At 60.2% G+C, this 57,671-nt stretch carries 50 protein-coding genes (2 of these 50 running past the window's edge); 14 read left to right on the forward strand and 36 right to left on the reverse strand.

The window, feature by feature from the left end; translation table 11 throughout:
* From ttcA to PMI03_RS18980, 9 genes are all read right to left on the reverse strand, one after another.
* Nucleotides 1-730: the 5' portion of a tRNA 2-thiocytidine(32) synthetase TtcA gene (gene ttcA, locus PMI03_RS18940; protein ID WP_007696342.1), read on the reverse strand. The gene continues 143 nt to the left of window position 1, outside the view; 730 of the gene's 873 nt are visible here — the first part of the coding sequence; its start codon is at nucleotides 728-730; the stop codon falls past the left edge of the window.
* A 59-nt stretch (nucleotides 731-789) separates the two neighbouring features.
* On the reverse strand, nucleotides 790-1,719 hold the full coding sequence (locus PMI03_RS18945; protein WP_007696344.1) for a glutaminase: 930 nt from the start codon (nucleotides 1,717-1,719) through the stop codon (nucleotides 790-792).
* A gap of 72 nt (nucleotides 1,720-1,791) precedes the next feature.
* On the reverse strand, nucleotides 1,792-2,409 hold the full coding sequence (gene rpsD, locus PMI03_RS18950; protein ID WP_007696347.1) for a 30S ribosomal protein S4: 618 nt from the start codon (nucleotides 2,407-2,409) through the stop codon (nucleotides 1,792-1,794).
* Nucleotides 2,410-2,629: 220 nt separating this feature from the next.
* Nucleotides 2,630-4,147, reverse strand: a complete 1,518-nt coding sequence (locus tag PMI03_RS18955; protein ID WP_007696349.1) for an ATP-binding protein — start codon at nucleotides 4,145-4,147, stop codon at nucleotides 2,630-2,632.
* A gap of 139 nt (nucleotides 4,148-4,286) precedes the next feature.
* A complete protein-coding gene (locus tag PMI03_RS18960; protein WP_007696351.1) occupies nucleotides 4,287-5,432 on the reverse strand; it encodes an alpha-hydroxy acid oxidase in 1,146 nt (381 codons plus the stop codon).
* 79 nt (nucleotides 5,433-5,511) lie between these two features.
* On the reverse strand, nucleotides 5,512-5,976 hold the full coding sequence (locus PMI03_RS18965; RefSeq protein ID WP_007696353.1) for a GNAT family N-acetyltransferase: 465 nt from the start codon (nucleotides 5,974-5,976) through the stop codon (nucleotides 5,512-5,514).
* A 4-nt stretch (nucleotides 5,977-5,980) separates the two neighbouring features.
* A complete protein-coding gene (gene murI, locus PMI03_RS18970) occupies nucleotides 5,981-6,781 on the reverse strand; it encodes a glutamate racemase (protein WP_007696355.1) in 801 nt (266 codons plus the stop codon).
* On the reverse strand, nucleotides 6,762-7,604 hold the full coding sequence (locus PMI03_RS18975) for an RNA methyltransferase (RefSeq protein ID WP_007696357.1): 843 nt from the start codon (nucleotides 7,602-7,604) through the stop codon (nucleotides 6,762-6,764). The genes murI and PMI03_RS18975 overlap by 20 nt, the downstream gene beginning before the upstream one ends.
* A gap of 111 nt (nucleotides 7,605-7,715) precedes the next feature.
* Complete coding sequence (locus PMI03_RS18980) at nucleotides 7,716-8,294, reverse strand: hypothetical protein (RefSeq protein ID WP_007696359.1); 579 nt, start codon at nucleotides 8,292-8,294, stop codon at nucleotides 7,716-7,718.
* Nucleotides 8,295-8,527: 233 nt separating this feature from the next.
* Between PMI03_RS18980 and PMI03_RS18985 the strand changes: the two genes are divergently transcribed.
* Both PMI03_RS18985 and PMI03_RS18990 read left to right on the forward strand, forming a co-directional pair.
* On the forward strand, nucleotides 8,528-9,742 hold the full coding sequence (locus PMI03_RS18985; RefSeq protein WP_007696360.1) for an NADP-dependent isocitrate dehydrogenase: 1,215 nt from the start codon (nucleotides 8,528-8,530) through the stop codon (nucleotides 9,740-9,742).
* Nucleotides 9,743-9,861: 119 nt separating this feature from the next.
* Entirely contained in the window at nucleotides 9,862-10,488 is a 627-nt protein-coding gene (locus PMI03_RS18990) for a glutathione S-transferase family protein (protein WP_007696361.1), read from the forward strand.
* Between the two features lie 46 nt (nucleotides 10,489-10,534).
* On the opposite strand, the gene PMI03_RS18995 is transcribed toward PMI03_RS18990, so the two are convergent.
* The 4 genes from PMI03_RS18995 to recA form a co-directional block, all read right to left on the reverse strand.
* A complete protein-coding gene (locus PMI03_RS18995; RefSeq protein ID WP_007696362.1) occupies nucleotides 10,535-11,386 on the reverse strand; it encodes a GyrI-like domain-containing protein in 852 nt (283 codons plus the stop codon).
* 81 nt (nucleotides 11,387-11,467) lie between these two features.
* Complete coding sequence (locus tag PMI03_RS19000; protein WP_309574419.1) at nucleotides 11,468-11,956, reverse strand: hypothetical protein; 489 nt, start codon at nucleotides 11,954-11,956, stop codon at nucleotides 11,468-11,470.
* 57 nt (nucleotides 11,957-12,013) lie between these two features.
* Nucleotides 12,014-14,671, reverse strand: a complete 2,658-nt coding sequence (gene alaS / locus PMI03_RS19005) for an alanine--tRNA ligase (protein WP_007696364.1) — start codon at nucleotides 14,669-14,671, stop codon at nucleotides 12,014-12,016.
* A gap of 171 nt (nucleotides 14,672-14,842) precedes the next feature.
* The gene (gene recA, locus PMI03_RS19010) at nucleotides 14,843-15,928 is read right to left on the reverse strand and encodes a recombinase RecA (RefSeq protein ID WP_012651593.1); all 1,086 of its coding nucleotides are present in this window, start codon (nucleotides 15,926-15,928) and stop codon (nucleotides 14,843-14,845) included.
* A 239-nt stretch (nucleotides 15,929-16,167) separates the two neighbouring features.
* Here recA and PMI03_RS19015 point away from each other — a divergent pair, with 239 nt between their 5' ends.
* Nucleotides 16,168-17,112, forward strand: coding sequence for a carbohydrate kinase family protein (locus PMI03_RS19015; RefSeq protein ID WP_007696368.1), 945 nt, complete (start codon nucleotides 16,168-16,170; stop codon nucleotides 17,110-17,112).
* Nucleotides 17,113-17,158: 46 nt separating this feature from the next.
* Nucleotides 17,159-18,085 (forward strand): pseudouridine-5'-phosphate glycosidase, encoded by a 927-nt coding sequence (locus tag PMI03_RS19020; protein WP_007696370.1) that lies wholly within the window; start codon nucleotides 17,159-17,161, stop codon nucleotides 18,083-18,085.
* 115 nt (nucleotides 18,086-18,200) lie between these two features.
* Here PMI03_RS19020 and PMI03_RS19025 read toward each other — a convergent pair whose 3' ends face one another.
* Complete coding sequence (locus PMI03_RS19025; protein WP_007696372.1) at nucleotides 18,201-18,701, reverse strand: metal-dependent hydrolase; 501 nt, start codon at nucleotides 18,699-18,701, stop codon at nucleotides 18,201-18,203.
* Between the two features lie 80 nt (nucleotides 18,702-18,781).
* Entirely contained in the window at nucleotides 18,782-21,397 is a 2,616-nt protein-coding gene (gene cckA, locus PMI03_RS19030) for a cell cycle histidine kinase CckA (protein ID WP_007696374.1), read from the reverse strand.
* 290 nt (nucleotides 21,398-21,687) lie between these two features.
* Here cckA and PMI03_RS19035 point away from each other — a divergent pair, with 290 nt between their 5' ends.
* On the forward strand, nucleotides 21,688-22,548 hold the full coding sequence (locus PMI03_RS19035; protein ID WP_039974341.1) for a flagellar biosynthetic protein FliO: 861 nt from the start codon (nucleotides 21,688-21,690) through the stop codon (nucleotides 22,546-22,548).
* A 46-nt stretch (nucleotides 22,549-22,594) separates the two neighbouring features.
* Nucleotides 22,595-23,278 carry a Type 1 glutamine amidotransferase-like domain-containing protein gene (locus PMI03_RS19040; RefSeq protein ID WP_007696377.1) on the forward strand — a complete coding sequence of 228 codons (684 nt, stop codon included), beginning with the start codon at nucleotides 22,595-22,597 and terminating at the stop codon, nucleotides 23,276-23,278.
* Nucleotides 23,279-23,373: 95 nt separating this feature from the next.
* Here PMI03_RS19040 and dksA read toward each other — a convergent pair whose 3' ends face one another.
* Nucleotides 23,374-23,793, reverse strand: a complete 420-nt coding sequence (dksA, locus tag PMI03_RS19045; RefSeq protein WP_007696378.1) for an RNA polymerase-binding protein DksA — start codon at nucleotides 23,791-23,793, stop codon at nucleotides 23,374-23,376.
* A 280-nt stretch (nucleotides 23,794-24,073) separates the two neighbouring features.
* On the opposite strand from dksA, the gene PMI03_RS19050 reads away from it, so the two are divergent.
* From PMI03_RS19050 to PMI03_RS19065, 4 genes are all read left to right on the forward strand, one after another.
* Complete coding sequence (locus tag PMI03_RS19050) at nucleotides 24,074-24,565, forward strand: histidine phosphatase family protein (protein WP_007696379.1); 492 nt, start codon at nucleotides 24,074-24,076, stop codon at nucleotides 24,563-24,565.
* Between the two features lie 126 nt (nucleotides 24,566-24,691).
* Nucleotides 24,692-26,167, forward strand: coding sequence for a YcjX family protein (locus PMI03_RS19055; RefSeq protein WP_007696380.1), 1,476 nt, complete (start codon nucleotides 24,692-24,694; stop codon nucleotides 26,165-26,167).
* Nucleotides 26,164-27,252 (forward strand): YcjF family protein, encoded by a 1,089-nt coding sequence (locus PMI03_RS19060; protein WP_007696387.1) that lies wholly within the window; start codon nucleotides 26,164-26,166, stop codon nucleotides 27,250-27,252. Before PMI03_RS19055 ends, PMI03_RS19060 begins: the two co-directional genes overlap by 4 nt.
* Before the next feature lie 112 nt (nucleotides 27,253-27,364).
* A complete protein-coding gene (locus tag PMI03_RS19065) occupies nucleotides 27,365-27,916 on the forward strand; it encodes a hypothetical protein (protein ID WP_007696389.1) in 552 nt (183 codons plus the stop codon).
* 64 nt (nucleotides 27,917-27,980) lie between these two features.
* On the opposite strand, the gene folK is transcribed toward PMI03_RS19065, so the two are convergent.
* From folK to folP, 3 genes are read right to left on the reverse strand one after another with little or no spacing between them, the layout of a single operon-like run.
* Nucleotides 27,981-28,508 (reverse strand): 2-amino-4-hydroxy-6-hydroxymethyldihydropteridine diphosphokinase, encoded by a 528-nt coding sequence (gene folK, locus PMI03_RS19070; RefSeq protein ID WP_007696391.1) that lies wholly within the window; start codon nucleotides 28,506-28,508, stop codon nucleotides 27,981-27,983.
* Complete coding sequence (gene folB, locus PMI03_RS19075; RefSeq protein ID WP_007696397.1) at nucleotides 28,492-28,854, reverse strand: dihydroneopterin aldolase; 363 nt, start codon at nucleotides 28,852-28,854, stop codon at nucleotides 28,492-28,494. Before folB ends, folK begins: the two co-directional genes overlap by 17 nt.
* A 5-nt stretch (nucleotides 28,855-28,859) precedes the next feature.
* Entirely contained in the window at nucleotides 28,860-29,648 is a 789-nt protein-coding gene (folP, locus tag PMI03_RS19080) for a dihydropteroate synthase (RefSeq protein ID WP_309574431.1), read from the reverse strand.
* Between the two features lie 177 nt (nucleotides 29,649-29,825).
* Between folP and PMI03_RS19085 the strand changes: the two genes are divergently transcribed.
* Complete coding sequence (locus PMI03_RS19085) at nucleotides 29,826-30,446, forward strand: DUF922 domain-containing Zn-dependent protease (RefSeq protein ID WP_007696401.1); 621 nt, start codon at nucleotides 29,826-29,828, stop codon at nucleotides 30,444-30,446.
* Between the two features lie 375 nt (nucleotides 30,447-30,821).
* On the opposite strand, the gene PMI03_RS19090 is transcribed toward PMI03_RS19085, so the two are convergent.
* Entirely contained in the window at nucleotides 30,822-31,142 is a 321-nt protein-coding gene (locus PMI03_RS19090) for a 2Fe-2S iron-sulfur cluster-binding protein (protein WP_007696403.1), read from the reverse strand.
* Between the two features lie 149 nt (nucleotides 31,143-31,291).
* A complete protein-coding gene (locus PMI03_RS19095; RefSeq protein WP_007696404.1) occupies nucleotides 31,292-31,660 on the reverse strand; it encodes an Hpt domain-containing protein in 369 nt (122 codons plus the stop codon).
* Nucleotides 31,661-32,153: 493 nt separating this feature from the next.
* Here PMI03_RS19095 and PMI03_RS19100 point away from each other — a divergent pair, with 493 nt between their 5' ends.
* Nucleotides 32,154-38,831 (forward strand): membrane protein, encoded by a 6,678-nt coding sequence (locus PMI03_RS19100; protein WP_007696411.1) that lies wholly within the window; start codon nucleotides 32,154-32,156, stop codon nucleotides 38,829-38,831.
* A 105-nt stretch (nucleotides 38,832-38,936) separates the two neighbouring features.
* Here PMI03_RS19100 and PMI03_RS19105 read toward each other — a convergent pair whose 3' ends face one another.
* From PMI03_RS19105 to PMI03_RS19160, 12 genes are all read right to left on the reverse strand, one after another.
* Nucleotides 38,937-39,488, reverse strand: coding sequence for a GNAT family N-acetyltransferase (locus tag PMI03_RS19105; protein ID WP_007696413.1), 552 nt, complete (start codon nucleotides 39,486-39,488; stop codon nucleotides 38,937-38,939).
* 20 nt (nucleotides 39,489-39,508) lie between these two features.
* Nucleotides 39,509-40,390, reverse strand: coding sequence for an alpha/beta fold hydrolase (locus PMI03_RS19110; RefSeq protein WP_007696415.1), 882 nt, complete (start codon nucleotides 40,388-40,390; stop codon nucleotides 39,509-39,511).
* 188 nt (nucleotides 40,391-40,578) lie between these two features.
* Nucleotides 40,579-40,908, reverse strand: a complete 330-nt coding sequence (locus PMI03_RS19115) for an RcnB family protein (RefSeq protein ID WP_007696423.1) — start codon at nucleotides 40,906-40,908, stop codon at nucleotides 40,579-40,581.
* A gap of 210 nt (nucleotides 40,909-41,118) precedes the next feature.
* Nucleotides 41,119-42,729 carry a glycoside hydrolase family 43 protein gene (locus tag PMI03_RS19120; RefSeq protein ID WP_007696425.1) on the reverse strand — a complete coding sequence of 537 codons (1,611 nt, stop codon included), beginning with the start codon at nucleotides 42,727-42,729 and terminating at the stop codon, nucleotides 41,119-41,121.
* Between the two features lie 106 nt (nucleotides 42,730-42,835).
* Complete coding sequence (gene mgrA, locus PMI03_RS19125) at nucleotides 42,836-43,867, reverse strand: L-glyceraldehyde 3-phosphate reductase (protein ID WP_007696427.1); 1,032 nt, start codon at nucleotides 43,865-43,867, stop codon at nucleotides 42,836-42,838.
* 69 nt (nucleotides 43,868-43,936) lie between these two features.
* The gene (locus PMI03_RS19130; protein ID WP_007696429.1) at nucleotides 43,937-45,070 is read right to left on the reverse strand and encodes a Gfo/Idh/MocA family protein; all 1,134 of its coding nucleotides are present in this window, start codon (nucleotides 45,068-45,070) and stop codon (nucleotides 43,937-43,939) included.
* 11 nt (nucleotides 45,071-45,081) lie between these two features.
* Entirely contained in the window at nucleotides 45,082-45,843 is a 762-nt protein-coding gene (locus PMI03_RS19135; RefSeq protein ID WP_007696432.1) for a sugar phosphate isomerase/epimerase, read from the reverse strand.
* Between the two features lie 81 nt (nucleotides 45,844-45,924).
* Nucleotides 45,925-48,387, reverse strand: coding sequence for a glycosyl hydrolase 2 galactose-binding domain-containing protein (locus tag PMI03_RS19140; protein ID WP_007696434.1), 2,463 nt, complete (start codon nucleotides 48,385-48,387; stop codon nucleotides 45,925-45,927).
* Between the two features lie 55 nt (nucleotides 48,388-48,442).
* Nucleotides 48,443-49,534, reverse strand: coding sequence for an ABC transporter ATP-binding protein (locus tag PMI03_RS19145; protein WP_007696436.1), 1,092 nt, complete (start codon nucleotides 49,532-49,534; stop codon nucleotides 48,443-48,445).
* A 3-nt stretch (nucleotides 49,535-49,537) separates the two neighbouring features.
* Nucleotides 49,538-50,479, reverse strand: a complete 942-nt coding sequence (locus tag PMI03_RS19150) for a carbohydrate ABC transporter permease (RefSeq protein ID WP_007696437.1) — start codon at nucleotides 50,477-50,479, stop codon at nucleotides 49,538-49,540.
* A complete protein-coding gene (locus tag PMI03_RS19155; protein WP_007696439.1) occupies nucleotides 50,472-51,377 on the reverse strand; it encodes a carbohydrate ABC transporter permease in 906 nt (301 codons plus the stop codon). Before PMI03_RS19155 ends, PMI03_RS19150 begins: the two co-directional genes overlap by 8 nt.
* Before the next feature lie 210 nt (nucleotides 51,378-51,587).
* Entirely contained in the window at nucleotides 51,588-52,823 is a 1,236-nt protein-coding gene (locus tag PMI03_RS19160; protein WP_007696444.1) for an ABC transporter substrate-binding protein, read from the reverse strand.
* A 463-nt stretch (nucleotides 52,824-53,286) separates the two neighbouring features.
* On the opposite strand from PMI03_RS19160, the gene PMI03_RS19165 reads away from it, so the two are divergent.
* Entirely contained in the window at nucleotides 53,287-54,318 is a 1,032-nt protein-coding gene (locus tag PMI03_RS19165; RefSeq protein WP_007696445.1) for a LacI family transcriptional regulator, read from the forward strand.
* Between the two features lie 68 nt (nucleotides 54,319-54,386).
* Here the strand turns inward: PMI03_RS19165 and gndA are convergent, their stop codons facing one another.
* Nucleotides 54,387-55,814: an NADP-dependent phosphogluconate dehydrogenase gene (gndA, locus tag PMI03_RS19170; RefSeq protein WP_007696446.1), complete on the reverse strand. Its 1,428-nt coding sequence runs from the start codon at nucleotides 55,812-55,814 to the stop codon at nucleotides 54,387-54,389.
* A gap of 290 nt (nucleotides 55,815-56,104) precedes the next feature.
* Between gndA and PMI03_RS19175 the strand changes: the two genes are divergently transcribed.
* Nucleotides 56,105-56,503, forward strand: a complete 399-nt coding sequence (locus tag PMI03_RS19175; protein WP_007696447.1) for an SRPBCC family protein — start codon at nucleotides 56,105-56,107, stop codon at nucleotides 56,501-56,503.
* 6 nt (nucleotides 56,504-56,509) lie between these two features.
* On the opposite strand, the gene PMI03_RS19180 is transcribed toward PMI03_RS19175, so the two are convergent.
* Together PMI03_RS19180 and PMI03_RS19185 are read right to left on the reverse strand one after the other, a co-directional pair.
* Nucleotides 56,510-57,127 (reverse strand): ABC-type transport auxiliary lipoprotein family protein, encoded by a 618-nt coding sequence (locus PMI03_RS19180; protein WP_007696448.1) that lies wholly within the window; start codon nucleotides 57,125-57,127, stop codon nucleotides 56,510-56,512.
* Nucleotides 57,128-57,165: 38 nt separating this feature from the next.
* Nucleotides 57,166-57,671 carry the final stretch of an MlaD family protein gene (locus PMI03_RS19185; protein ID WP_007696449.1) on the reverse strand. Its footprint extends 865 nt past the window's final position, so 506 of the gene's 1,371 nt are visible here — the last part of the coding sequence; its start codon lies off the right edge, out of view — the gene reads right to left on this strand; the stop codon is at nucleotides 57,166-57,168.

The raw sequence follows: 57,671 nt of genomic DNA on the forward strand, positions 1-57,671 counted from the left end.
TCGCATTGCGCTGCAGGCCGTCCTGCGAGCCACAGAGATCGCAGGGAATGATCGGAAACTGCATGGCGGCGGCGAATTTGGCAAGATCGTCCTCGGCGGCGTAGGCGAGCGGGCGCAATACCATCAGGTCGCCCTCATCATTGAGAAGCTTCGCCGGCATCGAGGCCAATCGGCCGCCGTGGAAGAAATTCATGAAGAAAGTCTCGAGAATGTCCTCGCGGTGATGGCCAAGTACCAGCGCGTCACACCCTTCTTCGCGGGCGATGCGATAGAGGTTGCCGCGACGCAAGCGCGAACAGAGCGAGCAATAGGTCGCACCCGCCGGCACCTTTTCCTTCACGATCGAATAGGTGTCGCGATATTCAATGCGGTGTTCGACGCCGATTTTCGTCAGATATTCCGGCAAGACATGCTTCGGGAAATTCGGCTGGCCCTGATCGAGATTGCAGGCGATCAGCTCCACCGGCAGCAGGCCACGCCATTTGAGATCGAGCAGGATCGACAGCAGCCCATAGGAATCCTTGCCGCCGGACACGCCGACCAGCCAGCGCTTCTGGCCCTTCAGCATCTGGAAATCGTCGAGCGCCTGGCGCACCTGACGCAGCAGGCGCTTGCGCAGCTTGTTGAAGGAGACCGAACGCGGTGCGTCGGCGAACAGCGGATGGGCAGCATTACCGCCTTCTTCCGCCTCAGTATCGAATTCATCCGCCACTGTCGTTGCGATATTCATCTTGTCATCCCTCAGGCCTTGCCACGCTGATAGCAGAAAGCGCAGTCAAAGACACGGCATCAATCGCCGAAGACCGACCAGCCGGTCCGCGCGGCAAGCATCTCCAGCGCCACCGCGCCGAGTTGCGAATTACCGACCTTGTTGAGGCCCGGCGACCAGACCGCGATGGAGCCAATACCCGGCGCCACCGCCAGAATGCCGCCGCCAACGCCGCTCTTGCCGGGCAAGCCGACGTGATAGGCGAAATCCCCGGAACCGTCATAATGACCGCAGGTCAGCATCAGCGCATTGATACGCCGCGCCCGCTTCGGCGAAACGACGGAATGGCCGGTGATCGGATTGGTGCCGCGCGCCGCGAGATAAAGCCCAGCCTTGGCGAGCTGCTGGCAGCTCATCGACACGGCACATTGATGGAAATAGACGCCGAGCACATGTTCGACGGGATGGTCGATATTCCCGTAGGCGCGCATGAAATTGGCGAGCGCGAAATTACGGAATCCGGTCTGCGTCTCCGAGCGTGCCACCTTGTCGTCGATGGTGATCGACTCGTCGTCGGCGACATAGCGCACAAAGCGCAAAAGCTCGCCGATCGCCTCGCGTGGCGCGTGGCCCGACAATACGACGTCGCTGACGGCGATCGCACCGGCGTTAACGAAAGGATTGCGCGGAATCCCCTCTTCGCGCTCAAGCTGGACGATGGAGTTGAACGCGGTGCCGGAGGGCTCGCGGCCCACCCTGTTCCACAGGCTCTCACCCACCTTGCCGAGCGCCAGCGTCAGCATGAAAACCTTGGAAATGCTCTGGATGGAGAAAGGCACATCGGCATGGCCGACGCTATGGATATTACCATCCACCGTTGCGATCGCCATGCCGAATTGGTTCGGATCGACCTTGGCAAGCTCGGGAATATAGTCCGCAACCTTGCCCTCGCCGAGACGCGGCGAAAGCTCAGCATGGATGCTATCGAGAACTGCCTGCAAATCCGCCATGATGATCTCCAGAAAGAAAAAAAGCCGCCCAGAAGGAGCGGCTTTTCCATTCGTAAGAAAGATATCCGCTGATTAACGCGAATAGAATTCGACGACCAGCTGCGGTTCCATGACGACTGCGTACGGTACGTCAGCGAGGGTCGGAACGCGAGCGAAGGTCGCAACCATCTTGTTGTGGTCAACTTCGATGTAGTCCGGAACGTCACGCTCTGCGAGCGAAACCGATTCCAGAACGATCACGAGCTGCTTCGACTTTTCGCGAACTTCGATAACGTCGCCAGCCTTGCAGCGGTAAGAACCGATGTTGACGCGAACGCCGTTAACCGTGACGTGGCCATGGTTGACGAACTGACGGGCAGCGAAAACGGTCGGAACGAACTTGGCGCGGTAGACGATCGCGTCGAGGCGCGATTCGAGCAGGCCGATCAGGTTTTCCGAAGTGTCGCCCTTGCGGCGGTTGGCTTCGTCGAAGGTGGCGCGGAACTGCTTCTCGCGCAGATCGCCATAGTAGCCCTTCAGCTTCTGCTTGGCGCGCAGCTGCACACCGAAGTCCGAAAGCTTGCCCTTGCGGCGCTGGCCGTGCTGGCCCGGGCCGTATTCGCGACGGTTAACCGGGGACTTCGGACGACCCCAGATATTTTCGCCCATACGGCGGTCAATTTTGTACTTGGACGATTCGCGCTTGCTCATCGCATTTCCTTTCAAAGTGTTTTAGCGGCTTGTTGCCAAACCGCGAAGGAAACACGCCCTCCTCTGAACTCCGTTTTCGAGCTCTGACAGGTTCCTCACGTTAGCGAACGGAGGAGCCACGGGACATGTCAGTGAAACACCGGACATTTCTGCCCGGCGTTGGGGCGGTCTGTAAGGGGTCGTCATGAAATTGTCAACAGCGGGAACGGCAATAACATGCCTATTCAGCGGCCGCCTGATCGCCACCATCGATATCAGGCGCATTGGCATCGCCCGGCGCGGTCTGGCTGCCGATATCCGGGAAGGCGACGATGCGTTTCCCTGAGAAATCCGTGTGAACAACAACACTGCCCTGCTCCTCAAAATAGCTGAGCAGCCGTCGGGCACGGCGGGCGGAATGGGTGCCGTAGGCCCGTGCGATGCGTGCGTCGGAAGGACAGGGCTCGCCGCAGATGGCCGCCTTGGCGAGCATCAGGAACACACCTTGCAGATCGTCTGTAACGCCAGAGGAGAGCGAAATGGCCGTGCCCCAGGCCTCGGTCGCCATGGTGGCCTCGTCGGCACCGGAGCGCACGATCGCCACACGGCGTCGGAATTCCGACAGGGCCATCGGCACGCCCGGCACCCGGCGCATGCGCAGCCGTACGAGGAATTCCTGATAGAGCACTGAATCCGTTCGAAAACCCGAGGCTGGATCGTCGAGAATTTCAGAAAGCACGGCACCTACCCGCGCCTCGCGATCTTCCGTCGACAATTCCGGCTGGCTCACCCTCGGTTCGGCAGGCGCCGCGCTGGCGGCAGGCGTGGAACGGGAAAGTTCGGCCAGAATATCCGTCGTCGGACGCGGCGCGGGCGTGGTGCGGCGAACGACCGGCCTCGAAAATTCCTCCGGGTCCGGCGTGAAGATCAGATCCTCGACATCCTGCGGCGCATCCGGCAGCGGCATCAGCTTGGGGCTGGAGGAACGCGCCGAGGTTTCGACGTTACCGATGGTGATCGGCAGCGGCCGGCGCGACAAGGCCGGACCGAGCGCGACGAAATTGCCGCGCTTCAGGTCGCGGAACATTTCCGCTTGCCGGCGATCCATGCCGAGCAGATCGGCGGCACGCGCCATGTCGATATCGAGAAAGGTGCGGCCCATCAGGAAGTTCGAGGCTTCGGCAGCTACGTTCTTGGCAAGCTTCGCCAGGCGCTGCGTGGCAATAACGCCCGCGAGACCACGCTTACGGCCGCGGCACATCAAGTTGGTCATAGCGCCGAGCGACATCTTGCGCGCGTCTTCCGAGACATCGCCACCAACCGACGGCGCGAACATCTGCGCTTCGTCGACAACAACAAGCACCGGATACCAATATTCGCGCTCGGCATCGAACATGCCGTTGAGGAAGGCGGCGGCGGCGCGCATCTGCTGCTCGATATCAAGCCCCTCCAGCGTCAGGACGCAGGAAACACGATGCTGACGGATACGGTTGGCGATGCCGGCAAGCTCAGCCTCGGTGCGCTCGCCATCGACCACCACATGGCCGAACTTGTCGGCCAGCGTGACGAAATCGCCCTCGGGATCGATGATGACCTGCTGCACCCACTGCGCGGATTGCTCCAGCAGACGCCGCAGCAGATGCGATTTTCCAGAGCCGGAATTGCCCTGTACGAGCAGACGGGTTGCCAGCAGTTCCTCGATATCGAGTTGGGCGCTGGTCCCGCCGGACGCCGTTCCCATGTCGATGCCGACCTGCAATGCAATACCCCTTTTGACAAGACTCAGATGTGGAAGCGCCCATCTTTCAGAAACGGGGCGCTTCCGTCTATCAAAGATTTCTGCGGCTTTCGCGAACGGATTTCAGAAACCCACAGGGGAATGCAATCCGGTCGCCCCTCTACCGGAAACGCAGGTTGGCGCGTGATAGCTGATCGACCGTCGTGCAGCCCATGAGCTTCATGCCGCGCTCGATCTCGGTGCGCAGCATGCCAAGTGCCCGTTCGACACCCGGCTGGCCCGCAGCCGCCAGCGGATAGAGATAGAACCGTCCGACGCCGACAGCTTTGGCGCCGAGCGACAGTGCCTTCAGCACATGCGTCCCGCGCTGAATGCCGCCATCCATCATCACGTCGATCCGGTCGCCAACCGCATCGACGATTTCGGCCAGCTGATCGAAGGCTGAGCGCGAGCCGTCCAGCTGCCGCCCGCCATGGTTGGAGAGCACGATACCGGTGCATCCGATCTCGACGGCGCGCTTGGCATCCTCCACGGACATCACGCCCTTGAGGCAGAATTGCCCACCCCAATGCCGTACCATTTCGGCAACATCATCCCAATTCATCGAAGGATCGAGCATTTCGGTGAAATATTTGCCGATCGACATCGCCCCGCCGCTCATGTCCACATGCTCGTCGAGCTGCGGCAGACGGAATTTCTCGTGGGTGACATAGTTCAAGCCCCATGCTGGCTTCATGGCGAATTGCGCCAGGCCAGCAAGGTTGAGCTTGAAGGGAATGGAGAAACCGGTGCGCAGGTCGCGCTCGCGGTTCCCCCCGGTGATGCTGTCGACAGTCAACATCATCACATTGACGCCGGCATCCTTCGCCCGCTGCATCATGGCGCGGTTAAGCCCACGATCCTTATGAAAGTAGAATTGGTAGACCTGCGGTCCCTGATGCTTCTTGCGTACCTCTTCAAGGCTGACCGTGCCGAGCGAGGAGACGCCGAACATGGTGCCCATGGAAGACGCCGCGGCCGCAACCGCGTTTTCGCCCTGATGGTGGAAGAGCCGCTGCAAGGCCGTCGGCGAGCAGTAGAACGGCGTTGCCAGTTTCTGCCCCATCACCGTGACGGACATATCCACGCTGCTGACGCCACGCAGGACATTAGGAACTAGATCGCAGTTTTCGAAGCTTGTCGTGTTCCGGCGAAGCGTCACTTCGTCGTCGGCAGCGCCATCGATGTAGTTGAAAATCGGACCTGGAAGACGGCTTTTCGCCAAGGCTCGGAAATCATGGAAATTATAGCAATCAGTGAGGCGCATGATTTGCCTCGACGGTGAAACCGCAATGCTTTTCAAAAGGCATCAAATATCGTCCTCCCAATACCGCCCTCACACTGCTCTATAAGCGATGCAACCGTGCTTCCCACTTATAGAGCACGTCAGGCTCCTTCTCCTCATTGCCCGCCCCGTCCGACTCGTCAACAACCAAGAAGCCGTGTTTCTCGTAAAAATGGCGTGCCGCGACATTTCGCTGAAATGTCCAGAGCGAAAGCGACGGATAGGCGGCTTTCGCGACCTCCAGCAATCTGGTGCCGATACCGCGACCCTGTGCCTCGGGCAGGACGTAGAGCTGATCGATCCAATCCTCGAGAAAGGCGATGACGCCGACGAGGCGACCACCCTCTTCCGCGCCCCATATCTGGCAATCCTTGAAGACGACCGCGCTCCAGAAGCCGACATCCTCTTCCGACGTGTGAAGCCCCGACAGCGTTGGAAGCCGGTCGTCGAAGGCGGCTCGATGGACCCCAGCCGCAGCCGGCATGTCAACGAGATCGAGTTTCCGCAATGAAATCGTGCCAGCCATATCGTTATGCCCTCAACCCAAAGCCCTGCATCAGCCGTCTTGTCGGAAAATCCGGCGTGCCGGAGGTGAAGACGGCGAAATCGTAAGTGTCGGGATGAACGGCATCGGCCACCTGCGGCACCAGGCTGCGGGCGCGGCGCGCGATCGCCTCGGCAGGATCGAGCCAATCGACCGGCCAGGGCGCAAGCCTGCGGAAGATATTGGCCATGAAGGGATAATGCGTGCAGGCAAGCACGACGATATCGGTCTTGCGGCCATCCATCTCGACAAAGCACTGGCCGACCTCGGCGAGCACCGCATCGTCGGAAACTGTGCCGCCGCGAATATAGGCCTCCGCTATGCGTGCCAGATTTTCCGAGCCGACGAGCCGGACATGGCATTGCGTCGCGAAGGACTGGATGAGATCGCGCGTATAGGCGCGCTTGACGGTGCCCGGCGTCGCCAGGACCGAGACCAGACCGGACCGTGTCCGCTCCGCCGCCGGCTTGATGGCCGGCACCGTGCCGACGAAGGTCATTTGCGGGAAAGCGGCGCGCAAATCGGCGCCGACAAGCGTGAAGGCGGTATTGCAGGCGATGATGCAGATTTCCGGATCGTAATCCGCCAAAAGCTTGGCGAAGAGACCAACGATGCGCTCGCGCAGCGCCTGCTCTTCCCAGTCGCCATAGGGAAAACCGGCATCGTCGGCGACATAGATGAAACCGCGCTCCGGCATCAACACCCTCGCCTCGCGCAGCACCGTCAGGCCACCAATGCCCGAATCGAACATCAGGACCGGTTTCAGCTCATTCGCCGTTGCTGTCATCGCTTGTGGGTTCCTTCGGTGCAGCGGAGGATCTGGGATGCGAGCCGCTGCCGCGCGGAGATTTTCGCGTGAAGCGGTCGAGGGACGAGATCACGCCGCGCAAGACGCTGATTTCCTGTTCGGTAAACGCCCGGCGCGAGAGGACTGCGCGCAGATTGTCGATCATTTTGGGCTTTTTCCCGGCAGGATGGAAATAGTTGCGCGCATCCAACGCCTCTTCTAGCTGATCGAACAGACCGAAGAGCTGCTCCTTGGTCGAGGGCCGCTGCTCCATCGCCTGGAACGGCACGGCGGCGACATCTTCCATGCCGGTCTTCATCCATTCATAGGACATCAGCAGCACGGCCTGAGCGATGTTCAGCGAGGCGAAGGCGGGATTGACGGGAAAGGTCACGATCTCGTCGGCCAGCGCAACTTCCTCGTTCGTCAGCCCCCAGCGTTCGCGACCGAAAAGGATGCCGGTACCTTCGCCCGCCTTGAATCTCGCCCGAAGCGTCTCGGCGGCAACCACCGGCGACCGCACCGGCTTGAAGCCGTCACGCTCGCGCGCCGTCGTCGCATAGACGAAATTGAGATCGGCGACCGCCTGCTCCAGCGTGTCGTAGACCTTGGTCGCTTCGATGATGTGATCGGCCTTGGAGGCGGTCGCCTGCGCCCGTTCGTTCGGCCAGCCGTCGCGCGGGTTGACGAGGCGAAGCTCGGCGAGGCCGAAATTCGCCATGGCGCGCGCCACCATACCGATATTCTCGCCCATCTGCGGCTCGACCAGAATGACGGCCGGCCCTTCGGCCAGAAGTTGACGCTCGCTATTCGTGCCTGCCATGACGCCTTTCCCCACGCGCGCACCTTACCGCGCAAATCAAGGTCGCAATAACGAGACAGGCGGCAATCGGCAAGACTTTTGAGCCTCGAGCCGTTCAGTCCGGAAAGGAGATTATTTCTGATCCGGCTGTTTCTGCTGCTGATCCGCCGACTGCTGCTTGACGATATCCTGCATGACGGATTTCAGCGAATTGGACTGACCGCCCTCGTCGACGGTGATGATGTCGTCGATGACCGGCTTGCCTGCCTCCTGAATGACCTCGAAACGTACCGTGGTCACCGCCTGACTGTTGGCGTCAGAGCCCTGGCAAGCCAACGACTTGAAGGTCGCGACCACCTCCGTCGTATCACCCTTGGGGGCCTGCGCGGCGATATTCATATCCTGTAATGGACACGCATCCTGACCGCCGACAATGACATCATAGTCGAAGGGCGAAATACCGTCTTCGTCAACGGCTGGAAACTGCGCCGCCGCCTTGTATTTCGCAATGAGATCCTTGCTGTAGCGCTCATCCAGCTTGCTCTCGTCGAAAATATCCTGCCAGTCGCTGTCGCCGCCCGCCCAGTTGGAAACGGTAGCGTCCATCACTGCCTTGACCGGCGTCGTCACATCAGCCGCAGCAGCCGGGCCTGCACTGAGCGAGAGGGGAAGAAAAACAGCGAGAAGCGCGGCAGCGGCAATTTTCTGCATGATAAGAATCCGTAATGATCAGCGAAGCATGCGCGCGACATTAGCCGCATCCATCGCTTTGGCAATGGTCCGCCCCGGAAAAGCAAACCGCGCGATGAGGAGGATCTGATGAGCAAAAACGCCTCTTTGGCGCCTCTTTGGCTTTGCGTTCGGAACTTGCGATGCTATAGCGCTCGAGACTTCATATCACTCACGGGGACATCCGCTCCCATCAGCTTAAACGAGGCAGAAGCATGAAGAAGATCAAGGTCGCTAACCCCGTTGCCGATCTCGATGGCGACGAGATGACTCGCATCATCTGGCAGTTTATCAAAGACAAACTGATCCATCCCTACCTCGATATCGATATCGACTATTACGACCTCTCGGTCGAAAACCGCGATGCGACCAACGACCAGGTCACCGTCGACGCCGCCAACGCCATCAAGAAACACGGCGTCGGCATCAAGTGCGCGACGATCACGCCGGATGAAGACCGCGTCAAGGAATTCAACCTCAAGCAGATGTGGAAGAGCCCGAACGGCACGATCCGCAACATTCTCGGCGGCGTCATCTTCCGCGAGCCGATCATCTGCAAGAACGTACCGCGCCTGGTTCCGGGCTGGACCAAGCCGATCGTCGTCGGCCGTCATGCCTTCGGCGACCAATACCGCGCGACCGACTTCAAGTTCCCCGGCAAGGGCAAGCTGACCATCAAGTTCGTCGGCGAAGACGGCGCGGTCATCGAGAAGGAAGTCTTCGACGCTCCGGGCGCCGGCGTGGCCATGGCCATGTACAACCTCGACGAATCGATCCGCGAATTCGCTCGTGCCTCGATGATGTACGGCCTGATGCGCAAGTGGCCGGTCTACCTCTCGACCAAGAACACCATCCTCAAGGCCTATGACGGCCGCTTCAAGGATATCTTCGAAGAGATCTACCAGAGCGAATTCAAGGCGAAGTTCGACGAAGTCGGCATCACCTACGAACACCGCCTGATCGACGACATGGTCGCTTCCGCGCTCAAGTGGTCCGGCGGCTACGTCTGGGCCTGCAAGAACTACGACGGCGACGTCCAGTCCGACACGGTCGCCCAGGGCTTCGGCTCGCTCGGCCTGATGACCTCGGTTCTCTTGACGCCGGATGGCAAGACGGTTGAAGCTGAAGCTGCTCATGGCACGGTTACCCGCCACTACCGTCAACACCAGAAGGGCCAGGAAACCTCGACGAACTCGATCGCCTCGATCTTCGCCTGGACCCGCGGCCTCGCACATCGCGCCAAGCTTGACGACAATGCCGAACTCGCCAAGTTCGCCGCGACCCTCGAAACCGTGTGCGTCGATACCGTCGAATCCGGCTACATGACCAAGGATCTGGCGCTGCTGATCGGTCCCGACCAGCCGTGGCTCTCCACCACTGCCTTCCTCGACAAGATCGACGAGAACCTGCAGAAGGCCATGGCTGCCTAAGCCTCGGCAACAGCAAAGCTTATGAAAACCCGGCCTCAGCGCCGGGTTTTCTTTTGCCGGAAAAACTTGCCGCCGCCCGCTGCGGATGACAAGAATGGCAGAATAAAAGGGAGGAACGCATGACCGAGGAACTCGTTTTCTACACCAATCCGATATCGCGCGGACGCATCGCCCGCTGGATGCTGGAGGAGACCGGTGTGCCCTATCGCACCGAATATCTCGACTTCGGCACGACGATGAAGGCGCCTGAGTATCTTTCAGTGAACCCCATGGGCAAGGTGCCGGCGATCAAGCACGGCGATACCGTCGTCACCGAAGGTGCGGCCATCTGCGCCTATCTGGCCGAAGCCTTTCCGCAGGCAGGCCTTGCGCCCACCGCCGCCGAACGTGGCCGCTATTTCCGCTGGATGTTCTTCGCCGCCGGGCCGATGGAGATGGCCGTCACCAATCGTGCCCTCGGCTTCGAAATTCCGACCGAGCGCCTGCGCATGGCTGGCTGCGGCAGCCTGGACAATGTCTTCGACACGCTGGAGCAGGCGGTCACCGCTTCACCCTACATTGCAGGCGACCGTTTCACGGCCGCTGACGTCTATGTCGGCTCCCATGTCGGCTGGGGTCTCAATTTCGGCACGATCGAAAAGCGGCCGGCCTACATCGATTACTGGAGCCGCGTGAGCGACCGCGATGCCTATCGCCGCGGCAACGAAATCGACAATGCGGCGATGCCGAAACAGGCGAATGGCTGAAAAGACAAAGCTCTACAGCCATTCTCTCAAGCGAGACTACGTGCCGCTATTGCAGCGGCATGTAGATCTCGGTCAATAATTCCGTCGGCTGCACGTCGCGCGGATTGTTGAGGTATTCCTCGAACATCACCGCGTCGCGCAGCTGACGACCGGAAGCGGGCAGCCATTCGGCGTAGAGCCACTGATAGGCCTTGTACATATCGGCATAGGGGCCTTTGTGCCGCAGCACGGCGTATTCGCCACCATCGACCGTCCGACGCTCCAGCGGAGCGTTGGCGGCGACCTCCTCGCTGGCATTGACGCAAGCATAGGAGCGCAGCTTCTCCGCCGGGACGACATCCGGATCATCGAGATAGACGCCAATCATCCGCATATCGGGCCTGGCAAGGCTACGGGCATAGAGCGTACCGAACAGGATTTCGAAAGCCTGGCCGATCTGCATGTAGGGACCGGTATGGGAAACCCCGATCAGCGAGAGCGAGGGAATGGTGCGAAGCGTGACGTCGAACATGAGCTTGATCCTTCCTTGGGTGCTGGGTTCGAAGATCGTGTGACTTCCCTCATTCCGATATCGCGCCGGCGGCATGCCGTAGACGGATTTGAAGATACGGTTGAACGATTGGAGGTTGGGATAGCCCGACCGCTTTGCAATGTCGTTGACGGCAAGATCGGTGTTGACGAGATCGCCGGCGGCGCGATGCAGCCGCAACCGTTTGACGGTGGCAGCCGCCGTCTCGCCATAGATCGCCCGATAAATCCTGTGCCAATGATAGCTGGACATGCAGGCAATCTCGGCAAGTCTCTCCATGTCGAGCTCTTCGTCCAGATGCTCATGGATATAGGCAGAAACCCGCCGCAGACGGGTTTCATAAAGCGCCCATGCCGTTTCGCCGTTCAAGTCAGCCCCCTTGCAAATCGATCGGCCCCAAGGAACCATATCCCGATTTGACAAATCCTGCTGAGTTGGGTGGATGCGGAACTATTCGGTTGGGTTGGATACGCCCCGATGGTTGATAAGCTCAACTAGTTGGTAAGCGTAGAGCTTGGTGCCCACTTGGCTGACGAAGAACTCGGAATCTCCATAGAACGGTCTGTTGATCTTTGCCAACCAACTCGTCTTCAGTTGCCGTGCTTTATCCTCACGGATTTTCAACCGGACGCCCTCTGCCCTTCTGAAGTATTGAACTTTCGCACCAATGATATCACTCCAGGGTATACGTTCCTTCCCGATATCTGAAGCGATAAGGCCCTCGGGGGAAAAATCAAACGCCAAGGCCTGGCATACGCAAACGGGCACCAACACCAGAAATACCGCAGTACCCAAAATCCCGATAAAAAGAAGATAGCTGCCCAACCCTTCGCGGCAATAACCAAAGTATGCCAAGAAGGCCATAAAGGCGCCTCCCCCAAAAACAGAGAGCAATCCTTGAATAGCAGATGAGCGCGAGCGGTATAGTGTCACGTTCACGAAGCTCCTGTGCCGCGGCTATTGGGCCAACGGCCCAATCTAGCACGACCGCAACCCTTAAGCGAGTGCTGCAGCAACCGCCTCGATCGCCTCATCCGCCTTGGCACCGTCCGGTCCACCGGCCTGGGCCATGTCGGGACGACCGCCACCACCCTTGCCGCCAAGGGCGGCAGAGGCGATGCGGACGAGATCGACGGCGCTGAAGCGGCCGATCAGATCGTCGGTGACGGCAACAACCGCGCTGGCCTTGCCGTCTTCGGAAACGCCGATCAGCGCGACGACGCCGGAGCCGAGGCTGGTCTTGCCCTCATCGGCAAGACCCTTCAGATCCTTCGGATCAACGCCGGAAATGGCCTTGCCGAGGAACTTGACGCCGTTGATGTCGCGGACTGCATCGGCCGAGCCGCCCTGGCCGCCGCCCATGGCGAGCTTGCGCTTGGCGTCCGCCAGTTCACGTTCCAGCTTGCGGCGCTCATCCATCAGCGCTTCGACACGCGAAACGACATCGGTCGGCTGCACCTTCAGCGCAGTGGCAAGCGCCTTCACGCGGTCATCCTGTTCGGCCAGGTAATCACGAGCGGATTCGCCGGTGACTGCCTCGATGCGGCGCACGCCGGCGCCGACTGCGCTATCGCCCAGGATGCGGATAAGGCCGATCTGACCGGTCGCGGAGGCATGCGTGCCGCCGCAAAGCTCGATGGAATAAGGCTTGCCGGCCTTCGCACCGCGCACGCCCTGCCCCATGGACACGACGCGCACTTCATCACCATACTTCTCGCCGAACAGCGCCATCGCACCTTCGGCAATGGCATCGTCGACGCTCATCAGGCGGGTCGTGACCGGTGAATTCTGCAGCACGATCTCGTTGGCCATATCTTCAACGATCTTCAGCTCCTCAGCCGACATCGGCTTCGGATGCGAAACGTCGAAGCGCAGGCGCTCAGGCGCGACCAGCGAGCCCTTCTGCGCCACATGGGTGCCCAGCACCTCGCGCAGCGCTTCATGCAACAGGTGAGTTGCCGAATGGTTGGCGCGCAGGCGCGAACGCCTATTGTGATCGACCGTCAGAACAACGGCGTCCCCGGTCTTGATCGTGCCGTCCGAAACCGTGGCGATATGCACGAACAGGCCCTCGCCCTTCTTCTGCGTATCGCTGACCGCAAGCTTGCCGGTATCGCTGGAAATCACGCCGGTATCACCCATCTGACCGCCGGATTCGCCATAGAACGGCGTCTGGTTGACGATGATCTGCACTTTGTCGCCGGCGGACGCGCTGTCGACGGCAACGCCGTCCTTGACGATCGCCTGGATGACGCCTTCGGCAACTTCCGTATCATAACCGAGGAACTCGGTGGCGCCGTGCTTTTCCTTGAGCTCGAACCAGATGGTTTCGGTCGCCTTGTCGCCCGAGCCGGTCCAGTGCGAACGTGCCTCGGCCTTCTGCCGCTCCATCGCATCGGTGAAGCTGGAGATATCGACGCCGATGCCGCGGGCGCGCAGCGCATCCTGCGTCAGGTCCAGCGGGAAGCCATAGGTGTCATAGAGCTTGAAAGCGGTTTCGCCATCGAGGCTATCACCCTTGTGCAGCGTCGAAGTGGCATCGTTCAGCAGCGACAGACCGCGTTCCAGCGTCTTGCGGAAACGGGTCTCTTCGAGCTTCAGCGTTTCGGAGGTCAGCGCCTCAGCGCGCACCAGCTCGGGATAGGCGCGGCCCATTTGCTGCACCAGCGCCGGCAACAGCCTCCACATCAACGGTTCCTTGGCGCCCAGCAACTGCGCATGGCGCATGGCGCGGCGCATGATGCGGCGAAGCACGTAACCGCGACCTTCGTTCGACGGCAGCACGCCGTCGGCGATCAGGAAGGCGGAGGAACGCAGGTGGTCGGCGATGACGCGATGGCTGGCGCGATGCTCGCCCTCGGCCTTGACGCCGGTTGCCTCTTCCGAAGCCTCGATCAGCGCCCGGAACAGGTCGATGTCATAATTGTCATGCTTGCCCTGCAACACGGCGGCAACGCGCTCGAGACCCATGCCGGTGTCGATCGACGGACGCGGCAGGTCGACCCGCTCCTGCTTGGTGATCTGCTCGAACTGCATGAAAACGAGATTCCAGATCTCGATGAAACGGTCGCCATCCTCTTCCGGCGAGCCGGGAGGTCCGCCCCAGATGTGATCGCCATGGTCGTAGAAGATTTCAGAGCACGGGCCGCAGGGGCCGGTATCGCCCATCGCCCAGAAATTGTCGCTGGTGGGGATACGGATGATCTTGTCGTCCGAGAGACCGGCGATCTTCTTCCAGAGGTTAAAGGCGTCGTCGTCAGTGTGGTAGACCGTCACCAGCAGGCGCTTGGCGTCGAGGCCGAATTCCTTGGTGATCAGGTTCCAGGCGAGCTCGATGGCCCGCTCCTTGAAATAGTCGCCAAAGGAGAAATTGCCGAGCATTTCGAAGAAGGTGTGGTGACGGGCGGTATAGCCGACATTATCGAGGTCGTTATGCTTGCCGCCGGCGCGCACGCATTTCTGCGCGGTCGATGCCGTCGTGTAAGGACGCTGCTCCAGGCCGGTGAAGACATTCTTGAACTGCACCATGCCGGCATTGGTGAACATCAATGTCGGATCGTTGCGCGGCACGAGCGGGCTCGACGGCACGATCTCGTGACCGTTCTTCTTAAAATAGTCGAGGAAGGTCGACCGGATTTCATTCACACCGCTCATGTTTGGCCCTTCAGTATGCCTTCGGCAAGTCCTATCAAAGTCAGTGGCTTTTATCGTTCGCTCCCGGCCCTGTCCAGCCGCACAAACAAAACCGGCCGCACATCCCTTGGACAATACGGCCGGTTTTGAATTTTAGTCCTATATCAAAGCCTGGAACGGCTCCGGAAACCGCTATTCCGCGGCAGCTTCACCGTCATCGGCATCAGGCCCGCCATTCTGCAGGAAGCGATCGGCGATCAGCCCGGCATTCTGGCGCAGCGACAGTTCGATCTCGCGGGCGAGATCCGGATTGTCGCGTAGGAAGAGCTTCGCGTTTTCGCGGCCCTGGCCGAGGCGCTGGCTGTTATAGGAGAACCAGGCACCGGACTTTTCGACGATGCCGGCCTTGACGCCGAGATCGACCAGTTCGCCGGTCTTGGAAACGCCCTCGCCATACATGATATCGAATTCCACCTGCTTGAAGGGAGGCGCCATCTTGTTCTTGACGACCTTGACGCGGGTCTGGTTGCCGACCACCTCTTCGCGCTCCTTGACGGCGCCGATACGGCGGATGTCGAGGCGGACCGAGGCGTAGAATTTCAGCGCATTACCGCCGGTCGTCGTTTCCGGCGAACCGAACATAACGCCGATCTTCATGCGGATCTGGTTGATGAAGATCACCATGGTATTGGACTTCGAAATCGAAGCGGTGAGCTTGCGCAGTGCCTGGCTCATCAGGCGGGCCTGCAGACCCGGCAGGCTGTCGCCCATCTCGCCTTCGATTTCGGCGCGTGGCGTCAGCGCGGCAACGGAGTCGACGACGAGAACGTCGATGGCGCCGGAGCGCACCAGCGTGTCGGTGATTTCAAGCGCCTGTTCGCCGGTGTCAGGCTGCGAAATCAAAAGGTTCTGCAGGTCGACGCCAAGCTTGCGGGCATAGACCGGGTCGAGCGCGTGTTCGGCATCAACGAAGGCGCAGATGCCACCCTTCTTCTGTGCCTCAGCAATCGTCTGCAGTGCCAGTGTCGTCTTACCGGAGCTTTCCGGCCCGTAGATCTCGACAATGCGTCCCTTCGGCAAGCCGCCAATACCGAGCGCGATATCGAGGCTCAGGGAGCCGGTGGAAACTGTTTCGATTTCGACCACGTTCTCGTTAGAGCCGAGCTTCATGATCGAGCCCTTGCCGAACGACCGCTCAATTTGAGAGAGTGCCGCTTCAAGTGCCTTGCTTTTATCCACCGATTTGTCCTCTACAAGCCGCAAAGAATTCTGAGACATTCGATCCACCTTTAGGTTATTGAAGCCGCTCAAGCAATGTCGCCGCTGATGAGAATTGTGTACTCTATTTGTTCTCATTTCGCAAGGCCACAACAAGCGATTGAAAGAAAAAGGTAAAATGAATTCCGTTCTACATTTGTTTTCTTCTTTCATCCCAAGCACTTACGTGCCCACGCCGACCATTTCCGGCATGTTATCAACCGCTTCGATTCGCCTTTTTGGCCGCTGAGGAGATCGATATGGCGAAGAAGATTCTCGTTTTGGGCGGCGCTCATATTGATCGGCGCGGCCGCATTTTTGGCGACACGGCGCCCGGTGCCAGCAACCCCGGCGCCTGGTTCGAGGAACCAGGCGGCGGCGGCTTCAACGCGGCGCGCAATCTCGCCCGCCTCGGCTTCAATGTACGGCTGATCTCGCCACGCGGCGGCGATCCCTCAGGCGAAATGGTGGCGGAAGCCGCAAACCATGCCGGTGTCGACGACAAGCCCTTCGTCTTCCTTGACCGCAAGACGCCGAGCTACACGGCGATCCTCGAACGCGACGGCAACCTGGTGATCGCGCTCGCCGACATGGAACTCTACAAGCTGTTCGTACCGCGCCGGCTGGCGATCCGCGCCATCCGCGACGCTTTCGAAGCCACCGACCTAATCCTCTGCGACGCCAACCTGCCGGCCGACACGCTGAGCTCGATTGCCACCCGCGCAGCCACCCTCGGCAAGCCATTGGCCGCAATCGCGATCTCGCCGGCCAAGGTCGTGCGGCTGAAGCCCTGCCTTGCCGGCGTCGACCATCTCTTCCTCAACGAGGCGGAAGCCGCGGCGCTGACGGAAAGCCGGCCGGACGATCCGCGCGATTGGGTTGCCGAACTGCGCGCACTCGGCCTCAAAAGCGGTGTGATTACCCGTGGCAAGCGCGAATTGATCGCCTTCTCCGGCGACACCACCGTCAGCCTGCAGCCGCCCGTCGTCGACAATGTCGCCGATGTCACCGGCGCCGGAGATTCGCTTGCCGCCGGCATTCTTTCCGCTCTGCTTGCCGGCCACGATCTTCCCGAGGCCGTGCGCCACGGGACCGCTGCGGCTGCAATCACTGTGCAATCCCCTTTCGCCACGGCGGAAAATTTGTCGCCCGCGCTTCTGAAGGCGATGTTGGCTCTTGTTCCACAAGCCGTAATTCTGTCATGAAGCGCATTGATTTCGCATTTCCTGTTTCAGCCGATTGGACTAGACCATGACCAAGCCCATTTCCCCCCTACTGCCGATCTCCTATTCGAAGGAAGTTGCCGCCGCCAAGATGCGTGGCGCACCGCTCGTGGCTTTGGAATCGACCATCATCACCCATGGCATGCCCTATCCCGGCAATATCGAGATGGCGCAGAGCGTCGAGGCTATCATCCGCCAGGAAGGCGCCGTGCCGGCGACCATCGCCGTCATTCATGGCGTCCTGCATATCGGCCTGGAGCCGGAAGAGCTCGAAGCGCTCGCCAAGACCGAGGGCGCGATGAAGGTATCGCGCGCCGACCTCGCCTTCGCCATTGCCGAACGCCGCACGGGCGCAACAACGGTTGCCGCGACAATGATCGCCGCCGCCCGCGCTGGCATCAAGGTTTTCGCCACCGGCGGCATCGGCGGCGTACATCGCGGCGCTGAGGAAAGCTTCGATATCTCAGCCGACCTGGAAGAACTCGCCCGCACCGGCGTCATCGTCGTCTGCGCCGGCGCCAAGGCAATCCTCGACATTCCGAAGACGCTGGAAGTGCTGGAAACCCGCGGCGTTCCGGTCGTCACCTACGACAGCGCCGAATTCCCGGCCTTCTGGTCGCGCGCCTCCGGCCTGCCGAGCCCGCTGACGTTGAACAGCCCAGCGGCGATCGCCAATTTCCAGGCAACCCGCGAACAGCTCGGCATCGACGGCGGCATGCTGATCGCCAATCCGGTGCCGGAAGCAGCCGAGATCCCGCGCGAGGAAATGGAGATCTACATCGAGCGCGCGCTCGACAGCGCCGAACGCGACGAAATCGTCGGCAAGGCGGTCACTCCCTACCTGCTCAGCACCATCTTCGATCTCACCGACGGCCGCAGCCTGAAGACCAATATCGCGCTGGTCGAGAACAATGCACGCCTCGCCGCCGAAATCGCGGTTGCTCTGGCGGAATAATGTGAGTGAAGGGCAGCTCAGATGCCCTTTATGTCTGGCCCTGAGTATCAGGTTAGACAAACCCCATCTTAACTTGTTCGACAATCCGAGCGTTGGCTGCAGTGAAACAATGTTTCTACTGCAGCCTCTCCTGGAACTGATCCCTTGCGAACAAGACCGTCGCCAAAACGCAGATTGCCAGCTCGATCAGAGACGTCCAGTGAAAGACAAAGTTGAGGTACCACGGCTGATAAAGCGCCGGTACCTGAACGAGGTTGAAACCTTGGTCGCTGAAAGGAAATAGCCAGTGGATATCGGCAGCCACCGAATCTAGAGCGAGATGCAGCAATATGCTGAGCAGGCCGACCAAGACGAAGATCAACCACACACGCTTACGAAATATGACGAGCCCTAAAGCCAAAACACCTGCGATCGCGAGCCAGAAGACCGGTGTGTGCGTTATATAATCGTGGTGCTCGTGTCTTCGTTGGTCAACGAGGTAGAAGTAAGCAAGATCCGCATCCGGCAAAACCGAGCACACCAAAGCTAGGCCAACCAACGACCTTTTGTAGATGGCATCCCGTTGAATCACGAGTTTTGAAAGGATGTAGCCTGCGGGAAGATGAGCGATGAACATCTCTTAGTTGCTGCCATCTCATTGTGACTAGCTTTTGTTCGCAATTCGCGATCTCTCAGCGAGATACAGAAAAATTCTAACTAGTGATCCAAAGTTTCTCTAACAACCACCGCAAGCTGCTTCAGCGAGAACGGCTTCGGCAGGAAGCCGAATTTGGCGTCGGCGGGCAGGTTGCGGGCGAAGGCGTCCTCCGCATAGCCGGAGACAAAGATGAACTTCATATCCGGATATTTCTTGCGCAATTCCCCAAGCAGCGTCGGCCCATCCATTTCCGGCATGACGACGTCGGACACGACGACATCCACCTGGCCGTCGAGTTCTTCCATGATCTCGAGCGCCTCGACGCCAGAACCGGCCTCGTAGACCGTGTAGCCGCGTGTCTCGAGCATGCGCTTGCCGCCACGACGGACCGCCTCTTCGTCCTCGACGAGGAGTACGACAGCCGACTTGCCGGTGAGATCCGCCGGTTCTTCCGGCGGGACGACGGCAGCGACGCTCTGGTCCATCGCCGAGATATCGCGGCTCTCGGGCGACTGGCCTTCCGTCAGGGCCGGCATTTCGACGATGTGGCGCGGCAGGAAGATACGGAATGTCGTGCCTTTGCCGACTTCCGATTCCGGATGGATATAGCCGCCGGACTGCTTGATGATGCCATAGACCATGGCAAGACCGAGACCTGTGCCCTTACCCACTTCCTTCGTCGTGAAGAAAGGCTCGAAGATCTTGTCCATGATTTCGGGGGCAATACCGGTGCCGGTGTCGTTGACCTCGACCAGCACCATTTCCTCATGCGGCAGATAGGCATAGTTGAAAGCAGCGACATCGGCGGCCGGCAGATTGCGGGTGCGCAGCGTCAGCGTGCCGCCACCCGGCATAGCGTCGCGGGCGTTGACGCAGAGATTGATCAGCACCTGCTCGAACTGCGACAGATCGGTCTTCACAGGCCAGAGATCGCGGCCGTAGTCGACATCGAGCTTGACATGCGTGCCCGATAGCAACCGCTCCACCAGCATGCGCAGGTCGCCAATCACGTCGGTCAGATTGAGAATCGACGGCCGCATCGTCTGCTTGCGCGAGAAGGCGAGCAATTGCCGCACAAGGACGGCGGCGCGGTTGGCATTGCGCTTGATTTCCATCAGATCGGCGAAGCTGGCATCGGCCGGCCGGGCCTGCAGCAGCAGATGGTCGGAAGACAGCAGGATCGCGGTCAACACGTTGTTGAAATCATGCGCGATGCCGCCGGCAAGCGTGCCGACCGCATTCATCTTCTGCGTTTGCGCCATCTGCGTTTCCAGAGCCTTCTGCTCGGTCACTTCGACGGCATAGACGATGGCTGCCTCTTCCGGCGCCTCATCGGTCTGATCGATGACGGCGTTGATATAGAAGCGGAAATGCCGCGTGTCGTCCTTCGGATTGCGGGAATCGATCGGCGGGATATCGCCCTGCCGGTCCTTGGCGGCGGCCAGCGCATCTTCGAGCCGGGGCCGGTCGCTTTCGTTGACGATCGTTTCAAGCGCAGCACCGCGCTCGATATCGTCGCGCGACACGAGATCGGAGAAGAGCTTCAGGAACGGCGCATTCGTACGCAGGATACGCCCAGAACCGTCGACCGAGGCGATCGCCATCGGCGTATTGTTGAAGAAGCGGCTGAAACGCATCGCCGCGACAGAAGCCGACTGGTCGTTGTCGCCGCCATTCTGGCGCGTCAGAACGATGGTCCGGCTTTCGCCCGGCGCACCGTCGCGCATCGAGGTAACGCTGTGGACGATCTGCACCGGCAGACTCTGGCCGTTGGCGCGGCGCAGATCGAGATCGAGCGTCACCGTCTTCTTCAAGCCCGGCTCGGCCTGCACGGACTGGATCAGCGTCAGGCCCTCGCCCGCGACGAGATCGCCGACGCTCATCGAGCCCGGCGTGAATTTGGTGAGATCGAAGCCCAGCCATTCGGCAAGCGTCGCGTTCAAATAGAATATCTCGCCCTTGCGCCCAGCCGAGAAGAAACCCGCCGGCGCATGATCGAGATAATCGATAGCGTTCTGCAGCTCCTTGAAGAAGCGCTCCTGATCATCGCGTTCCGAGGTAATGTCGGTGATCTGCCAGATATGCAGCGCCTTGCCGCGTCCCTGCTCCGGCGGCAGAACGCGCGCCTTCAGGCGATACCAATGCGCGCCATTGCCATTGCCTTCCGCAAGCCCGAGCGGCTTCAGCAGCCGGAATTCCTCGGCCCCCTCCTTGCCGTCACGCAGGCCATTGGCCAGACGATAGAGCGCCTCGTTGGATTCGCGATTGCGCGACAGCAACGTTTCCAGCGATTGCACCTCGGTGGCCTTGGCCGCTCCGGTCAATCGGCCATAGGCGGCATTGGCGTAGACGATGCGGCCCTTTTCGTCCGTGATCAGCGTGCCGTCCGGATGGCTGTTCAGGAAGGAGCGCGCCAGGCTGTCGGACTGGGTCTGAGGCATCACCTCGACGAAGCCGATGATGGACGACACGAGAAAGAAAATGCCGACCATGGCAAGAATACCGAGCCCGCCAAGCACGGCCTCATTGTCGAGCTCGTCCTTGAAAACCACGAAAGCCGCCGCAGCGGCCACCAGCACCAGCGCCAGCAGAATGATGCGCAGCACGGTGCCCGAACGAACCCCGCGGTCCACCAGCGGTACGCTATACTCGTCGGACGGACGCTGCTTCGTCATGGACCCCTCGTCTCCGTCCTCCTCCTTGTCGCGTCGTGCACTTGACGGATCGCCGGAATCGGACCTTTCCGAATCATCTTTAGCAATTTGCCGCCTCAGCAAAAAGCTTTGCGGAGGCAGAAAGGCTTGTATTCACAAGGAAGAGCGCTGAACAGCGAACGATCTTATCTTGCCTCGAAGGTGGACCTGTCCATATGATTGCCTCATATCAGGACAAAGAGGAAGGCGCGCGGCCAGTCGTATACCACGGCAAGGCCGCGACATCGGGGTTAATTACGGAGTATCTCGACATGTGGGACGAAATCGCCGGGGCCTATGGCAGCCGCTTCCTTCTTGCAGCCGGTGGGGTGGGCATTGCCCTTCTCCTGCTGATCGGCATCCTTTGGATCCTGCGCAGCCGAGCGCCGTCGCCCTTCGTGCGGGGCGGAAAGAACCGCCAGCCGCGCCTGCAGGTTCTGGACGCCGCCGCCGTCGATGCCCGCCGTCGCCTCGTGCTGGTCCGGCGTGATGGCATCGAACACCTCATCATGATCGGCGGCCCGACCGATATCGTCATCGAATCCGGCATTTCCGACCCAAGCAAGGCCGCGGCACAGACGCCGATCCCGATCGAACTGCCAACCCTTGCTGAACGACGGCTGGAGCCGGTACCAGAACTCCCGCGCCTTGACCGCCAGCCGCCCGAGCCTGCGGAAGCCAAGATCGAAGCCTATCTGAAGGCCGAACCAACCGTTGTCGTCGAGCCGGCAATCGAGCGCCCACAGCCTGTTACGGCCCAGCCGCCGCGCGTACAACAATCCACAGCGGCCGTGCTGAGCGAGGCGGAGGCAGCCGAGATATTGGACGCGGCACGTCACGTCGTCCTGCCGCAGGAGCCGCCCCGCCCCGCCCCGGCAGTTGCGGCGCCACAGGCGCGTGAACCCGGCAGCGATTTCCAGCGCGTGCTGGAAGCGGAAATGGCAAACAATCTCACCGCCGAGCGGATCATTCCGAACGTGCAGCCGCAGCAGCAAATACAACAGCAACCGGCAGTCGCCCCCGCTCAACAACGCCGCGACCCGGAACTCGCGCCGATCACCGGCTCTGACGCTGCACTTCAGAAAGAGGTCGCGCGCATTTTCGGCGAAATGAGCGTCAACCGCGATAAATAGATTCCGGGCATGATACGTCGGATCTATCGGCGGGAGCACGACAATCATGAGACTATATCTGTCATCCTACCGGCTGGGCGGCCATGAAGACCGCCTGTTGGAGTTGCTGCAAGGCGGTCGACGGGCAGCGATCATTGAGAATGCGCTTGACTACATTCCCGACGAAGCGCGCAGAAAATACCAGGCCACCGTCTACGATCCGAAAGGAGAGTTTTCGGACTTGGGCATCGCGGCGGAATCTCTCGATCTGAGGCACTATTTCGGAGATCCTGATGGCCTCGAAACGACCTTGGACAAATTCGATCTCGTATGGGTTCTCGGTGGAAATTCTTTCCTACTGAGGCGCGCCATGAAGCAAAGCGGCTTTGATCACGTCATCGCCCGCCTGCTGCGTGACGACGCAATTGTCTATGGCGGGTTCAGCGCCGGAGCCGTCGTGATGGCACCGACGCTAAAGGGGATCGATCTCATGGATGATCCCGAACAGCTTGCCGCCGACTATGATCCCGAGATCGTCTGGGAAGGACTGGGGATTGTGGATTTCTCGATTGTCCCACACTATCGATCAGCTCATTCCGAGCGGGAAACGGCAGAGAACGCCGTCCGCTTTTTCGAGCAAAGCGCAATGCCGTTCCGGGCGATATCGGACGGTGAAGTGATCGTCGTCAAAGATGGAACAATTACTTTGCTTCCCATCTCGGTGCTCTCGTCACAAGTATCCGAGAACTGAGAATTCCAATCAATGCCCAGCTGAACGCAAAAAGGCACGACGGAGATTTTCGTCGTGCCTTTATTTTTTGCAGTCCGATTTTAGCCGGACAGTGACTATTCGTCTTTATAAACTTTTTCGCGGCGCTCGTGGCGTTCCTGTGCTTCGATCGACAGGGTAGCGATCGGACGAGCATCCAGGCGCTTCAGGCCGATCGGCTCACCGGTTTCCTCACAGTAACCGTAGGTGCCTTCATCGATGCGTTGCATAGCTGCATCGATTTTCGAGATCAGCTTGCGCTGACGGTCCCGAGCCCGGAGTTCGATGGCTCTGTCGGTTTCCGAAGAAGCCCTGTCGGCCAGATCTGGGTGGTTTGCGCTTTCTTCGGCCAAATGCTCGAGCGTTTCGCGCGCTTCTCTTAGGATATCATTCTTCCAGGCTACTAACTTTGCTCGAAAGTAGGCCCGCTGACGCGAATTCATGAACTCCTCGTTTTCCGAGGGCACATACTCGCTAAGATCGATCTTCTCACTCAACGCGATTCTCCTGAAGAACATCTCATATGGCGGGGTGTATATCCCAACCGATAGTATCGGTTCAAGCCAAATAGACGCTGTAAACTGATTTTTAATTTTGTCATAAAATTCGGCTAACAGTCTATTTTTTCATCATATTCTTGCGATATCGAAATTGTGCTGTTGCCGTAACCTTCGCGTGAGGGGTCGCTAAGTCCCCGTATCACCAATAGTTACGCAGTTGACGGCGCATGGGATGAAACGATACGTCAAGGGATAAATCCAGCATGGGAATTTCGCCATGACCAGCATCTCACCGCCGCCCTCCAGGATTTACCTGTTGCGTCATGCCCAGGCTCAGCACGCCGCCCCCGGCCAGCGGGATTTCGACCGACCGCTGAGCGATAACGGCTATGCAGCGGCCGAGATCGTTGCCGACAAGGCCGCCGACAAGGACTACAAGCCCGATCTCGTCATTTCCTCGACGGCGCTACGCTGCCGCCAGACCGCCGACGCGGTCCGCCGCGCCATGACCCCGCCTCCTGAATTGCGTTTCGTCGACGCGCTCTATAATGCGACGCTGGACGTCTATCTGGAAATCATCTCCTCGCAGACGACCGAGGACTCCGTGATGCTGGTCGGCCACAACCCGGTCATCGAGCAGACGCTCGAAGCCCTGATCGGCCATGATGCGCTGGTCACCGCCCTGCCCGGCGGCTTTCCGACCGCCGGTCTCGCCGTGATCGACGCCACATCCTCAGGCTGGATCCTCACGGAATTCATCACCGAATAGGGCCAGTTGGAAAATATCAGGCCAGGCGATGATTTAGCGAGTTTTGATCTATAAAGCCCGCTCATCTTTTCGGCGCTTGCATTGCTTCCTATATTGACGACCACGCTGTCATTCAGGGATCCCGCCTTGCCGCCAAGCCTGACCTCCTTCACGGACGACGCCCGGATCGCCTTCGACAACCTCGTCGACCGCACAACCGGCCTCGTCAATCCGACCATTCGTCTTGGCGTCACCGGCCTGTCGCGCTCGGGCAAGACCGTCTTCATCTCCTCCCTCGTACATAATCTCCTGAACGGCGGACGACTGCCGCTGTTCGAGCCGGTGCAATCCGGCCGCGTCTCTGCCGTTCGCCTGGAACCGCAACCGGACGACGCCGTGCCGCGCTTCCAGTATGAGGATCACATCCGCGCGCTGGTGAAAGAGCGCATCTGGCCGGATTCGACGCGAGCGATCTCGGAATTGCGCATCACGCTGGATTATCAGAGCGCCAGCGGCTGGAACCGGCTGTTCTCGCCCGGCCGCCTTTCCATCGATATCGTCGACTATCCCGGCGAATGGCTGCTCGATCTGCCGCTGCTCGCCAAGGATTACCGCACCTTCAGCGAGGAAACGCTGGCGCTGGCGCAGACTGGCGTGCGCGCCGAACTCTCTCAAAAATGGCTAGCGCTGACGCAAGCGACCGACATTGCCGCACCAGCGGACGAAATGACGGCGCGCGACCTCGCCACCGCCTTTGCCGACTATCTCAAGGCCTGCAAATCCGACGAGCGCTCGCTATCGACCTTGCCGCCCGGCCGCTTCCTGCTTCCCGGCGATCTCGACGGCTCGCCGGCGCTCACTTTCGCTCCGTTGATACCGGCGAGTGAAACGATCGCGCAGAAGGGCTCGCTCTGGGCAATGATGGAGCGACGCTACGAGGCCTATAAATCCGTCGTGGTCAAACCCTTCTTCCGCGAACATTTCGCCCGGCTGGACCGGCAGATCGTGCTTGTCGACGCGTTGCAGGCGATCAACCGCGGTCCGGAAGCAGTGCAGGATCTCGAGCGCGCATTGACCGATGTGCTTGCCTGTTTCCGTCCCGGCACCAATTCCTTGCTGTCGTCCCTGCTCGGCCGCCGCATCGACCGCGTATTGGTCGCCGCGACCAAGGCCGATCACCTCCACCATGAAAGCCATGACAGGCTGGAAGCTTTGACGCGCCGGCTGGTGGAACGTGCCATCGACCGCATCGGCATGGCCGGCGCCGGCATCGACGTCATGGCCATTGCTTCGGTGCGCGCCACACGCGAGGCAATGGTGAAACGCGATGGGCAAACCCTGCCAGTCATCGTCGGGACGCCCATGGATGGAGAAACGATTGGTGGCGAGCGCTTCGACGGTAATCGCAAGACGGCGGTCTTTCCCGGCGACCTGCCGGAAAATCCGCAATGGCTGTTCGATGCGCTTGACCCCGGCGCGACAAATGTCCATCTGCCCGAGGTGAATGTGGTCCGCTTCCGTCCGCCAGAACTGGACGAGACCGGCGGCGGCATTAAACTCTCCGTGCCGCATATCCGCCTCGACCGCGCCATGCAGTTCCTGTTCGGAGACCGCCTCGCATGACGAAGCCGACAGAAGACGATCCAAAAGGCATTTCCCGCCGTCCCGCCGCCTTTTCGCTGGAGCAAGAGGCGTCAAGGGAAGGTGCCCACATCAAAACGACAGCAGAGACGCCGCGCCGCAAGCCGCAGAGCTTCGACACTGAGATCGTTCTGACGCCGGATGAGGAAGACCCTTTCCTCAATCCCGCCCTGACAGCATCGGATGCAGAAGCCGCCATTGCCGCACCGCGCCGCCGCAGATTCTCCTTCGGCAAGGTCGCCCTCAGCGCCTTCGGCATTCTGGTGTCGCTCGCGTTCGGCCTGTGGACCGATGAATTGATTCGCAATCTGTTCAGCCGCGCCGACTGGCTGGGCTATACGGCATTGACCGTGCTCGCCATCGGCATCCTTGCGGTCCTTGCCATCGTCGTGCGTGAAACGGCCGGCATGATGCGGCTAGCGGCGGTGCAGACCATCAAGGCGGAAGCAGACGCCGCCGTTGTGGAGACGCGCCCGACGCGCGCGAAAGCGCTGGTCCAGCGTCTCTGCACTCTCCTCGAAGCCAATCCGGCAACGGCAAAGGGTCGCGCCACGCTGAAAGCCGCCGAAGACGATATCATCGACGCGCCGCACCTCATCGACCTTGCCGAACGCGAACTGCTCGGCCCGCTCGACCGCAGCGCCCGCGTGCTCATTCTCGGCGCGTCGAAACGCGTCTCCGTCGTCACCGCCGTCAGCCCACGCGCGCTGGTGGATATTCTCTACGTCCTCTACGAATCAGCCAAATTGGTCCGCGCCATGGCGGAGCTTTATGGCGGCAGGCCCGGCGGGCTCGGCATGCTCAAGCTGATGCGAGATGTGCTCGCCCACCTCGCCGTAACCGGCTCCATCGCCGTTGGCGACAGCATCGTACAGCAGTTGATCGGCCATGGCCTGGCCTCGAAACTCTCGGCTCGACTGGGCGAAGGCGTCGTCAACGGCATGATGACAGCACGCATCGGCATCGCCGCCATGGATCTCTGCCGACCCCTATCCTTCAAGGCATTGAAACGGCCGGGCATCGGTGATTTCGTCGGTGATCTCGCCCCGAACATCACCGGTCGCTGAATGCTGTAGACGCCCCCAAAAGCGGCTTTCTCCTGCATAAGAAACCAAGCATTAACCATTCTAAGGCAAAAGTGGACACTAGTTTCAGGTTCCTCTTCGTTAGGGAATGTCCATGCTTTCGCGCCAGTTTCTTCTTGTTAGCGGCTTTGCCGCCGCGGCCCTTTCCTTAGGTGCCTGGGTACATTCAGCCGATGCTGGATCCCGTGATAAGGCCTTCTTCCAGTCCGTCGCCGGCTCCTGGCGCGGCCCGGGCGAAATCGTCGCCGGCAAATACAAGGGCACGAAGTTCACTTGCAATCTGACAGGTCAGGCGCTCGACAGCGGCACGACCGGCGTCAAGCTCGACGGCACCTGCCGCGTCGGCGTCTTCCAGCAGCCGATGTCGGCCGAAATCACCCAGAATGGCGGCAGCTATAATGGCAAGTTCCTGGACGGGGCGGCAGGCAAGGGCCTCGACATCACATCAGGCACAGTCAGCGACGGCACGGTTGTCCTCGGCCTCAACCGCCAGAAGCTGAACGGTGCCATGATCGCCCGCGTTACCGACAACAAGTCGATGAACGTCACGATCTCGGTCAAGGTCGGCGAACAGATGGTGCCGGTGATCGGCGTCACGCTTCAGCGCGCCGATGTCGACCAGATGGCCGTGGGCTCGATCCAGTAAGATACTGGCCTATCGTTATTCATGAAAAAGCCGGCATTGATATGCCGGCTTTTTGTTTCCCAGTTCAGACCGAACGCCACCAGTCGCGGTTTTCATCGGCGATCTCGATCCCCTGCACGTCCACTGCGCCCAGCCAATCCTTCACCGCTCGTCCCTTGACCAAGAGGTCGGCGGCAAAATCCGCAAGCGGCATCAGCACAAAGCCCCGTTCTGTCATGCGCGGATGCGGGATCGTCAGCAGTGGTTCGACCTGCTCGATATCGCCATAGGTCAGAACATCGATGTCGATCGTGCGCGGCCCCCAGCGCTCTAGGCGCACCCGCTTCATCTCGCGCTCGATATTCAGGCAGACATCGAGCAGTGCTTCCGGCGGCAACGTCGTATCGACAGCGGCGCAGGAATTATAGAAGAAGGATTGATCGGTCTTACCCCATGGCGGCGTGCGATAGACCCGCGACACCGCGGCAACACGGCAATCATCGCGCGCGTCCAGCGTCCGCAAGGCAAGCGCCATGGCCCGCACGGGATTGTCGAGGTTGCCGCCGAGGCCGAGAGTGGCGCGCGAAAAACCAGGTTCAGGCAAAGTGTTCAACGCTCACCTGCACATAATCAAGAACGCCCGGAACCGGCGCATTCGGCTTGCGCACGGTGATCTTCGCCCGACGGATGTTCGGAAACCGCCGACACAGTTCCTTGGCGACGTCGAGCGCCAGCGCCTCGATCAGATAGCGGCGGCGGCCGGTGACGATTTCCTCGATGACGCTGAAGGCGATGCCGTAATTGACTGTATCGCCGATCGAATCCCGATCCAGCGCATCGCCGCCATCGACATCAAGTTCGGCATCGACGAAGAAGCGCTGGCCGAGGAACTCCTCTTCATCATGCACGCCATGGCGGGCAAAGAAGGCACAGTTCTGAAGGGTGATGGTGTAGATCATATCGCTTATGGCGTCCTGCCGCCTAATTTCGCCCGTGTCCTAAGGATAGCATCCGCGACCGCCAGTGCATCCCTGTTAATTGCGACATTGTGTACCCGAAAAATCGCAGCGCCCTGCAAACGCAATATGGCGCTGGTCGCCGCCGTCCCCACATCACGCTCCGATGCGTCGCGCCCGGTGACGGCGCCGACAAAGCGCTTGCGCGATGTGCCCGCCAGCAGAGGCAATTCGAAGCGCAGCAGCGCGGTGAAGCGCGCCATCAGCTCCAGATTCTCCTCGGTATCCTTGGCAAAACCGAAGCCGGGATCGAGTACGATATTCTGTCTGGCCACGCCCCCCGCAGCGGCGATATCGAGTGATCGGCTCAGAAACAGCACCTGATCGTCGATGACATCGGTGAGTTTCTGCCGTTCGCGGCCGGTGTGCATGATGCAGAGCCCCGCGCCCGTCTGCGCCGCCAATGCGGCGATCTCCGGCTCACGCTGCAGACCGAAGACGTCGTTGACGATATGCGCGCCGGCGCCGATCGCCAACCGTGCTGTATCGGCGCGATAGGTGTCTATGGAGATCAGCGCATCCGTCTTGCCACGCAGCGCCTCGATGACCGGCAGTACCCGCCCCTGCTCTTCCGTGGCACTGACGGCGTCCGCGTTCGGCTTGGTCGACTCCCCACCGATATCGATAATATCAGCACCCTCTTCGACGCAGGCAAGCGCATGGGCGACCGCCGCATCGACAGCCTCATAGTGTCCGCCGTCGGAAAAGGAATCCGGCGTCACGTTGACGATCGCCATGATAACGCTGTGCTCGCCAAGGTCGAGCCTGCGCCCGTGTGCGACATGCCAGCTATGGCTGCGAAGCTCCGTCACGAACCGTCCATCCCATTGAAAATGAAAAAACCTCGCGCCCGATATTGCGCTCGCAGTGGCTATGCCGCAAGCTTGATAGAAGTTCAACTGGTAGCAGCATGAATGCCGTTTGCATCCCGCCACATCCGCGTTCCGATCATCCTGTTGCTTCTGTGCGGCATTTGCGATGTGGCGAAAGCGGAGGTGATCGCCCGCAAATCCGTCTCCTATTTCGACATCAAGGGCAATAGCGCCGATACGCTCGACGCGGCGCTGAATGCGCGCGGGCCGGTTGCCATGGGCTCCAGCAGCCATCATCCAGGGGCCACAAAAATCCGCTTCGGCGGTAATGCCACCTATGAGCAAAGAGACGGGCGTTGCCATATCGCCGGCGTCAAGATCACGGTCGATACCGAAATCATCCTGCCGCGCTGGCGCGACCGCCGAAATGCAAGCCGGCAACTCTCAATGATCTGGGACACGCTCTCGGACGACATTCGACGCCACGAGGACCGGCATGTGGATATCGCACGCCAGCATGCACGCCGGATGGAACAAGGAATCCTCGCTCTACGGCCGGCCAGGGATTGCGATACGCTGCAGGACAGGGCAAACGACGTCACCGCCCGGGAAACCGAGCTTCATGACAAGGACCAGGCTCGATTCGACCGAATCGAAGCACTGAATTTCCAGAATCGCATGCAACGACTGCTGACCTACCGCAGCCAGCGGCGCGGCGAATAACGGTCACTGAGGCAGTTTTCCACCAAAATCACGCTTTAATCACAGCCACCTGTGTGAAAACTGTCACTATTAGCTGTGAATCGTTCACCGGTTTTGCTCTTTGAACTTTACGAGAATCTAAAACAGGTTCTTCCTAGTAGTCACAGCGCTGATCCGATTCTGGTGGATCGAAATTGCGAAAAAGAAAAAGCTTTTCGCATAGACCTGTCAGAGTTCTATTCTTGAATGCACATATCCAGGTGTTCTCCTGGCGCGTCCTGAAACCACAGGTGTTTCCTCCCTTGCCTGTTGGTGATGCGCCCGCCTTGCCTCGCTCGCTGCGACAAGCTGAGCGAGGCATCTTTTTGTCAACCGCATCGAAAGATCGCCTGTTTATCAGGCCTGACGTTCGGGAACGTGCACGACGAGACCGTCGAGCGCCTGCGTCATCTTGATCTGACAGGAGAGCCGCGAGCTCGGACGGACGTCGAAAGCGAAGTCCAGCATGTCCTCTTCCATCGGCGCCGGACCGCCGACCTTCTCCACCCAGTCATCATCGACATAGACATGACAGGTGGCACAAGCACAGGCGCCGCCGCATTCGGCATCAACGCCAGGAACGGAGTTGCGAACAGCATTCTCCATCACTGTAGAGCCATCGTCGGCATTGAGGTCAAAACGCGTGCCGTCGAAAGCGACGATGGTCAGTTTGGTCATGTGAATGAATTCCGGTATTCGTGTGTGAAGGATGATCCGGAATTTTTCTTCCACCAATTCCCGGAGGCAGTCAACATTAGCGCCGCCGAAACGGCGGAAACCGTTTGGCGGCGCAATGACGAGAATCCTTGGTTTCCGGCCGTCTCAGGTCAACGCGACAGCTTGAGAATGAAATTCTCAGCCTCGATGACGCTGGCGGTCACCGTCGCCATGCAGGAGGCGTCACCCGCCTTGTTCTCCAGTGCGCTGGCGGCATCGGCTACTTTAAAGGCGCCAACCGCACTGGCAGCTCCCTTAAGCTTGTGCGACGCGGCCCTTACACGCTTGCCGTCGCCGCTGCTGATTTCCTGCAGACAGGAGCGCGCCTGCCGGGCAAACATCTGGAGCACTTCCACTTCCAGTGCCTTGTCGCCCATCGTCTGCTTCGCCAGATGAACCAGGTCGATCGCCCGCTCCCGCGACGGCGCCGCGCCCCGCGAATTATCCGGGGCTTCGAACGCGATATTCAATGCTGCCATGTGCCAACTCTCCCGTCTTATATATCTATGACTTCTTAGGGATCTGCCGCATGCTTGCGGCCTGCTGATGGCCATCGAGTTAAATTTTGGCACATTCAGGGCGCAAATCTCCCGACATGGTTAATGCGCGTTAAACATGGCTGAATTATTAGACTTTCGCCCGGTTCCTCGGGCAAAAAATGTTAACAACAGCTTAATGTCGTGATGGGCCGGCAGTGGAATTAATTGTCACGCCTAGGGGAATGTGTCACTACGATACTGTTAAATTGGGTTTATGGCACACGCCTTTGCCCAGGGAGTGGATAGTGGTAATGTTTTCATACCATCCGTTTGATAAAGCGGGTATCCACCCTGAAATGTAATGGGAAATCCATCTCGACAGCAGTCGAAGACGGGTGACCTCGCGGGAGGCAGGGTTCGTCTTTTCCGGACGTGGCGGATTTTCCGGAAAAGACACGGCAGGCCCGATTGAGTTGTAACGAGGCGTAACCGTATGGCGAACAAAAAGTACATCGAGTCGATCGAGGACAAAGCCTTTCAGGCATTGGACGAAGCTTTACAGATCGATTTCAGTGAGGATAGCTTGGAGTCTCGCGGCGGATCAACGCCAGATGCCCCGGAGGCAATAGTGTCTGAGCCATCGAATCCGCCTGCAACACAGTCCCAGGAAGATACGGCCCGCAAGGCAGCCGCAGCGCGCAGCGCGACCGCAGCAGCGGCCCGCCCGGCCGAAGCGCCGAAAGGCCCGGTTTTTGCTCCGGCCAACGACGCCAACCGCGCCAGCCCGGCGAGCATCCTGAAAGCTCTCGACGGCGGCTCCCAGAGCAATGCCGTTCGCAACGCCACGATCGTCTCGCTGTTCTGGATGATCGGGGGCGCCGGTCTCGCTTTCCTGCTGTACGGCGATCAGATCCGCAACATCCGCACGATTGCCGATCTTGCAGCCCTTCCCGGCGTCATCGCCTGTATCATCGGCATCGTCGTTCCTGTCCTTCTTTTCTACGCCTTCGGCATGATGATTTCGCGCGCCCAGGACATGCGCAACGCCGCCCGCTCCATGGCTGAGGTGGCATTGCGCCTCGTCGAGCCCGAAACCGTCGCCTCCGAACGCATCATGACCGTCGGCCAGGCCGTGCGCCGCGAAGTCTCAGCCATGAACGAAGGCATCGAGCGGACGATCGCGCGCGCCACCGAGCTCGAGACGCTGGTTCACACCGAAGTCAACGCGCTGGAACGCAGCTACGCCGATAACGAGCTGCGCGTGCGCGGCCTTGTGCATGAACTTGGCTCCGAACGCGACGCGATCGTCAACCACGCCGAACGCATTCGTTCGTCGATCGTTGGCGTGCATGAACAGATCCGCGAAGACCTGTCGCTGGCGACCGAGGAAATCGCCGTGCGCCTGTCGACCTCCGGCGAGGCTTTCGCCTCGATGATCGACACACGCGCCGCCACGCTGATGGAAAAATCCGATTCCGCCGTGGAAGCTCTTGGCACTCTGCTGTCCGCCAAGACTGACAGCCTGCTGCAGAACCTCAATGCCTCCGGTTTCGCACTGAGCCAGGAATTTGACTCGCGGCTTGAATCTCTGTCTTCGACCCTGGCCGAACGCGGCAAGGAACTCGTGGGACAGTTCGAGACCCGCGCATCGACGCTCGATGCCAATACCGAGAAGCTCAATACTGCGCTCAACGAACGTGCACGCCAGCTCAACGAAACGCTGGTCGCCCGCACCCGCGAAATCAGCGAGAGCCTGACCGGCAGCGAACGCTCGATCACCGGAACGCTGGATGCCGTCCTCTCCAAGCTGAACAGCAGCCTCGACGAAAAGGGCGCGAGCTTCCGCCAGAGCCTTCAGTCGACCGCCGACGATACCATCATGGATATCGATCTTCGCTCCGGCTTCTTCGAGGAGCGCTTCCAGTCGACGGTTGCGCATCTTTCGACCACCTTCGACGAACGCATCTCCGAATTCACCTCCGCCTTTGACAAGCGCGCCGGCTCGCTGGACAGCAAGCTGTCGGAAAGCCTGGCACGGATCAACGAGACACTGGGCAGCGGCTCGGATGCCATTGACGGCATTCTGACCTCCAGCATCGAGCGCCTTGGCTCGTCGCTGACCGACCAGTCCTTCGCGCTCGCAACGACGTTTGCGACAGGACAGGAAGTTCTGGAAAGCGCGATCGGCGATAGGGCCGGCGCCTTCACGTCCGCTGTGCAGGGCGTGGCACGCGATGTCTCGACGGTCCTCAAGACTGGCACGGATGAGCTCACTTCGGCCTTTGCCGGCCGCTCCGCCGAACTGACCGACACGCTCGCGACCCATTCCAGCGAATTCACCAAAACCGTGCAGACGGCCACCACCGACATCTCCTCTGCCCTCAACAAGGGCACGAGCGAGCTGACCAATACCTTCCTCGGCCGCGCCAACGAGATCAACAACACCCTGTCTGCCCGCACGAGCGAAATCACCCAGGCACTAGGCTCCGCGCATGAGCATGTCGACGCCGTCATGGCCGAGCGCAGCAGCGCGCTGTTCGGCGCCCTCTCCGACCACCAGACGCGCTTCGAGCAGTCTCTGGCAGACCGCTCGGCAGGCATCATCAACGCCGTCAGCGGCACGCATGAAAACCTGACATCGGCCCTCGATGAGCGCACGTCGAAGCTGACAAGTTCGCTTGCCGAAAGCCAGGTTCGTCTCGAAAACACGCTCGCAAGCCGCGCCGACACCTTTGCGAATACCGTCGCCGACACCCATAGCAAGCTCGCAGACACGCTGGACGACAAGGCCATGGCCCTTGCCATCGCGCTCTCTGATGGTCAGTCTCGGATCGAAGACACGCTGAACAACCGTGCCGAGCTCCTGACGAGCACATTGGCCGACACGCACGCCAAGATCGCCGATACGCTTGACGATAAGGCAATGTCGCTGGCTATCGCACTCTCCGATGGCCAATCGCGCATTGAAGACACCTTGAACAGCCGCACCGAGAGCCTGACCAGCACGCTGGCCGACACTCACAGCAAGATTGCCGATACGCTTGACGACAAGGCCATGGCGCTTGCCATTGCGCTCTCTGAGAGCCAGGCACGGCTGGACGACACCGTCGCTGGCCATGCCGAAGCGGTCGCCAATACGCTGGATGGCAAGACCAAGGCGCTCGCCGCCGCATTGACCCACGGCCAGTCGCGCCTTGAGGAAACGCTGGCTCATCGCGCTGAAGCGATCACCAACGCCTTCTCAGGCAACCACAACGCCGTTGCCGACACGCTGGATCAGAAGGCCGTCGCCTTGGCCGCCTCGCTCGCCGATACGCAGGCGCGCCTGGAAAATTCGCTTTCCAGCCGTATGGATGCACTCGCTAATACGGTCGCCGGCACGCATGACAAGATCGTCGGCAGCCTCGACGACAAGACGCTGGCGCTTGCCATCGCACTGTCCGACAACCAGGCCCGGATCGAGGAAACGCTGGCAAACAGCGCGGAAGCAATCACCCAGTCGATCAACCACGGCCATGCCGCGCTGACCGACACGCTCGACGACAAGAGCATGGCATTCGCCATCTCGCTCGCCGAAAACCAGAGCCGCTTCGAAAGCACGCTGGAAGCCCGGGCCAATGCCCTGCTCGACAGCGTTTCCGGCGCGGAATCCCGCGTTGCCGGTGCCTTCGGCGACAAGGCCGACGCCATTCGCGCTGCCTACACCGAAAATCAGGAGCGCCTCGACCGTTCGCTCAGCGCTCATACCGACGCGCTCTCAGGTCTGCTCGGCAGCAGCAGCGACCGTCTCGAAACCGTCGTCGGCGGCTCTGCCGAACGGGTCGAGAAGGCGCTCGGCGCCGGCCTGTCACAGATGGATGAGAACCTTGCTTCCGCCTATGAGCGCATGCGCTCCACTTTGGACGATCGCAGCAACGCCATCAGCGTGACGCTCCGCGACGCCCATGCCCAGATCGACAATACCCTTATGGAACAGGCGACTGCGATCGGAACTTCGATCGCCACAAGCGCCAGTATGCTGGAAATGTCGCTCGAAGATCGCGAAGCTTCGCTGCGCCAGACCATCGACGCCAGCGCAAAGACGCTTGAAGAGCGGCTGCACAGCGGCGCCGGCGATATTGCCGGCCGCATCCAGCAGGCAGCCGGCGATATTGAGCGTTCGGCCGCGAGCTTCTCGGCCAACCTCAACCAGTCGGTCGACGGCATGACCAGCCGCTTCGCCGAGACCGGCTCGCGCGTCGAAGCCAGCCTGTCCGCTCTCGAAAATCGTATCCATGAAGGCGTCGGCGGCGTTGCCGCCCAGGTCGATGCCGCCGGCAACCGTCTGTCCGACACGCTGGCAAGCGGCGCTGCGCGCATCGACAGCAGCGGCGGCGATGCAGCGACCCGCCTCACCTCCGCACTCGACGAGCGTCTGGCAACCTTGGCCGAAGCACTCGACAGCCGTACGACCCATCTGAACCAAGCACTCGAAAGCGGCAGTGCCCGCATCGAAGAACGCCTGTCGACCATGGACCGCGCGCTGAACGTCGGCCTCGAAGCCGTCAACCGCACCATCGAAGGCAAGGCCACCAACCTCGCCACGACGCTGCGCACCGCCGTCGCCGACGCAGCCCAGGGCATGGACAGCGAAGCGACGCGCACGGCCGATCTGCTTGCCCGCACAGGCCAGCAATTCGCCGACGACCTCGGCAACCACAGCGACACCTTCACCCGCGTCATGAGCGAGCGTTCGGAAGAGATCGTCGGCCGCGTCTCCGAAACGCATAATCGCCTGGCAAGCCAGGCCGCCGCCGTCGCTCAGACCTTCTCGGAAGCCGGCAACGCGATCGTCAACAAGGTTGCCGAAGCCGAAACCCTGGTCGGCAACCAGGTCAACGCCATCTCGCAGGCCCTGTCTTCCGCCGAACAGTCGCTGGAAGCCCGTGGCTCTGCCATCCGCAACACGCTTGCCGGCGGCAGCGAGCAGATCGCCTCCACCATGGCGCAGGTCGAGCGCACGCTCGACGAACGCAGCAACGCGATCCGCTCCAACCTGGAAGAGCGCGCCAACGAGATCAATGCGACGCTTGCCGATGTCGACAAGGCTCTGGAAGCCCGCGGCACCTCGATCCGTACCTCGCTCGATGAGCGCACCCGCGAGCTCAACTCCATGCTTGCTGGCCGCTCCACCGAACTGTCGCGTCTGATCGATGAAAAGGCTCGCCCGATCGTCGACCGCTACGCCGCAACCGGCCAGGAAGCAGCAGCGCTGATCTCGCAGGCCGCCCAGGAAAGCACCGACCGCCTGCGTGCGGAAAATGCAGCCCTGATCGATGCCATCGCGTCGCGCACCAACGATACGCTGGCGGCAATCTCCGCCCGCACCGAACATGCCGCCCATACCGTCAGCTCGCTGGAGAACAACCTGCTTGCCAGCGTCAACGGCATCATCGAACGGCTGGCGGACAACAACTCGACCATCGTCGGCATGCTGAACAACGCGGCGCAGGAATTCGCCGCTGTCGATGGCCGCCTCAACGCAACCTCGGCGCAGTTCGCCGACTCCGCATCGAAGGCTGGCGAAATGGTCTCCGCTTCGACCCGTCTCCTCGAAGGCAAGGTCGACAAGCTCGCGGACGTCTCCGGCAAAACACTGTCGCAGGTCGGCGGTATCATCGGTCGCTTCGACGAGCATTCCAAGGTGCTGACACAGGCGTCCCAGCTTCTGGGTGCTGCGCAATCGAACCTGGTCTCGACGCTGGAAGAACGCGAAACCGCGCTGCAGAACCTGTCCATCGGACTGGTGCAGCGCTCGGAAGAGATCGAAAACACCATGCGCGCCCTCGGCAGCATGGTGGAGACCGCCTTCGACCGCGCCGAGCAGCGCTCCAACCAGGTCACCGGCAATCTGCGCCAGGGCGTGCAGTCCTCCTTCGCCGATATCGGCCGCGTTCTTTCCGAAGCGGAAAAGCGCGCCGAAGCAGCAGCAGAGACCATGCGCGGCACGCTGCAGAAGGCCGGCGAGGAAGCCAACCAGTCCATCGAGAGCACATTCGCCAACGCCGAGCGCCGCTCGGGCGATCTGACGAACCGTCTTCGTGGTGGCCTCTCGGCTTCGATCGCCGATGTCGAACAGATGCTCTCCGAAGCCGGCAAGTCCTCGGACGGTGCCGCTCAGCAGCTCCGCGAAACGCTGCGTGTTGCCGTCGACGACGCTGTCGGCCGCTTCTCCGGCGCGACCGATGAAATCCGCCGCTCGGCGGGCGACATTCGCCGGGAGCTCGACCTCACCCGCAGCGAACTGAAGCGCGGTGCCTTCGACCTGCCGGAAGAAGCCAAGGAAAGTGCGGCCGCCATGCGCCGCGCCGTGGCCGAGCAGATCAAGGCCCTGCAGGACATTTCGCAGATCGTCGGTCGCTCGACGCAGCACCTCGAAATCTCCGAGCCGACGGTCCGTGCGTTGACTGAAGCACCGCCGACCCAGCGTCCGCGCCCGGCAGCACCGGCGCCCACAGCTGCTGCTCCTGCTCCCCGGCCCCAGCAACCCGCTCCACAGGCACCCGTCGCTCAGCAGCCTGCCCCGCAACAGCCGGCTCCGCAGCCACAACAGCCCTCGATCGAGGCTCTGGGCCTGCGCGGCACCATCTCCGCCGACCGTCCGGTTGCTCCGCAGCCGCGTCCGACGGAAGCCCCAGTTCCCGCCCGCCAGGAAACGGCTGGCGGCGGCTGGATCAGTGATCTCCTGCGCGGCGCATCGCGCGATGAGGCTGCCGATCTGCAGCCGGCGCGTCAGGCGACGCCCCGCACGCAGACGGAATCGGCGCCCGCAGCACGTAATCCGCGCCATGTGGTGGAATCGCTGAACTCGCTCTCGGTCGACATCGCCCGCGCCATCGACCATGACGCCTCGGTCGACCTGTGGCGCCGCTATCAGCGCGGCGAACGGGATGTTTTCACCCGCCGCCTCTACACGCTGAAGGGCCAGCAGACCTTTGACGAGATCAAGCGCAAGTACGACCGCGAACCGGAATTCCGCACCGCCGTCGATCGCTATATCGCCGACTTCGAAAAGCTGCTGGCGGACGTCGCCCGCACCGACCGCGACCGCACCGTCACCCAGTCCTACCTGACCTCCGACACCGGCAAGGTCTACACCATGCTGGCCCATGCGGCAGGTCGCCTGAACTGATTGGTCAAAGTGATAAGTGAAACAGAAAATCCCCGGTCATTGCGCCGGGGATTTTTGATTCAGACTGGGATGCTCGTTTACGATTCAAAAAAATAATTCAAAATATCAAGGCTTTGGCGGCTCAAGTTCATGCGCGAGCACTCCCATCATAATGTCATCGTGCCAATGCCCGTCAACGAACGCGGTTTCCCGCTCACGGCCCTCGGTAACGAAACCACATTTCTCGTAAGCCCTGATGGCTCGATGATTGTAGGCAAGAACGCGGACACTGATGCGATGTAGTTGCAGCACTCCGAAGGCATAGCCCAATACAAGCTTGATAGCCGTGCTGCCGAACCCACGACCGAGAAATGCCTTGTCGTAGATCCCGATAGCCATTGAAGCCCGTCGATCTCTAAGATCAACACGATCAAGGCGGATTTCGCCTATCAACCTTCCCTCAGCTTCGATTATCCAGGCATGCAGGTGCTGATCGAAGTTCTGAACCCATTTCTCGGCGGCAGCCCTCGTAAGTGGGCTTACATCGTCTCGACTGAGGCCAAACATCACGGCAATATCGACATTCGCTCCTAGCGCAAAGCGCGCATCGATATCGCCTTCGTGAGGTTGACGAAGTCTGACATCGATTCCCTCAAGGTCAGGCGTTGTGCTGCTCATCCGCAAATACCCTCAAAGACCTATAGAAGAGAAAGCACCGCTTCCGCAAAAGCACCTGGTGCCTCCTGCGGTAGATTATGCCCTACGCCAGCTATGATCCGGCGCTCATAAAACGCGGAGAAGTGCGCTGCATCACGGTCAGCCGCTTGCGGCGGATCGACGCCGTCGTCGGCGCCCTGCAATACGATTGTCGGCACGGTGATATCTGGCTGTTTCGCCAGGCGCGCCTCAATTTCCGCGAAAGCCGGATCGCCGGCAATGCCGCCAAATCTGTGACGGTAGGAATGGATGACGACATCGACGAAATCGGGATTGTCGAAGGCGACGGCACTACGGTCAAAGGTCTCGTCGTCAAACGCCCATGTCGGAGACCATAGACGCCAGAGGAGGCGACAGAACCCACGGCGATTTGCGGCAAGTCCTGCCCTGCCGCGCTCCGAGTGGAAATAATATTGGTACCAGTAGCGAAACTCCTCCTCTGGAGAAAGCGGCGCTCCTGCCCTGGCGATGTTCTGGATATTATAGCCGGCACCGCAGCTTACCAGACCACGAACACGCTCCGGCCAGAGCGCAGCAACGATGCAAGCTGCCCTGCCGCCCCAATCATAGCCGCCGAGAATGGCGCTCTCAATCGAGAGCGCATCCATCAAGACCAGCAAATCCGCTCCAAGAGCCGCCTGCTCGCCGGAACGGGGCGTTTCCGCCAAAAGGAAGCGTGTCGGGCCGTAGCCTCGAAGAAACGGGATGATGCAACGCAGCCCCTTGCCCGCCAGTTGTCGTGCAACCTCATCATAGGCATGCACGTCGTAGGGAAAGCCATGGAGCAGCAGGACCGCAGAGCCGTCCTCCGGGCCGATCTCCTCATAGGCAACGTCGAGTACACCGGCAGCGATCTTCTTCATTGCCGCTCCTTTCATCGGGAATGGCCCGATCAAGACGACACTCTTCACCATCAGACCATTGAAAATAAAGAAACCACCTGCGGCGGTCTGCTGCAAGTGGCTTTCGGCTTCGGCCTAATGCCGGCGCTACATGGAGCAAAAGACGGCCCGACGGACCATCCTCCTGCACTTCCGATATCAGTCCGCGCTCAGCGTGCGTTGACCACCTTGGAGATCAAACCACTGGTCATGCCGACGAGCAGGAAGTTATTCTTGATGCGAACCCAGTGATAGCCGCGCGGCGGAGCCGAAAGGTGATGGCGGCGATAATCGACGTTGGCGGCACGGTGGCGGTCGGATGCCGACAAGCGACGACCCGTTACCCAGCCACCCTTGCGAACAACGACCTTCTTCTTGACCACGTCTTTCTTGAGGACAACAACCTGCTTGCTCGCCTGTGCTGCATTAGCCTCGGTGGCCATTGCCAGCGGCGCTGTCAGAACCGAGGCGGCGAGAAGGATGGAAAGGATTTTTCTCATTGGGACGTTTCCTCGATTCGCGATCTGCAAAGGAAGCTTCTATCCCGCAAGAGATGAAGCGAAGCTGACGATTCCATTACATTTTTGTAATAAAAATTAGATGCTTGCCGGGATTTACTGATAAAATGAGTGCGACAACTCATCAACAGTTCGCATCCGAAAGAAATACTGCCTTCCCTTGCAGATGATAATCGGTCAATGATCGGGAAATCAAAGCTCGTCGTAATTGAACCAATCGAAATCGGCCGTCTTTGCCCGGCCCGACGTATCGAAGGCGAACATGCCGACGAAGGCGCCGGTGAAGGAGCCATGCTCGCCGCGCCCGCCCTCATCGGAGATGACGCCGGCATCGAGCACAGGGCCGATCGCCTGCCACGCCCCCATGCCTTCGGCCTGCCAGAAGAATTGTAGGTCGTTGTCGTAGACTTCCATGGCAAGCTGGATGCGCCCATCGGGAATGGCAACACCACCACCGATCGGGAAGGTCAGCCGGCCGTTCGGATAATCGCCCGGGCAGGTCATGATGGTGATGCAGCGGCCGAGCTTTTCATGCAGGGTGACGGCGATCGCGTGCAGCTTGAAGCGATTGTAGTAATGCGTCAGGCCCGCGACCTGCTGATAGGTATCCGGCTGGAATTCGACGACGGTCTCGGCGCGGAAGCTATGGTGCTCCTGCCGGCGGGCGACGAGCGCCTGTTCAAACCACGATCCGATGCTTTCGCGCGCGAACAGGCGCAGATGACCTGATCGATCCGTCAGGCTGAAAATGCGCTCCGGCTGCGGCGTGCGCAGCCATTGGAAATCCGCCGGCAACTTGCCGCCGTCGAAATTATAGCCGCTGCGGCGGGGCTTCTCGATACGCTCGCCGCCGCTCAGGCCGGGCACCTCGACATCGGGAACAGTCGTGCCATTCTCGAGATAGAGCCAGCCGTCGTCCTTCCAGACGCATTTCTGCAGGCTGGTCTCGCGGCCAAGCGTGCAGCGGCGATGCGGCGGCAGCGGGCGGCCGGAGAGATGCGTATGGTAAAACTGCCCATCCGGTGTCTCGACATACTGGCCATGCCCTGCCCGCTGCAAGGCCGCGTCCGGACGATCCTTCGAGGTGATCAAATGCTTGTTCGGATGCAGCTCGTAGGGACCGTCTATATTGCGCGAGCGCGCCATGGTGACAGCGTGGTCATAGCCCGTGCCGCCCTCGGCGGTCGTCAGATAGTACCAGCCGTTGCGCTTGAAGAGGTGCGGGCCTTCGACCAGGCCGAGCTCGGTGCCGGCAAAAATATTCTTGATCGGGCCTTTCAGCGATTTCGTCGCCGCATCCCATTCCTGCAGCAGGATGCCATCGAAAGCCGGCGTCTTCGGCGAACCGCCGTAGCTTTCCGTACGCTGGTTCCATTGCATGTTGACGAACCATTTGCGGCCGTCGTCGTCATGAAAGAGCGACGGGTCGAAGCCCGAGGAATTGACATAGGAAGGCTCGGACCACTCGCCTTCGATCGTTGGCGACGTCACGATGTAGTTATGGGCATCCTTGAAATTGCCGTCGTAGCGCTTGACGTCGGTATAGACCAGCCAGAACAGGCCATCGGCATAGGAAAGGCATGGCGCCCAGATGCCGCAGCTATCGGGCTCGCCGCGCATATCGAGCTGCGAGGCCCGCTCCAGCGGCCGGCGTACCAGTGTCCAGTTCACCAGGTCGCGCGAGTGATGGATCTGAACGCCCGGATACCATTCGAAGGTCGAGGTGGCGATGTAATAATCCTCGCCGACACGGCAGATGGACGGGTCAGGGTTGAAGCCCGGCAGGATCGGGTTGCGGATCATGGGACATCTCCTCCAGAGAACACATCACTATGCGCCGTTCGGACGGCAATAGGAAATCAAGACAAAGAAAAACGCCCGGAACCAGGTCCCGGGCGTTTTTGATTGATCAGTCACGCTCGGCCGACTTGGCCCAGAGATTGATGTCCGCCTCGCGGGCGTAGACATCGATCTCCTTCAGCTCTTCCGCGGTGAATTCGAGATTGTCGAGCGCCTTGACGCAATCGACGATCTGCGACGAGCGGCTGGCGCCGATCAGAGCGGAAGTGATACGGCCGCCGCGCAGAACCCAGGCAATCGCCATCTGCGCCAGCGTCTGACCGCGCTTTTCGGCGATCTGATTGAGCTTCTGGATATTCTCGATGATCGACGGACGAATGAAGTCGCGCTTCAGGAAGTGGTTCTGGGCGGCGCGGCTGTCGCTGGGGATGCCACCGAGATATTTCGTCGTCAGCATGCCCTGGGCAAGCGGCGAGAAGACAATCGAGCCAATGCCCAGATCTTCCAGTGTATCGACCAGACCGTCATCCTCGACCCAGCGGTTGAGCATGGAATAGCTCGGCTGGTGGATCAGGCAAGGCGTGCCGAGTTCCTTCAGAATTTCAGCGGCCTCGCGCGTGCGCTGCGAGTTATAGGAGGAGATACCGACATAGAGCGCCCTGCCCGAACGGACGATATGGTCGAGCGCCGCGCAGGTTTCTTCGAGAGGCGTATCCGGGTCGAAGCGATGGGAATAGAAGATATCGACATAGTCGAGCCCCATGCGCTTCAGGCTCTGGTCGCAGGATGCGATCAGGTACTTGCGGCTGCCCCATTCACCATAGGGACCCGGCCACATGTCGTATCCGGCCTTGGACGAGATGATGAGCTCGTCGCGCAGCCCGGCGAAGTCGGTGCGCAGGATCTCGCCGAAAGCAGTTTCGGCGCTGCCGGGAGGCGGACCGTAATTGTTGGCGAGGTCGAAATGGGTAATGCCGAGATCGAAAGCGGTGCGGCACATGTCGACCTTGCGGTCATGCGGTGTGTCGCCACCGAAATTGTGCCAAAGCCCCAGCGAAACCGCCGGCAGTTTCAGGCCGGAACGGCCTGTTCTGTTGTATTTCATTTTCGCATAGCGGTCAGATGCCGGTTGCCAAGACATGATGCCAATTCCTTTGAGATGAAAAACGCGCGGGCTATCCACCCGCGCGCAAACTAGCTTTTCCTGCGCCTACTTCAAGAGCGCCTGAGCTTCTTCGATGCCAAGAGCTGCCGGCTGCGTGCAGGTCGTGGTCAGATCGATGAAGCGGTTTTCCGCACCCGATTTAAGGATCGAGGTCATCACGTCGACGCCGTGTAGCGTCCGGTCGAGCGAGCAACGCGCGTCGCGCCCGTCGATCAGCGATGCCGCAAGGTCGGCGAGACCGGCCGTGCGGTAGTTGGCGCGCGCGCCGCTCGGGCTTTCCTGGTTGGCGATGCCGAAAGGATGTGCCCAGTCGGCAAGCGGCTTGATGTCCTTGTCGCGGCCGCTGACCTCGACAACGCCACCAAAGAAGTTCGGATCCGGCACGTAGAGCGAGCCCTCGGTGCCGTAGAGCTCCATGTTGGCATGGCGATGCGACCAGACATCCCAGCTCGCCGTCAGCGTCACCGTGGCGCCGCTGACGAATTCCAGCAGCGCCTGGATCGTCGTCGGTGTCTTCACCGGGATGGTCTCCCCGTTGCGTGGCTGGCTGGTGATGGTGCGGGTTTCAGACGCCATCGAGGTCATCGCGCCGACACGCTTGACCGGACCGATGAGGTTGATGAGGTTGGCGACGTAATAAGGGCCGAGGTCGAGGATCGGACCGCCGCCCGGAAGGAAGAAGAAATCCGGGTTTGGGTGCCACATTTCCATGCCCGGGCTCATGACGTGGCAAGTGCCCGACGTCACGCGGCCGATGCCGCCGTCGTCGATGAACTTGCGGGCGAGCTGGTGTGCACCGCCGAGGAAGGTATCGGGAGCGCAGCCGACGGCAAGCCCCTTTTCCTTGGCGATGCGACGCAGTTCCTCACCCTGCTCCAGGGTCAGCACCAGAGGCTTTTCGGAATAGACGTGCTTTCCGGCCTCCAGGATGCGCTTGGAGATCGGGAAATGCGCGTCCGGGATCGTCAGGTTGACGATGACGTCGAGCTCGTCATTGGCGAGCAGTTCGTCCACCGTCTGTGCCTTGACCTGATATTCCTCGGCGCGCAGGCGCGCCGCATCCATGTTGATATCAGCGCAGGCGAGTACCTTCAGGCCCTTGAAGAGCGGAGAGAGCTTGAAATAGGTCGTTGAGATATTGCCGCATCCGAGGATGCCGACGCCAAGTTCCTTAGCCATGGGATAGTGCCTCAGTAGGTCTTGAAGGATGCGATGGAGCGCGTGATCAGACGATCGATATCGCTCGGATTGTCATGCTCGATGACGTAGTGCTTGGCCCTGGTGCCGGCGAGCACCTTCAGCAGCTTCTGCCACGGAACGGTGCCATAGCCGAGGTCGGCCCAGCCGTCTTCGTCCTTGTTTTCACCGGCCGCCGCAATGTCCTTGACGTGAACCGACGTGATGCGCGAGCCAAGCTTTTCGATCCAGGCGAAGGGATCGCCGCCGCCACGGATAACCCAGGCGATATCGGCTTCCCAGGAAATATCCGGAGCGCCTTCGAAGATCTGCTCGATCGGCAGCGAGCCGTCAGCCTGCTTGACGAATTCGAAGTCGTGGTTATGCCAACCGAATTCGAAACCGGCGTCCTTGTAAGGCTTGCTCATCTCCTGCAGGCGCTTGCCGAAAGCGAGCCAGCCGGCCGCATCGGTCGGACGCTGATCGGCGGCCAGATGCGGTGCATAGATCGAATCCATGCCGAGCGTCTTGGCGATCGTCAGCGACTTCTGCACCTGACCGTCGAGGAAGTCCGGGCTGAAATGACCGCTTGCCATTACCAGGCCGTTCTTGTCCAGCTCGGCGCGCAGGCTCTTGAGGCCGGTCTCGTCGAGATCGGCATAGATGCCGCCAAAGCCTTCGACTTCCGCATAGCCGGCCTTGCCGAGCTTTACGAATATGTCGGAATAGGGCTGAAAATTGCGGGCGCTATAAATCTGAAATCCAAGTTTCGTCATCGTCATGCTCTCCATTGGCCTCACGGCCTTCTGTCATGGGCCAACGGCCCTGAAATACCGCCGGATGGCGGCCGGATATCCTCAATCCACCGATTGGCTGGACTGGAGGTCGTAAATGCGGAAGTCAGGAACAACGCCGGCAAGCGGCTTTGTCGGCGTAAAGACGATACGGCGGCTTTCGCCGGCGGCGAGGTCGAAGGCGTTGTCGGAATAACGCCCCTCTGTCTCGCTCTCGATCATAACGAACAGCGCCAGTCCCCGAGCGGTGATAGTCAGCTCCACCGTGCCATTTTTCTCGATCTCTTTCCTCTGGACCGTCAGGCCCGCCGGCTGAAGCTCCAGCGCCTTGTAGGTGCCGTGGACATAATGCCCCTCGCCGCCCATGCCGTTCGATGCGGTGAAATGCCATGCCAGCAGGCAATCGTCTGGCACCTGCGAGGCATCGATGGACAATGCGGTAACAGCCGCATCCGGCGTGCAGACCGCATGGGCCGTCGTCAGCGGTACACGTTCCCCATCGAGCTTGAGCAGTGACACAGCGATATCGACGGTAACATCGACATTGGTGTCATTGACCAGTGACAAGCGGATGGTCTTGTTGTCCTCCGACGGTATGGCCGCGACCGAGACTGGCTGGAAGAAGCGGCGCACCAGATAGTGCATCACCTTCCAACGCCCGCCGTAATCGAGGCTCGACCATGAGGCGACCGGCCAGGTATCGTTGAGCTGCCAATAGATGGTCCCCATGCAATGCGGCTTCAGCGACCGCCAATATTCCACCGCCGTCTTGATGGCGAGGCCCTGCTGCACCTGGCTCAGATAGACGAAGTTCGGGAAATCCTTCGGGAAGCGGAAATAGCGGAACATCGTGCCGGCGATGCGCTCGTTGCCGCCAGCATTCTTCTGGTGCAGCTCCATCACTGGAGACGCGATATTCATGTCCTTGGCGTCGGCATAGGTCTTGATGACCGGCAGCGACGTGTAGGACTGGAAGCCGAATTCCGAGCAGAAGCGCGGACGCACGGAACGATAATTGTCGAAGGACTTGTTCTCGTGCCAGACCGACCAGTAGTGCATGTCGCCGGAGCCGTCTGCATGCCAGGCATCGCCGAAGTTGAGATAGCCGGACGCCGGGCTCGACGGCCACCAGATCGCATCGGGCGCTGCCTTCTTCATCGCCTGCTCGATCGTCCGATTGAGGCGATCGTAGGAGACGAGATAGCGGTCGCGATCGTTGCGGGATTCCTCGAACCAGGTGAGCGCACCCACCAGCTCGTTGTCACCGCACCAGAGCGCGATCGACGGATGCGTCGCCAGCCGCCGGACCTGATAGCTAACTTCGTCCGCGACATTCTCAAGGAAGTCGCCGGTCGAGGGATAGAGATTGCAGGCGAACATGAAGTCCTGCCAGACCATCAGGCCGAGCCGGTCGCAGATGTCGTAGAACCAGTCATGCTCGTAGAAACCACCACCCCAGACGCGGATGATGTTCATGTTGGCGGCCGCCGCCGACTGCAACAGGTCCTCGGTCAAGGCAGGGCTGGAGCGTGAAAATAGTGCATCGGCCGGGATCCAGTTGGCGCCGCGCGCAAAGATCTCGCGGCCGTTGACCTTCAGCACGAAACGACTGCCCGCCTCGTCCTCATCGGTAATGAGCTCGACGGTGCGCAGGCCGATCTGGCGGGTTACGGTTTCCGAATTGGTCTCAACGGACAGTGTATAGAGCGCCTGCTCGCCACTGCCGGCCGGCCACCAGAGCTTCGGCTTGTCGATATGGAAGACATGAGTGATCGAGGTCTCGCCGGCATTGACGCCGATATCGAGCCGCAACCGCTCATCCTCCAGCGCGAAATAGACTTGGGCGACGCCGGTGCCTTTCGCAAACAGCGATGCCGTCACCTTGAGATCGACCGAACCGTCCGCATTGTGGAACTGCTGCGTGACGACATTTTCGATGCGGGCAGTCTCAAGCTTCTTCAAGACGATGGTGCCATAGAGGCCGAGCGGCGCGACCGCAATGTTCCAGTCCCAGCCGAAATGGCATTGCGGCTTGCGCAGCATGTTGCCATTCGGGATCGGCGAATTGGCCGTGCTGTAAGGAATATAGAACGGCTGCTTCGCCTGCAGTTCGGCGCCTGCCTTAACGCTGGAATGCAGCACGATGCGGATCGTATTCTCACCGGCCTTCACGGCCTTGGAAACGTCGGGACGGTAGCGCTGGAAGCTGTTGTTGCCCTCAAGCACGAGCACGTCGTTGACATGGACGCTCGCCACCGTGTCCAGATAGTCGATATCCAGATACCAGTCGCCGTTGGCATCATCGAGATTGAAGCTGCGCGTGATCTGCCAGTCCTGATTGGCAACCCACTGCACCACCTCTTCATTCCGGCCGAAATAGGGATCGGGAATGAGGCTCGCCGCATGAAGCGCGGTATGGACGTCACCAGGGATCGGCATGGAGAGGGAATGATCACTGTCGGGGGACGTCAGACGCCACGAACCAGCCAGATCGAGATTGAAACCATCATTGAATGCGGACGACATCGGACTTCCTCGGACTGCTATGGACGGAGGCGGCCAAGCCGCCCCCGTTTTATGACTAGATTCTGAGTTCTGTTTGCGCATCGAAGAGCGACGCGACCGTCATGTCGAAGCCGAGCTTGACACGCGACCCCGGGCTGAAGCGCCGCGCACCGTTGATGCGTACCGACATGGTGTGGCCGGCATGATTGAGCCAGAGCAGGTTGTCGGCGCCCATCGGCTCTTCGATATCAACGGTCGCATCGTGCGTTTCCGCTCCGGACCCCAGATCCTCATTGACCTTGATATGCTCCGGTCGAGCCCCGAGAACGACCTTGCGGCCGGCCACCAGCGGCTCGGCGGCCCTGTAGCCGTCAAGCGAGAAAATCACGTCATTGGTGGCGAAGGCGACCTTGCCGTCGCGATTGACCAATTCACCGTGCAGGAAATTCATCGACGGAGAACCGATGAAGCCGGCGACGAACAGGTTGCGCGGCTCATTGTAGATAGTCGTGGGATCGTCGAGCTGCATGATGATGCCGTTCTTCATGATGGCAATGCGGTCGGCGAGCGTCAGGGCTTCGATCTGGTCGTGCGTGACGTAGATCATGGTGTTCTTCAGCGACTGATGCAGCCGCTTGATCTCGACGCGGAGCTCCGAGCGCAGCTTGGCGTCGAGGTTGGACAGCGGCTCGTCGAACAGGAACACGTCAACGTCGCGCACCAGAGCACGACCGATTGCGACACGCTGGCGCTGGCCGCCGGAAAGCTCGGCCGGCTTGCGCTTGAGCAAAGGCTGGATCTGCAGGATTTCGGCGGCGCGGGCGATGCGCTTGTCGATCTCCGCCTGCGGCACCTTGGCGACGTGCAATCCGAACGACAGGTTCTTTTCGACTGTCATCTGCGGATAGAGCGCGTAGGACTGGAACACCATGCCGATACCGCGGTCTTTCGGCTCCTCCCAGGTGACATTCTTGCCCTTGATGAAGATCTGCCCTTCGGTGATATCGAGCAGGCCGGCGATGCAATTGAGCAAGGTCGACTTACCGCAGCCGGACGAGCCGAGCAACACGAGGAATTCGCCGTCCTGGATCTCAAGATTGAGGTTCTTCAGGACGCTGACCGCGCCGAAATCGAGCGACAGTTCCTTGATTGAAACGCTACTAGTCATAAATCAACCCTTCACTGCGCCGGCGGCGATGCCACGGACGAAAAGCCGTCCGGAGACGAAATAGACGACCAGCGGAACAAGACCCGTCAGGATCGTTGCCGCCATGTTGACGTTGTATTCCTTCACGCCCTGGACGGAATTGACGATATTGTTGAGCTGCACGGTCATCGGATAATATTCCGGCCGGGTGAAGACGACGCCGAACAGGAAGTCGTTCCAGATACCGGTGATCTGCAGGATCATGGCGACGACGAAGATCGGCAGCGACATGGGCAGCATGATACGCAGGAAAATCTGCCAGAAGCCGGCGCCGTCGATACGCGCAGCCTTGAAAAGCTCCACGGGCAGCGATGCGAAGTAATTGCGGAACAGCAGCGTCAGGATCGGCATGCCGAAGATGCTGTGCACCAGGATAAGTCCGCTAAGCGTGCCGTAGATACCGATTTCGCGCAGCACGATGACGATCGGGTAGATCATCACCTGATAGGGAATGAACGCGCCGACGACGAGGATCGAGAAGAACAGATCCGCCCCCTTGAAGCGCCAGTTGGCAAGTGCGTAGCCGTTGACCGAAGCGATCGCGATCGAGAGGATCGTGGATGGCACTGTGATGCGAACCGAATTCCAGAAGCCGCGAGAAAGACCGTCGCAATTGAGACCGGTACAGGCCGTCGCCCAGGCTTTCACCCACGGCTCGAACGTGATCTCGAGCGGCGGCGAAAAGATGTTGCCCATGCGAATTTCGGGCATTCCCTTCAGCGAGGTGACGATCATCACATAGAGCGGCAACAGGTAGTAAACGGCGGCAACGAAGAGCGTGCCGTAAAGCATGATGTTGCGGCCGGAGAGCACCGGGCGAGGCTTGCGGCCATTCGGTCCCGAAAACGTCTTGCCGGTCAAGGTCGCGGCATCATTCGCGTTGTTGAGAGTAACAGGATCAGCCACGCTTGCGCCCTCCGCCGAATTCCAGATAGGCCCAGGGGATAATGATGATGGCGACAGTCACCAGCATCATGGTGGAGGCGGCAAATCCCTGACCGAGGTTCTGCGCCTGGAACATGTAGTCGTAGACATATTTCGCCGGGACTTCCGACGAGATGCCGGGTCCGCCGCTCGTTTGCGCGACGACGAGGTCGTAGACCTTGACGATGCCGCTGGCGATGATGACGAGTGTGGTGATGAAGACTGGACGCATCATCGGAATGACGATGAACAGATAAGTCCTCCACATGGGGATCCCATCCACGCGCGCCGCTTTCCAGATGTCCTCATCGATGCCGCGCAGACCGGCGAGCATCAGGCACATCACAAGACCCGTCCCCTGCCAGAGCGCTGCAATCAGCACGCCGTAGATGACGATGCTCGGCGTATAGAGTGGATCGAAGGTGAAATTCGTCCATCCGAGCGAACGCACCACCGACTGGATGCCGAATTCCGGATTGAGCAGCCACTGCCAGACCAGGCCGGTGACGATGAAAGAGAGGGCGAAAGGATAGAGGAAAATCGTGCGGAAGGTGTTTTCGAAGCGGATCTTCTGGTCCATCAATGCCGCCAGCACGAAGCCGATGACGAGACTGAAGATCATCGAAAGGATGCCGTAAACCGCCAAATTTTCAATGGACACGATCCATCGTGGCGCTGCCCACAATCGATGGTACTGGTCCAGCCCGACAAAACTGAGACGAGGCAGCAGCTTCGAATTGGTGAAGGAATAAACCACCGTCCAGATCGAGCCGCCAAGGAAGATGACGACAGCCGTCAGGATCATGGGAATGGATGCAATCTTCGAGTTCAGATTGCGCAGATATTGATTTGGCCGGCCGGCTTTCGCTTGACCCGTCATTGTAGCTCCTTCTGCATCGCGACTGCTTCGACGATCAGAACCGGATCTTGATCGCGGTTCCTGCGCTTCCCCTCACCCACTGTAACCGTCACATACATGCGGATCCGCCGGCCATGAGGGGTGCTGTGGCAACCGGATCACGCTATGTGTCCCGGCCGTGATACCGGCCCGCTAAGCAAAGCCGGTATCACTACAGCGAGAAGATAGCGGTCAATCAGCCGCGGCGATGATGTCGACGAAGCGCTTCTGCGCCGCTTCCGGCGTCATCGCGGGATTTGCGAAGAACTCGGAGAACAAGTCCTCCTTCTGCTTCTGGGTATCGGCAGAAAGAAGCTGGTCCGTCCCCTCGATCACATTGCCCTTCTTCAGGATCTCAAGGCCCTTCTTCATGCAGTCGTTGGCGGCCGCGAGATCCACGTCGCCACGAACGGGCAGCGAGCCCTTCTTCAGGTTGAAGGCGACCTGCGTCTTCGGATCGAGCAGCGTCTTAGCCAGCACTTCCTGAGCCTTGGATTTGGCATCGTCCTTCAGCAGTGGGAAATAGAATGCATCGCCGCCTGTCGAAATGACTTCATTGACGCCGAGACCCGGAAGGCAGGTATAGTCCGTGCCAGCCTTCTGGCCTGCCAGCGCAAACTCGCCCTGCGCCCAGTCGCCCATGATCTGACCGCCGGCCTTGCCGGTGATGACCAGGTTCGTGGCCTGGTTCCAATCCTGAACATTGGAGCCCTTGGACAGCTTGCGGGCATCGTCGGCAGCCTTGAAGACCTTGGCGATTTCCGGTCCGGCCGCGACTTCCTTATCCTTGTCGCCGAACACCTTCTGGAAGGTATCCTTGCCGGCGATGGCGACCATCAACACGTCGAACGCACCTGCGGCCTGCCACGGCTGACCACCCAAGGCGAGCGGAACGATGCCGGCCTTCTGCAGCGCCGGACCAGCGGCAACGAACTCATCCCAGTTCTTCGGAACCTCGACGCCGGCCTTCTTGAAGGCTGCGTTCGAGAGCCAGAGCCATTGCCACGAATGGATATTGACGGGCGCGCAATAGATCTTGCCGTCGATCGTGCAGGAATCGAGCAGGCTGGCCGGACGAATGACATCCTTCCAGTGCTCCTTCGTGGCGACATCGGTCAGGTCGCGCATGAGGCCGGCCTGGACAAGCTCCTCTGCCTGGCGGCCGTGGTTGAATTGAGTAGCGCCCATCGGATCGCCGCCGGTGATGCGGCTGACCATGATCGGACGCGCGGTACCGCCGGAGCCGGCAATCGCACCATCCACCCAATGATTGCCGGTGGCGTCGAACGCCTTTGCAAACTCGGCCACCGCGGCAGCTTCGCCACCGGACGTCCACCAATGCGTTACCTCCAGATCGGTCGCGTTGGCCGCTCCCAGTGGCAACACGACCGACGCAGCAAGCGCAGTCGCCATCAAACGAATATTCATGAGTTTTCCTCCCTCACTGAAACGTTGCCGGAAAAACGTAGTCTAATCATTTTCAACGCGCAACCGCCTGTTCGCGAAATTTTACCGAAAGCCCGAATATGCGATTTCAGATTACAGTTATGCTTGCAAAGAATGCGATGTGCTTGACGATTCACCAACTGCCCGTATCAACCGAATTTTCCATTAGTTCATTGATTTTTTTCGATTAAAATTGCTGCACCGCTCCATAAATCTCGCATATCGCTTCGCAGATGCAAAATTTTTCATCCAAGGCTGTGGATTCAACCCCTGGATATCTTATTTGACATCAAGGCAGAAAAAGCGCTCGACTTTTCTACTGTATCGTTACAGATTTCTGCAATGAGGGAGGAGCGGCCGTATCACGCATGTGCTTGCGGCGCTGCCGCAGGCGATATAAGCGCATGGTCGCGGGAGAGGCGGCCGGGAGGCAGGCTTGGACGAGATGGATAATAAGAAAGCTTCAGGCGGCAGTATTCAGCCCACGCCCGAGCGGCCGACGTTGAAGACGATCGCCTTCATGACCGGCCTTGGGATCACGACTATTTCGCGCGCCCTGAAGGACGCTCCGGATATCGGCGCTGAAACCAAGGAGCGCGTGCGTATGGTGGCCCGTCAACTGGGTTACCAGCCAAATCGCGCCGGCGTGCGCCTGAGGACCGGCAAGACCAACGTTATCGCGCTGGTGCTCAGCATCGATGAGGAAATCATGGGCTTCACCAGCCACATGGTCTTCGGCATCTCCGAGGTTCTGGCCGGCACGCAATATCATCTCGTCATCACGCCGCATTCGCACAGCAAGGATCCGCTGGTGCCGGTGCGCTATATCCTCGACACCGGATCGGCCGATGGCGTCATCATATCGCGCACCGAGCCGGACGATCCGCGCGTGGAACTCATGCATCAGCGCGGCATGCCCTTTGCGACGCATGGGCGCACGAACATGGGAATCTCCCATCCTTTCCATGACTTCGACAACGAATCTTTCGCGCGCGAAGCGGTGCGTGCGCTGGTCGCCAAGGGACGTCGCCGCATCGCGCTGCTGCAGCCGCCGGGCAAGCTCAATTATTATCTGCACACCCAGATCGGCTTTCAGACGGGCTTGCGCGAGTATCAGGCTCAGGAGGTTCCGCTGAGGGCCAGCACCGATACGACGCTCGCCGAGATCAAGGATACGGTCGAGGCGCTGATGCGCTCCCCGCATGCGCCCGACGGCATCGTCTGCTCCAGCAGCGCCGGCGCTATCGCAGTCAATGCCGGCATCGAGGCGGCGGGCTTCCGTCTTGGCCACGACATCGACATGGTCGCCAAACAATCGACCGACGTCCTGAGCTGGATCCGCCCGGAGATCATCGCGATCCACGAGGATTTCCGCCATGCCGGCCGCGAATTGGGCAAGGCTGTGATCGCCCGTATCGACGGCATCGAGCCGGAACTGCTGCAAAGCATCAGCTCCCCGATCTGGCCGAAAGGCTGACGGGCACGAAAAAACCCGCCGGACACTTATCCGGCGGGCTCTTTTATCTTCAAAATCAGCCGAAAATATCAGCCGTTCGCACCGCTGCCCCATGGGCCGTGGTGGATGTCCTTGCCATCGACACGATCGAAGCCATGGGCGCCGAAGAAGTCGCGCTGGGCCTGGATCAGGTTGGCGGTGCCGCGAGCCTGGCGATAGGCGTCGAAATAGGTCAGAGCGGAGGCCAGCGCCGGAACCGGAAGGCCGGAGGCCGTGGCGGCCGAAACGATGCGGCGTAGCGACGGGATCGATTCCTTGACCATCTCGGCAAAAGCCGGGGTGACGATCAGGTTGGCGGCATCCGGCGTCTTGGTGAAGGCGCTGGTGATCTCGTCGAGGAACTGCGAACGAATGATGCAGCCAGCGCGCCAGATCTTGGCGATGACCGGCATCGGCAGCGACCAATTGAACTCCTTCGACGCTTCCGCCATGACGGCAAAGCCCTGCGCATAGGCGCCGATCTTGGCAGCGAACAATGCCAGTTCCAGATCCTTCAACAGGTCCGGACCGAAGGCGATCGGGAACTTGTAGTCCGGCGTGCCGAAGATCTTCTCGGCGGCTTCGCGCTGGCTCTTGATGGCCGACAGGCTGCGGGCGGCGACGGCGGCTTCGATGGCGGTCGCCGGAATACCCATGTTCTGCGCTTCGATGGCAGACCACTTGCCGGTGCCCTTCTGGCCGGCCTTGTCGAGGATGACGTCCGGCATGGCGCTGCCGGTGGCCGGATCCTTGGCGGCCAGAACCTTCTCGGTGATCTCGATCAGGTAGGAGTTGAGGCGACCCTTGTTCCAGTCACCGAAGATACCGCTGATTTCTGCAGCGCTCTTGCCGAGGCCGTCGCGCAGGATACCGTAGATTTCGGCAATCATCTGCATGTCGGCATATTCGATGCCGTTGTGGATCGTCTTGACGAAATGCCCTGCTCCGTCATTGCCGAGCCAGGCGACGCACGGATCGTTGTTGTATGTGGCAGCAATCGAGGTCAGAACCTTCTCGACGCGCTTATAGGACTCCTCGGTGCCGCCGACCATGATCGACGGGCCATGGCGCGCACCTTCCTCGCCACCGGAAACACCCATGCCGATAAAGGTCAGGCCGGTATCCTTCAGGCGGTCGAAGCGGGCGATCGTGTCGCGGAAATTGGCGTTGCCGGCATCGATCATGATGTCGCCCTTGTCGAGATAAGGCTGCAGCGCCGCCATCTGCTGGTCGACCGGCTCGCCGGCCTTGATCATGATGATGATCGGCCGCGGCGGACGAATCGATTCGACGAATTCTTCGATCGTCTTGCAGGGAATGATCTTGTCCTTCAGCGCACCCGCATTCGCATAGAATTCATCCGTCACCTGCGGTGTACGGTTGAACACCGCGATCTTATTGCCCTTTTCGGCAATGTTGAGCGCCAGGTTCGATCCCATTACAGCGAGACCGATCAGTCCGATTTCTGCCTTTTCCACGACAATCCTCCAATAATTCTCTTGCTGCGCCTCACATCCCATCGCATGCGCAGAGGACGCAGTGATATTTTGAAATGACGCCTAAGCCTTCCCCGAAACCGATACCGCCTTTCGGGAGTTATGCGTTGGGCGTGTTGTTGCACTCCGGGCGCAAAACGGCAAGCCTTCGCCAGTCTCGAATCGGCCCCATTGCAGAACCGGGCAAGAATGCTGCAGGATTTTTCAAAAGATCGGCTTCAGCAACCTAACCCGATGGTGCACCGAAGGCGGATATAGAGGAGGAAGCATCCATGTCGACCATGCCCGCCAAGATCGTTCATGTCTCCATCGACCGCCCCTGGCGGGAGGTCCATGGCTTTGCCGGCCGCCCGGAAAACATGCCGCTCTGGGCCTCAGGCCTTGCATCCGAACTGGAACTGGATGGTGAGGATTGGGTCGCCAAAGGCACTCTCGGCACCGTCCGTGTCCGCTTCTCACCCCGCAACGACTTCGGCGTCATCGACCATACGGTGACCCTCGACACCGGCTTGCAGGTCTATAATGCACTGAGAGTCGTACCAAATGGCGACGGCTGCGAAGTCATGTTCACGCTGCTGAGATTGCCCGGAATGACGGACGAGCAGTTCGCGGCCGACGCAGCACATGTGCTGAAGAATCTCAACACATTGAAAGCGCTGATGGAGCGATAGCCGCGCTCAAAGCGAGCGCAGCGTCCAGTCGACGATCTCGGCAGTCACGCCGGCAAAGGCCGTGTCGAGCCCCCGAATGAAATCGGGGTTGCTGCCGCCGGTGACCGGAACAGCTTTGCGGAAGACGCTCTGCGACTTGATCGTGCCCGTGCGGTCATTGAGGATCTTCACCGAGATTTCGACAGCGGCGGACTTCTGGCCGCCAGCCGCATCAATCTCGAAGGAACGGATGTCGGTGACAATCTGATAGTCGATCGCCAGCCCCTGCCCCGGTACGCCGACGCCGCCAAGCTTGCCGGTATTCTCGAAGGCTTCGACCAGCTTCGATTGCACCATGCGGCTCAGCTTGTCGCTCCACTGCGCCTTGCCGAGATACTGGATTTCAGAGGGCGAGACGCGGATGACGATCAGGTTGCTGTCGAGCGCCTGCAATGCCGTTGGCGGCGGAATCAGGATCTGCTTGCTCTTCATCAACGGACCGCTCGCCTTGACCGAGGCCGAGAGGTCATAAGTATCGTTGGATGGCTTGGAACCGCAGCCGCTGAGCAGGGCCGCGAGCAGCGGCAGAACAATCGCTGCCTTCCGGTACACCTGATAACGCTCACTCGAAACGCAACCGACCATATTCCGCATATCCCTCACAGTCCAAAAACCGCTATCCATCAACGCCGCGCCCGGCCGTCATATTGCTTGACCGTATCGCCACCAAACAGCAGGCGCTGCGGATTGCGATCGAAGTTAGTGATCGTGCTGTTGAGATTGTCAACCGTGCCCCGCATGTCGTTGATGAGGGTCTGGACGTTGCTCAGACCGCTGCTCGAGAACTTCTGCAGATTGTCGGCGATCGGCCCGATCCGGGCGTTGAGATTGTCCGCCATCTTCTTGAAGGACGTGAGCGTGTCCTTGGCTTCGGCAAACAGCGACTGCGTGTCGCCGGAGCCAAGCAGCGTGTCGACCTTGCTGAGAACGCCGTCGACCTTGCCGGACGCCGAATTCAGCTTCTCGGAAATCGACCGGGCATTGGCAATCGTCTGGTCGATATCCTGCTGGCGGGCGGCAACCGAATTGGCAACGTCGCGGATGGACGTGACGGCCGCGCGGGCGTCCTTGGTCACCTGCGTAATGTCGTCAACCGAACCTTTCAGCTTGGCGGGATCGATCTGCGCCA

The sequence above is a fragment of the Rhizobium sp. AP16 genome, from assembly GCF_000281735.1.
Taxonomy (GTDB): domain Bacteria; phylum Pseudomonadota; class Alphaproteobacteria; order Rhizobiales; family Rhizobiaceae; genus Rhizobium; species Rhizobium rhizogenes.

Coding starts and splice junctions, on each gene's coding strand:
- PMI03_RS18985 (WP_007696360.1), top strand. CDS start 8,528: ATGAAGAAGATCAAGGTCGCTAACCCCGTTGCCGATCTCGATGGCGAC.
- PMI03_RS19060 (WP_007696387.1), top strand. CDS start 26,164: ATGACGAAGCCGACAGAAGACGATCCAAAAGGCATTTCCCGCCGTCCC.
- PMI03_RS19180 (WP_007696448.1), bottom strand. CDS start 57,127: ATGGTCGGTTGCGTTTCGAGTGAGCGTTATCAGGTGTACCGGAAGGCA.
- PMI03_RS18965 (WP_007696353.1), bottom strand. CDS start 5,976: ATGGCTGGCACGATTTCATTGCGGAAACTCGATCTCGTTGACATGCCG.
- recA (WP_012651593.1), bottom strand. CDS start 15,928: ATGTCTCAGAATTCTTTGCGGCTTGTAGAGGACAAATCGGTGGATAAA.
- PMI03_RS19035 (WP_039974341.1), top strand. CDS start 21,688: ATGTGGGACGAAATCGCCGGGGCCTATGGCAGCCGCTTCCTTCTTGCA.
- PMI03_RS19095 (WP_007696404.1), bottom strand. CDS start 31,660: ATGGCAGCATTGAATATCGCGTTCGAAGCCCCGGATAATTCGCGGGGC.
- PMI03_RS19145 (WP_007696436.1), bottom strand. CDS start 49,534: ATGACTAGTAGCGTTTCAATCAAGGAACTGTCGCTCGATTTCGGCGCG.
- mgrA (WP_007696427.1), bottom strand. CDS start 43,867: ATGTCTTGGCAACCGGCATCTGACCGCTATGCGAAAATGAAATACAAC.
- PMI03_RS19120 (WP_007696425.1), bottom strand. CDS start 42,729: ATGATCCGCAACCCGATCCTGCCGGGCTTCAACCCTGACCCGTCCATC.
- cckA (WP_007696374.1), bottom strand. CDS start 21,397: ATGACGAAGCAGCGTCCGTCCGACGAGTATAGCGTACCGCTGGTGGAC.
- PMI03_RS18960 (WP_007696351.1), bottom strand. CDS start 5,432: ATGCGCCTCACTGATTGCTATAATTTCCATGATTTCCGAGCCTTGGCG.
- PMI03_RS19130 (WP_007696429.1), bottom strand. CDS start 45,070: ATGGCTAAGGAACTTGGCGTCGGCATCCTCGGATGCGGCAATATCTCA.
- PMI03_RS19160 (WP_007696444.1), bottom strand. CDS start 52,823: ATGAATATTCGTTTGATGGCGACTGCGCTTGCTGCGTCGGTCGTGTTG.
- murI (WP_007696355.1), bottom strand. CDS start 6,781: ATGACAGCAACGGCGAATGAGCTGAAACCGGTCCTGATGTTCGATTCG.
- PMI03_RS19110 (WP_007696415.1), bottom strand. CDS start 40,390: ATGAAGAAGATCGCTGCCGGTGTACTCGACGTTGCCTATGAGGAGATC.
- alaS (WP_007696364.1), bottom strand. CDS start 14,671: ATGAGCGGTGTGAATGAAATCCGGTCGACCTTCCTCGACTATTTTAAG.
- PMI03_RS18980 (WP_007696359.1), bottom strand. CDS start 8,294: ATGCAGAAAATTGCCGCTGCCGCGCTTCTCGCTGTTTTTCTTCCCCTC.
- PMI03_RS19050 (WP_007696379.1), top strand. CDS start 24,074: ATGACCAGCATCTCACCGCCGCCCTCCAGGATTTACCTGTTGCGTCAT.
- PMI03_RS19020 (WP_007696370.1), top strand. CDS start 17,159: ATGACCAAGCCCATTTCCCCCCTACTGCCGATCTCCTATTCGAAGGAA.
- PMI03_RS19090 (WP_007696403.1), bottom strand. CDS start 31,142: ATGACCAAACTGACCATCGTCGCTTTCGACGGCACGCGTTTTGACCTC.
- PMI03_RS19175 (WP_007696447.1), top strand. CDS start 56,105: ATGTCGACCATGCCCGCCAAGATCGTTCATGTCTCCATCGACCGCCCC.
- PMI03_RS19065 (WP_007696389.1), top strand. CDS start 27,365: ATGCTTTCGCGCCAGTTTCTTCTTGTTAGCGGCTTTGCCGCCGCGGCC.
- PMI03_RS19165 (WP_007696445.1), top strand. CDS start 53,287: ATGGATAATAAGAAAGCTTCAGGCGGCAGTATTCAGCCCACGCCCGAG.
- PMI03_RS19085 (WP_007696401.1), top strand. CDS start 29,826: ATGCCGTTTGCATCCCGCCACATCCGCGTTCCGATCATCCTGTTGCTT.
- PMI03_RS19140 (WP_007696434.1), bottom strand. CDS start 48,387: ATGTCGTCCGCATTCAATGATGGTTTCAATCTCGATCTGGCTGGTTCG.
- PMI03_RS18945 (WP_007696344.1), bottom strand. CDS start 1,719: ATGGCGGATTTGCAGGCAGTTCTCGATAGCATCCATGCTGAGCTTTCG.
- PMI03_RS19100 (WP_007696411.1), top strand. CDS start 32,154: ATGGCGAACAAAAAGTACATCGAGTCGATCGAGGACAAAGCCTTTCAG.
- PMI03_RS19025 (WP_007696372.1), bottom strand. CDS start 18,701: ATGTTCATCGCTCATCTTCCCGCAGGCTACATCCTTTCAAAACTCGTG.
- PMI03_RS19155 (WP_007696439.1), bottom strand. CDS start 51,377: ATGACGGGTCAAGCGAAAGCCGGCCGGCCAAATCAATATCTGCGCAAT.
- PMI03_RS19105 (WP_007696413.1), bottom strand. CDS start 39,488: ATGAGCAGCACAACGCCTGACCTTGAGGGAATCGATGTCAGACTTCGT.
- PMI03_RS19040 (WP_007696377.1), top strand. CDS start 22,595: ATGAGACTATATCTGTCATCCTACCGGCTGGGCGGCCATGAAGACCGC.
- folB (WP_007696397.1), bottom strand. CDS start 28,854: ATGATCTACACCATCACCCTTCAGAACTGTGCCTTCTTTGCCCGCCAT.
- PMI03_RS18975 (WP_007696357.1), bottom strand. CDS start 7,604: ATGGCAGGCACGAATAGCGAGCGTCAACTTCTGGCCGAAGGGCCGGCC.
- folP (WP_309574431.1), bottom strand. CDS start 29,648: ATGGCGATCGTCAACGTGACGCCGGATTCCTTTTCCGACGGCGGACAC.
- rpsD (WP_007696347.1), bottom strand. CDS start 2,409: ATGAGCAAGCGCGAATCGTCCAAGTACAAAATTGACCGCCGTATGGGC.
- PMI03_RS18990 (WP_007696361.1), top strand. CDS start 9,862: ATGACCGAGGAACTCGTTTTCTACACCAATCCGATATCGCGCGGACGC.
- PMI03_RS19115 (WP_007696423.1), bottom strand. CDS start 40,908: ATGAGAAAAATCCTTTCCATCCTTCTCGCCGCCTCGGTTCTGACAGCG.
- PMI03_RS19135 (WP_007696432.1), bottom strand. CDS start 45,843: ATGACGAAACTTGGATTTCAGATTTATAGCGCCCGCAATTTTCAGCCC.
- PMI03_RS19015 (WP_007696368.1), top strand. CDS start 16,168: ATGGCGAAGAAGATTCTCGTTTTGGGCGGCGCTCATATTGATCGGCGC.